The sequence below is a fragment of the Paenibacillus sp. GYB006 genome, assembly GCF_036577645.1.
GTDB lineage: Bacteria > Bacillota > Bacilli > Paenibacillales > Paenibacillaceae > Paenibacillus.
On the sequence record NZ_JARBDA010000002.1, the window covers coordinates 57672 to 115342 of the forward strand.

The following is a 57671-nucleotide window of genomic DNA, read 5'->3' on the forward strand; positions in this document are numbered from 1 at the left end:
CCTTATTGTCCGTCATTCACACCGAGGTGAAGGAATTGGGCGTAGACTACTGGAGCTGGCTGAGAGCTGGGCACGTGAACATGGAAGCGAAAAATTGCTTATTATCGAAGGCAATCGGGATGAGCATAAGTCCTCATATCCATTTTACGAGCATATCGGTTTTATCAAACATGGGTATCGGTTCAGCAAGTCGCTGTAATCTATATATACGAGACAGACTCCATTTTTAATGAATTCATAATAAAAATAATGAACAACCTAATGGTTTTTGCCATTAGGTTGTTTTGTTATGTTTTTCTTTTTCGTTATATCATCGTTTAATTTGGAATATTTTTCTGTATTTTTTATTACAAAACGATTTTGATTCTATACTCTCAAAAAGTTACGACTTTTTAACTATTTCCATTATTTATGGGTTAACAAATTCGGAAAGTGCTGATATAATCCTAAACATAACAGTTACAAAATTGTAATAACTAATTTAGGAGTTGAATTATTTTGAAAAAGAACGTTCTTAAAAAAACAATCATTGCAGGAAGTCTTTCCGCTGTTCTTGCAGCTGGAATGTTGATTCCTGGAACAGGAATTGCTTCCGCTCATTCTCTATCTACTCAAAAAGGTCAAAGCTATAGCAAATATATTCAGCAGTGGTTGCAGCAGAATGGTTACATAGGAGGGACCGTACAAAAACCCGAATCAGGTTCGGGTAATAACAATTCGAACAGTGGTACAGGCAATAACAGCACAAGTCAAGATCAAAGCAGTTCTTCTGTCGTATCTGCTTATGCGAAAGAAGTGGTGTCACTGGTAAATAAGGAACGTGCGAAGGCAGGCCTCAAACCGCTTGTTATTCATACGAATCTTACTAAAATGGCTGTAGCAAAAGCCCAAGACATGAATGATAACAACTATTTCAGCCATACGTCTCCAACTTATGGATCTCCATTTGATATGATGAAGAAGTTTGGAATCACTTATAAATATGCGGGTGAAAACATTGCCAAAGGGCAAAAAACGCCTGCAGAAGTGGTAAAAGCTTGGATGAACAGCCCAGGTCACAAAGCAAATATCATGAATAAGAATTTCACGTTGATTGGCGTAGGATATGTTAACGGGTACTGGGTACAAGCTTTTGTCGGAAAATAATTTATTTCTAACCTTTGACTAATATCATCACCTTATGAGATTTACCTTTACATGCAAGATGCCATATTTTTTAGGTGCCATACTATTTTGAAGTTATTTTGAGATCTCCACGATTGTTGGAGGTCTTTTTTTTCATTTTTGGCAGATAGTAAAGAAGAGAGAGACATTGATTTGCAAATAGGGACTGGAAGTTTTATGGTTACTGTAAGTAAATACAGCGTGAAGGGAATGTTTTTGTGAAGTCATCAAGTAAAATTTGGATCACTGTAAGTACGGTATCCATCATTGTGACGTTCGTACTTATATATGGCTTTATTATAGCCGTTCAGGATATAGTGAATCCGTCAGGTGACACTGATTTCATATCTGAACAAAAAGAGACGACTACTGCTTCCCCTATCAAACAATCCAAAGAAATTAAAATTGCTGCTATTGGTGACTCGCTTGCCAAAGGTACTGGAGATGATGAGGGAAAGGGGTTTGTTCGCAGGGTTGTCAGTATGCTTAAAGAAGATGGAAAAGAAGTTAGAGTTACAGCAAATTTAGCGATCAATGGACTTACTGCTGAGAAACTTCTTCCTCAACTAGATGAAGCAGGTGTGAAATATACGCTGGAACAATCTAATCTTATTCTGCTCTCCATCGGTGCAAATGATTTGTTTCAAGGTGCTCAGGCGGGTCAAGGAGCAGATATCAATATTCCGGACACTGCTGCACTATTTAAGCTTTTGCCCAAAGCCTCAGGTTCGCTCGAAGAAGTGTTGAAAAAAATAGCGGAGATTAATCCTAACGCCGAGATTGTTTATGTTGGTTTATATAATCCATTCAATGATTTGCAAGATCTGAAACAAGTTGGGAATGCTGTAGTAACTACATGGAATAGTAAAGTACTTGAACTGATAAGTACCTATGATCAGATGGCACTTGCGCCTACATTTGACCTGTTTGAGAACAATGTGCCGCAGCTGCTTGCCAGTGACCATTTTCATCCGAATGCACAGGGTTATGAAGAGATGGCAGAGCGAATTGTAGAAGTACTTGGCATCACTGATCAACATGGAAAAAAGGTGGAGATGGGCGATGAGTGAATATCTGTCGCAAGAAATCGTATTGTCTGTGAAGCATCTGAAAAAAAAGATAGGGCGTAAGTGGATTATTAAAGATGTTACTTTTGAAGTGCACGCTGGCGAAATCTTTGGGTTTTTAGGTCCGAATGGAGCTGGGAAGACAACGACAATCCGAATGCTTGTTGATTTAATTAAACCGACAGAAGGGGTTGTGGAGGTGTGCGGATACCCTGTACACCAAAAACCCGAGCAAGCATTAAGGTATGTAGGATCTATTGTCGAAAACCCGGAGATGTATAATTATCTAACAGGATTTGAGAATTTGGAACACTTTGCACGAATGCTTCCGGACGTCACGGAGGAGCGGATCTATGAAGTTACGAAGATAGTGGGACTGGATCAGCGAATACATGATAAAGTGAGCACATACTCTTTGGGGATGCGTCAACGCTTAGGTATCGCCCAAGCGCTTCTTGGAAATCCAAAACTACTTATATTAGATGAACCAACGAATGGTCTTGATCCCAAAGGGATCAAGGAACTGAGGGCTTTTATTAAAAAACTGGCAGAGGAAGGTTTAGCCGTTCTTGTCAGCAGTCATTTACTTAGTGAGATCCAGCTTCTGTGTGATCGAGTGGCTATTATTAATAATGGTGAAGTGCTCACTGTAGGTAAAGTCGATGAACTAATTGGAGACTATAGTAATATCACGGTCTGGCATGTAACACCAATTGATGAAGGATCACGCTGGTTAACGAATCATCCGCGGATTAAGAGACTGCGAGATACATCCATGTTAGATGACACTTTGATCGCGAATCTTGGACCAAATGCGATTATTACTGAAATGCCGGAGGAACTCGTATCACAAATGGTGAAAACCATGGTCATTGCAGGAGTAAAAGTGGAGGGAGTACAAAGAGTACATCCTACACTTGAACAGTTATTTTTACGAATGACAGAAGGTGAATCTATTGAATAGTCTCTTGCCCTTAGTTAAGAACGAGACCATTAAAATGATCAAGAAAAAAAGATTTTATGTGATTATACTCGTTTTGCTTGTATTAACGCCGATGTTTACCTATGCTCAGATGAAAGAGTCTGAAACAAAGCGCGAAAAGTTTGGAAATGACTGGCGACTTGAAATGCAGCAAGCGATCACGGATAATCAGAATTCACTCGGAAGTGATCGGGTACCAGAGGAATGGAAGAAATATCGCAGGATTTATATTCAGCAGCTTCAATATTATCTCGAACATGATCTTAATCCGAATGAGCCTAGCGGGGTTACGTTTACAAGAGAGTTTATGAACAATTCCATTAACTTGTTTATTCCTTTGCTTGTGGTTGCAATGGCCTCAGATCTTGTATCTGGAGAGAGAACATCGGGAACGATTAAAATGCTGCTAACGAGACCTGTCCGAAGATGGAAAATCCTGTTAAGCAAACTCCTTACCTTATTTTTATTCGTTTCTCTTCTTGTTCTTGCTGTATTTGTTATATGCTATCTTATAGCAGGACTCTTTTTTGGATATAAAGGATTTACGATGCCCATCTTTACCGGTTTTCAAATCCATGGTTCCGATGTGGATATGTCAAAAGTACATATGGTGCCCCAGTGGAAATATTTACTAATGCAATCTGGGCTCTTATGGTTTGTCAGTATCATCGTGGCAATCCTGTCTTTTATGGTGTCTACTCTAGTAAGGAGTACTTCTGCGAGTATTGTCATTATGATGGCTGCACTGATTGCAGGAAGTATTTTAACGAATATGGCTTCGTCTTGGAGCACTGCCAAATATTTATTCATGGTGAACCTTGGTCTCACTGGTTACCTATCAGGTACTTTGCCGCCGATTGAGGGAATGACTTTAGTATTTTCACTTGGAGTTCTTACCGTCTGGGGACTCATTGCACTGGTTGTTTCATTCCTTGTCTTTACGAAACGGGATATCTTGAATTAAAATGGACAAGGATAAGAAAACATCTGTTTGCATTTTTCGAAGTTTTAAGGTAAAAACAGAATAGGTTTCCAAAATTTGTCTATAGATTTTTTAGGGATTTCTATAGAGAAGATCCGCTTGTACTGTGAAATATATTAATATTCTAAAAGTGTGATCATTCATAAATGAGTGAAGGCATAAGAGGGGGAGCATTTATGGCCCAGGAAATGGATCTATCTGCTGGAGTTTCCGGCAAAGATATAGAAGCCGGTTATGGCGCTGATGATATTCAGGTGCTGGAAGGACTTGTTGCAGTACGGAAAAGACCAGGGATGTATATTGGTAGCACAAGTAATTCAGGCTTGCACCATTTAGTATGGGAGATTGTCGACAATGCTGTCGATGAACATTTAGCTAAGTATTGTAACAAAATTGAAATATCGCTACATAAGGATGGTTCAGTTACCGTTTATGATAATGGACGCGGTATTCCGACAGGGATGCACAAGACAGGAGTACCTACTCCGCAGGTCGTATATACGATTCTCCATGCTGGCGGTAAATTCGGCGGTGGCGGATATAAAAAATCGGGTGGCTTGCACGGCGTAGGCGCATCGGTTACTAATGCTTTGTCTGAATGGCTTGAAGTTGAGATTTATCGTGAAGGTAAAATTCACCGGATGCGCTTTGAATACTGGGTAGATAAGAAGGGAAAAGAGCATGTTGGTGAACCGGTAACAGGGCTTGAGGTGCTTGGGAATACGAATCGTACCGGAACGAAAGTGACATTTAAACCGGACAGCAGGGTATTCAAAAACGGGATTGCACTAAGCTACGATACGTTGTCGGAGCGTCTTCAGGAGATTGCTTTCCTGAATTCAGGTCTCAGGATCGTACTGAAGGATGATCGCTCTGGCAAAATGGATGAATTCTATTACGAAGGTGGAGCAAAGCAGTTTGTTGAATATTTGAACGAAGGCAAAGACGTCTTAAACGAAGTCATCCATTTTAATGCGGAAAAGGATGATATCGAAGTCGAAATTGCGATTCAATATAATGCTGGATATACCGAAACCATTGCTTCGTTCGTAAACTCCATTCCAACCAGAGGCGGGGGTACGCACGAAACGGGATTTAAGACGGCGTACACACGGGTGATGAACGATTATGCCCGTCGAACAAGTATGATTAAAGAAAAAGATAAAAATTTGGAAGGTAATGACTTAAGAGAAGGTATGATGGCAGTTATCAGCGTCAAGATGTCTGAAGTTGAATTTGTAGGACAGACCAAAGACCAGCTCGGAAGCGCATCAGCACGAAGTACAGTAGATCAGGTCGTGACCGAGAACTTACATCGGTTTTTAGAAGAAAATCCACAAGTTGCACAGACACTGATTAGAAAAGCAGTGCAGGCTTCAAAAGCGCGCGAGGCTGCTCGTAAGGCAAGAGACGATATGCGTACCGGTAAAAAACGCAGCGAAAGTTCAAATCTAGGAGGCAAGCTGACTCCAGCCCAATCTAAAGATTTTACAAAAAACGAACTGTTTATCGTTGAGGGAGACTCTGCTGGTGGTTCCGCCAAACAGGGTAGAGATTCGAAGATCCAGGCGATATTGCCACTTAAAGGGAAGCCGATGAATCCCGAGAAGGCGAAACTTGCTGACATTATGAAAAATGAAGAATATCGTGCCATTACAGCAGCAATTGGTGCAGGAATTGGAACTGAATTTGCCGTAGAAGACAGCAATTATTCCAAAATTATCATTATGACGGATGCAGATACGGATGGAGCGCATATTCAGGTCCTCTTACTTACATTTTTCTATCGTTACATGAAACCGCTCATTGATGCAGGCAGAGTCTATATTGCTCAGCCGCCGCTTTATAAAATTTCTCGTAAATCCGGTAAGCAGCAGACCTCAAGATACGCATGGACTGACGAACAACTACAAGATTATTTAAAAGAATTTGGAAAAGGTTTCGAACTGCAAAGATACAAGGGGCTGGGTGAAATGAATCCGGATCAATTGTGGGAAACGACAATGAATCCAGAGTCCAGAACTTTATTGCAAGTGCAGATAGAAGATGCAGCAAAAGCAGAAAAAAGAGTATCCACCCTGATGGGTGACAAAGTAGATCCACGTAAACGCTGGATTGTAGAAAATGTTGATTTTACAGAGTACGAAGAATAGAAGGTGCTTTGAATGAGTTTACCAGAACAATTTTTGCCGGCATTTTTAGAAGAAGTCGTTGGTGATCGCTTTGGCCGGTATTCTAAATATATAATTCAAGATAGAGCCATCCCCGATGTACGAGATGGGCTAAAACCTGTGCAAAGACGTATTTTGTATGCGATGTATGATTCCCATAATACGCCTGATAAACCGTATCGGAAATCAGCAAAAACAGTAGGGGACGTAATGGGGAATTATCATCCCCATGGTGATTCCTCCATCTATGATGGGATGGTACGTATGGCACAGCCATGGAAAATGGGCCATGTGCTCGTTGACGGTCACGGTAACTGGGGTTCACAAGATGACGATCCGGCTGCGGCGATGCGTTATACAGAAGCCAGATTATCACCCATTGCTATGGAAATCTTGCGTGATATTGAGAAACGTACCGTTCTTTTTAAAGACAATTTCGATAATACGGCGAAAGAACCTGTGGTGCTTCCTTCCCGCTATCCAAACTTGTTGGTTAATGGGGCGAGCGGGATCTCTTCAGGTTTTGCGACCGAGATTCCTACTCACAATTTAAGAGAAGTCATTGATGCTTGTATTGCGGTGATGGAGAAACCTTCGATCGAACTTGACGAGATCATGACCTTCATTAAAGGTCCAGATTTTCCGACAGGCGGCATTATTATGGGCGGCGAAGGAATCCTTGATGCGTATCGTACGGGAAAAGGTCGTATCTATATCCGTTCCAAGACAGATATCGAGAATCTTCGCGGCGGTAAACAGCAAATTGTGATTACGGAAATCCCGTATCAAGTCGTGAAATCACGCCTTGTTACCGCGATGGAGACGATTCGTTTAGAGAAAAAAGTCGAGGGAATTGCAGAAGTTCGCGATGAGAGCGGCCGAGAAGGTTTGCGAATTGTTGTTGAACTTAAAAAAGATGCAGATGCACAAGGTATTTTAGCTTACCTGTTCAAAAAGACAGATCTACAGGTCACTTATAATTTCAATATGGTGGCGATTGTTAATAAAGCGCCGCATCAACTTGGCTTGAAACCAATATTGGAAGCTTACATTAAGCATCAACGCGAAGTGGTAACCTATCGTACTAAATACGATTTGGAAAAAGCAGAAGACAGAGCACATGTCCTTGAAGGATTGGTAAAGGCTCTGAATATCCTTGATGAAGTGATTGCCGCAATCAAAGCCTCCAAGAATCGCCAAGATGCACAAAACAATCTGGAATGGATGTTTGGATTCTCTGAAAGACAAGCGGATTCCATTCTAACTTTGCAATTATACCGATTAACGAATCTTGAAATTACAACACTTCAAAAAGAGCTGGATGAAATCCAGAAAAAAGTGAAAGAGTTACGTAGTATTTTGGAGAGCGACCGTAAATTGATTGGTATCATACGTAAGGAACTGAAAGAAATACGCGATAAATACGGGATAGATCGTCGTTCAGCAATTCAAGAACAGGTAGAAGAGTTGAAAGTAAATCTTGAAGTATTGGTGAATTCAGAAGATGTGCTGGTGACCTTGTCAAATGACGGATATATCAAACGGACGAGTATGCTGTCATTTACTAGATCAGGAGCAGAGCGCACAAGTTCAGGTGTCAAAGATGGTGATCTGATCACCTCAATTCTTGACGTTAATACACTTGATAACTTGCTTGTTTTCACACAGCGGGGACAATACTTCTTGCTTCCCGTCCATCAGATTCCTGAATTTAAGTGGAAGGAACCTGGGACTGCCATTGTCAATGTAATTCCTCTATCCAAAGAAGATAAAGTAATTGGTGTCATTCCTGTTCGTAATTTTGAACAAGAAGGATCAAGTCTCGTATTTATAACCAAACGCGGTCAAGTAAAACGTACCGAACTTAAGGAATATGCAACAAAACGTTCATCCGCGGTAGCAGCTTGTAAAGTAGCAGCAGGGGATGAGATCATTCAAGTACAATTAAGTACAGGTAATAGACATATTCTTCTCGTGACGAAAAATGGAATGAGCATACGCTTCTTAGAAAGTGAAGTCAATTCTATGGGCCGTGTATCTGGCGGAGTTAAAGGCATTCAGTTAAAAGACGATGATGAAGTAGTCGCAGCACTATGGGTCGACGAAGATGAGGGTGAAGTCTTCACCATCACGGAACTTGGATATGGTAAGCGTTCATTGTTACTTGATTATCCTCTGCAAACCCGTGGAGGTAAGGGAGTCATTACCTTTGAATTCAAAGAAGGAAAAAGAGTAAGATCCAATGGAACCCGAATTGTTGCCGCTTATCATGTGAAAGAGCCTAAATCATTACTAGCTTGGACTGAACAAGGAAAAACACTTCCGTTCTCGACGGAGTCAGCACCGATATCTGACAAGAAAAGTGTCGGTAAATCGATTGCAGCTGCTGATAAGACAGATTTGATTGTGAAAATTCTACAATTATCTGAGTAGGTTTAAAATAGATGTCATAACAAGTCCTCCACATGCCAAAATACGGCATGGAGGACTTTTTTTGATGCTTTTTTGGGAAGATTAAGAACCTTCGTCGATAAGGGTCGAGTGCCAAAAATGGGGAAGGATTCTTATCAAAAACAGCGAAATGTTCATCTAGCAAAGATAATTCAGCTGGTGAATAGTAGACCATGTAAATCAAAGTTCATTGTGTACATTTTGTACCTAATCCATGGAAAGGGGAGGAAATGAATGCATTCTTCCGAATTTGTAAAATTGTGGTCCATACTAACGAAGGATTACAAATCACATATGGAACAGGAACTGGCTCCTGTATTGACCGAAGCCCAACTTACTGTACTGGAACTTTTGCTGGAACACCCAAGAATGAAACCTTCTGAATTTACGCCTTATTTAGCTACTACACCTGCAGCGGTTACGATGCTGCTTGATCGAATGGAGAAACATGAGTTAATAGAACGAAGAAGAGATGATCGCGATCGAAGGGTCGTGTGGATAACATTAAGTGAAAAAGGGAGGCTCGAAGCGGTACGCGGGACGACGATCAGAGAAGAATTCATAGATCAGACATTAAGTAAGATTTCATCGCATAATCAGCAGTTGCTGGTGTACCTCTTGTCAAAAATCACAACCCAAACGGCAACAACTAAACAATCTTCTTAAATAAACGGACTTAAACCAGGAATATATTATATTTCTGGTTTTATTTATGTACATATTTAATTAAGAAAGTAATTACATATGAAAATAGTTGACTATTTTCATTAACGGGTTATAATATTACTTTGTAACCCTTATATTTCGTATACGAAATATTATATATAATAACTAATTAGGGTGAATATAATGATGGCTTATGATGAGATGTACCGTATTTTCAATTCTTTCCGCCAAGTATCACAGACGTTTCACCGTAACTTTTGGGTTGATGAGGGTAATGGGGAGATCGAAGTAACCAGGATTCAACTCCTCGTATTGTCCATTCTGGTTGAACATCCGAATATTGGTCTTTCGGAACTCGCTGAACTTTGTCATATGGGAAACAGCACGATGAGTGGAGTCATTGATCGTCTGGTTAAAGCAGGGATGGTTGTGAGGGAAAGATGTTTACAGGATAGAAGGTCACTCGAGCTTCATGTAACGGAGAAAGGCAAAGAAACCCAAGAAAAAATGTATCAATTGTTTATGAAGCGGGTAGCTCCGATGATGGATTTACCCAAGGAAGATATTGAAAATCTTTTACGCATTCATTCACTTATGATTCAAAAGATGGAGAAAGAGAGATGATTTATTTTTATGAGTAGTATTGCTGCGAACCAGCCTTCTAGTGCTGGAGAAGTAAAGAAAGGTCCCATTTTATTTGCAATGCTGCTAGGTGCGTTTGTTGCATTCCTGAACCAAACATTGCTTAACGTTGCATTGCCTAGTATTATGGGAAGCCTGAATATTACAGAAACGACTGTACAATGGTTGTCTACCGGGTTTATGCTTGTTAATGGTGTACTCATGCCAGTGACTGCCTATCTGATGGCTAAATTCACCACCAGACAAATCTTTATTACGGGTATGAGTCTATTTACGATCGGTACCCTGTTATGTGGCATAAGCCCTAATTTTGCTGTTCTGATGACAGGACGTGTTATTCAAGCAGCGGGCGCAGGTATTATGATGCCTTTGCTTAACGTTGTGGTTCTCAACATTTTCCCAATAGAACAACGGGGAAGAGCAATGGGGACCATCGGGATTGCCATGATCTTAGCTCCGGCTATTGGTCCTACACTTTCGGGTTATATTGTTGAAAATTACGATTGGAGAACTTTATTCTGGATTATTCTTCCGATTGCGATCATCTCCATACTTATTGGTATGCGTTTCGTGAAAAATGTAACTGCTACTAGTAATCCTAAGCTTGATATGGTTTCTGTTGTTTTATCTACATTGGGATTTGGTGGTTTACTATATGGATTCAGTGATGCTGGTTCAAAAGGCTGGGGAGACCCGGTTGTCATCTCCTGTCTTGTTGTTGGTGCAATTGCATTGCTCATCTTTATCTTAAGACAGTTCAAACTAGAAACTCCGTTACTCGAGTTCCGTGTATTTAAGAACAGCATGTATTCCTTGAATACGGTAATTCTCGTTGTAGTGAATATGGCGATGTTTTCAGGTATGATTTTGCTTCCTATTTATCTACAGAACACACGCGGTATCAGTGCATTTGATTCCGGTCTCCTCATGTTACCGGGTGCGATTGTAATGGGGATTATGTCTCCGATTACTGGTGGATTATTTGATAAGTTTGGTGCCAAGTGGTTGAGTATTATTGGTTTGGTAATCACCGCAGTGACAACCTATGAATTCAGTAAATTAACGATGGACACTTCCTATAATCATTTGATCCTGATGTATACATTCCGTATGTTTGGTATGTCACTGCTTATGATGCCAATTCAGACGGCAGCGCTTAATGATATTCCGCAAAAGTTAAACGCGCATGGTACGGTTATGTTAAATACGATGCGTACGGTATTTGGTGCGATTGGTACAGCCGTTTTCGTAACCATTTATAGCAGCTCGCTCAAACAATATGTTTTTGATCAAGCTGGTGTAAATATGAATGACCCAGCAGCCGTTGGAAAATTGGCACAAGAATCTCCGCAAGTACTGGCGCAAGCTAGTATTCATGGTATTAATTTTGCCTTTATCATTGCTGCCGTTCTTACTGTAGTGGCTCTTGTTCTTGCTTTCTTCATTAAAAAGTCTGTTCCTAAGGATAGTAAAGGGTTTCCTGTGGGTAAGCCGGAAGTTAGCACAAGTCAATCAAATTAAAAGCTAAACAAAAAACCGTTCTGCTAATGCAGAGCGGTTTTTTGTTGATTACTTTTAAACAAAGGGCTGACGTGCGGCACTTTGATATATACTTTCTTGCCATTCACTCCAAGGATATTCTCTTGGTGGAATCGAGATAAGCTGAACATATTCTTTCGTTACCGGATGAGGGAAACCGACAGAACAAGACCATAAGGAGAGTTGCTGCCCGGGCTTATTTACAGAGGAACCATACTTCTGATCCCCATATAAAGGACAGCCCATTTCTTTACACTGTACTCTAATTTGATGGGATCTCCCTGTATGGAGAACGACTTGAATTAAGCTGTAATGATCATTTTGGCCTAATACATAGTAGTCAAGCACAGCATCTTTACCGCCTGGTGTTCCTTTAGGAACAGCCTTAACGATATTTGTCTTCTCATCCTTGAGTAAAGTATGTTCGAGTCTACCCTGGCGGGCAGGGGGATGACCATGAACAACAGCTACATAGGTCTTATCAAATTTTCTGGTCCGAACTGCATCCGAAAGTCGGGAAGCCGCTTTAGAGGTTTTTGCAAAAATCATAGCACCTCCAACGGGTCTGTCCAATCGGTGAACAAGACCAAGATAAACATTACCGGGTTTGTTAAACCTGATTTTTATATCTTCTTTTAGCAGATTCAGCATGTCCATATCACCCGATACATCTGCCTGTGTAGGGACATTAACGATCTTCTCGACACCTAATAGGTGATTGTCCTCGTAAAGAATGGTGATAGGAGGTAAATTATGACCATGTACCATCATTTATGATTCCCAGCGTCCCAGTATACCGCACGGCAGAGTCATACCGGATTTCGTAATCGGTAGACCGATCTCACCTGCTGATATTTTACCGCCATACTTATCCGTCATTGTCATGTTCAGCATGTTGGATAGAACCGTAGGAGAGATTCCTGTTGTATAGGAGTTAATCAGCATAAACAATGGGTTATCCGACAAAATTTCGGTGCAAGATTCAAGGAATGGATAGAGATTTTGTTCCAGCTTCCAAGTTTCCCCGTTTGGACCGCGTCCATAGGATGGAGGATCCATAATAATCGCATCATAACGGTTTCCGCGGCGCTTTTCACGTTGTACAAACTTAAATACGTCATCTGTTATGAATCGAACCGGGCGATCTGCGAGGCCGGAGAGCTGAACGTTTTCTTTAGCCCATTGCACCATACCTTTTGCAGCGTCTACGTGAACGACACTTGCACCTGCATAGGCAGAAGCAACAGTAGCTCCACCTGTATAAGCAAACAGGTTCAGCACGGAAATAGGTCTTCCTGCATTTTGAATCTTGTCCATCATCCAGCGCCAGTTGGCTGCTTGTTCTGGAAACAAACCTGTATGTTTAAAACTCGTAGGTTTAATATAAAATTTAAGCTGATCGTAAGAAATCGTCCAGCGGTCCGGGATCGGTTTTTTCATATCCCAGTTTCCTCCGCCAGAAGAACTGCGATGATAATGACCATGCACATCGCGCCATGCACCGGTCTCTTTTTTTAGGGGCCAAATAATTTGCGGATCGGGTCTTCTAAGGATGATATCTCCCCAGCGTTCCAATTTCTCTCCGCCGCCAGTATCAATAACTTCATAGTCTTTCCAATCTTGAGCTGCGTACATGTAATTAATCCATCCTTCGTTTTTAACATTTAGATACTATTGTACAACAATTCTATGTTTTCATGCCAGTATTCCACGGAATACTGCGGAAAAAACAAAACGAATTCCCTGAAGAAATGGTCTGATTCGCTTTTTTTGGGTAAACTTATGATATAGGAAGAAGGAGGAGAACCATGGGAAACAGCAAAGTTTGGATTTTATGAACGCTCATTAGTCTTGGTTTGTTTTCGATTTTACTATATATCTATTCCTTTAACGTATATCATTCAGGGCTTGATTTCGGGTTTCTGATCTTTGGCGTACTTCCCCTCAGCATGGGATTATATGAACAATCTCGTATGAAGAAAACGAAAAATAGGAGGATGGAAAAGCAACTCTTAATGCTCGCTATGGAGCAGGATCAGCTGCTTACGATCTCCGAAATTGTATTGTATACAGAGATGGATCAGAAAACGGCAGAGCAGGTTCTAGAAGAATTGCGTAAAAAAGGACTCGTAAAAATAAAAGTTGCTGATAACGGAGTATGGGTATATGAATTTGAACCGTTGTTAACGAAAGAACAGAAACTTTCCGCTGAAAGAGTATAGTGGCGGAGCCAAAGAGGGAAACCCTTTCGACTTACATAGAAAAGTAAGGAAACCAAATATGAAAATACGTCTTCAGTTTTGAAGGCGTATTTTTTTGCATCTACAAAGGCGATAAAGAAAACAGAATTAATACATTGACAATGATAATCATTATCAAATATGATGAGGCAATAACATGATAAAGCGAGGGATATTGCTATGGCTAACATCTTGATTGTATATGCAAGTTTAACGGGAAACACAGAGGAAATTGCAGAATTAATTGCGGAAGGAATAAAAAAACAAGGCCATACAGCAGTTCTGAAGACGGCTGAAGAGTGCAGGGCTGATGAAATGCTGAATTATGACGGGTCACTGATTGGACTATACACGTGGGGAGACGGGGATTTACCAGATGAATTCTTAGATTTCTATGAGGAACTTGATGAAGTGGATCTTACAGGATACCCCGTTTCTCTCTTTGGAAGCGGGGATACTTCATATGATTTATTCTGCGGAGCAGTTGATACCGCAGAGGCGAAGGTTAAGGAACGAGGCGCAGTGATCATGGAGTCGTCATTGAAGATCGAATATAGTCCTTTAGATGAAGAAAAAAACGATTGCCGCGCGTTCGGAACGCGTTTTGCGAATCGTTTAGCTAGTATGATGAAGGAGGAAGTACAGAATGGAACATGCTCCTGATAGCAGGGTGAACAGGATTTTGAATGACTATCAATTAGAAGAGATGTTATGGTCTGAGAAGTCATGGAACCGGATCAGAAAGGATGAAATGATACCTGAGAAGTATGTTTGGAGACATCGTGTACAGTATGCGGTCAGTCACGCTGTGAATCAGTATTATACGCTTCTTCCCGAGGTTCGTAGAGAAGTGTCTATTCCGTATTTACTTGAAAAACGCTGGCCAAGGCAAATCTCTGATTTTGATTCTGCTGACCATTATTGGCATGTGAAATCCCAGGTTACGGATGAACTTACCCGAGTGCTATCCCAAAGAGCAGAGTTTTTATATCCGACTCTGCTCTTTGAAGAGCTGAGTATTTTTGTTCCGGAGCTGCAAATGGACTTATCTGTTATATTTCAAGCCACATGGCAGCTTGATACGAATGCTGCTACACAATTAACCATACACAAGTACATGGTCTCTTATCACCCTGAGGTTATTAAGGCTTATCAACATCTTGCTACGGTTTTCTGTGTTCATGCTTTTGGGGAACTTCCGTACTCTATTGAAGTAGATTGTCTGATGGAAGGGAAGAAAGAGACCTATGTGCCTAACGATGAAGATTATTTTCTTGCACTAGATTATATAAAGCTTGCATCCCCGCTCTGTAGTTCTGAGGGGAGGACGAAGGAATCTATTTCTTTGGTTCTATAACCATTTACTTCAAATCATTGGTCGTCTTCGTCATCTGTTTTCTTCTTTTCTATTCCTAAGAAGTCATGAATCAACTGCTGATAATCTTCATGGTTGTCGTAACTGTTAAACATCCGGAAATTGACGGTTTGAGCATTACCGAAGAAGAAGCGCTCAAACTGACTTTGCCGTCCCCCGAATGAGCCAGCTCCAAGTTCCCATGCCAGTCTGAATAGAGCGATACGATCTTTAGATGTGGACTCCAGACCGTGTAAATACTCATAGACATAGCTTCCAACCTCTGAAGAAAGATCTTCTTCGTAAGGAATCATAATAATACCACTAGAGCCTAGCCGCTGAATCATATCCACCATTTCTAAATAGAAGGACGGAAACAGAATACTGGAAGCAAGAAGAGGACTTGATGCTGGAACATAATAACCATACTTGTTTTGTTTTGCGCCTTCTTCTGCTGCAATTCTAAGAGCTTTAAACGTTTCAAGCATGGTCATAATCTTCGCTGTTTGACCAATGATGTTAGCATCAAAACTTACATTCTGTTCTTGTGCCAGTGATTCTACAAGTCCGAGGAAGAATTCTGTTTTTGCTATATACCGAGATACAATTTGATGCCCGATATGAGTATGGAAATTTCCATCACTGAATAAACGATAACCGACATTTTCATCGCCATAATAGAACATTCGGTCATGTGGTACAAGTACACGGTCGAAGATAACAAGCGTATCCATCTCTTCATATCTTGCACTGAGCGGGTGATTGTAGAAAGACTCGGAAGTATTGCTTTCTCGGCAAATAAAGGTTATACCTTTCAGATCATTGGGGATGGCAAAAGCAAAGGCATATGGATTTTTATCATCAAGAGGATACAGTGTTGGCGTAGGAAATACGAGCATTTCGTCACAAGTGACTCCTTGTGTTGCCATCATGAAGGCACCGCTGATGATAAAACCTTCTTCATTTACTTCTATAACTTTAGCTGTAATCGAATTCTCTAGCGAATCCACTTGTCCTGACACTTTACTGGCGAATGGCTGAATAAAAGCGTGAGACAAAGTGATATCATGTTCTCTGCAGTAAGTATAATAATTACGAAGGTTCGTTGCGTAAGCAGGGTTATGCTCTTCTAAAATATCAGCTGCCGTATATAAAGACATGAGAGCTGTATTCATATAGTCTGGAGAGCGGCCCAAAAAACCATGATGCTTCGCAGACCAGAGGTCCATCATGCGTTTTCTCTTTTTGATATCATCTGGATGAACAGGGGGGAGAAAAGAAAGCCCGACAGGTTCTCCCGTGAGTGGAGATGGATAAGTCATTTCATCTTGAAACTCAGAATCACACTGTAAGTCGTATAATGCAGCCTGTGTTTTGATGAGTCCGCTGAACAAAGGGTGCTTTGAGTAAGGTCCCGTGATTCTTTTTCCTTGATACCATAGGTTTAAATTTTGTTGATCTATTCGCTCGATATACTGAGTGCCATTTTTTATTGGCATAGTTTTCACCTCTTACGGTTCGACTAGGAAGATAGACGGACATCTACCTGCTGTTAGGATACTGTACGAAGAAGAGGTTTTAAAAGTACCTTGTCCAGAGCGGAACAGGTAAGATTGGGCGATATGTTGATACTGTTATATGCAAGATAGATGGCATTCGAAAAGAAAGATAGGAATAAATAAAAAAAACCGTCTCGTTACATCCAAAACTTGGACAACTTGAGACAGTTCTCTATGTAAGCGGTTGTAGAATAAGTGTTTCTTACTGTACAGATTATAGATCTTCTTTATCTGCAATCATGATCTTAGGTAGAGATACGGTAAAAGTGGTACCCTGCTCAAGAATGCTGTCTACTGTAATTGCTCCGCCATGATTATGAATAATATTTTGTGTAATCATAAAACCAAGGCCCGTTCCTGTATCTTTCGTTGTATAAAAAGGTTTTCCTAGGGCCTCAATCTGATCCTTGGTCATGCCGTATCCTTGATCCTGAACATGGATTTGGACTTCGTTATCATTGACTTGGAGATAAACATGGATCGTTCCTCCATGATTCATCGCTTCCAGTGCATTTTTAAGTAAGTTAATGAATACTTGCTTCAGTTGATTCTCCACACCCATAATTAAAATGAAGGGTCTATCAGGGTATTGTGTAACAATCTGGATGTTTTTAAGAGAAGCTTGTCCATTCATTAATGTAATTACTTGATCTATTAAAGAAATTACATTTAGGGGTGTACTGGTATGATTTCTTTGAGGCTTGGATAAGACGAGCAGCTCATTCACGATGAATTCAATACGTTTCAACTCCGATTCAATAATCGAAATATATTGATCCGACTTGTCCTTAGAGGAGCGGAGCAGTTTCATAAATCCATTGATTGCCGTAAGTGGATTACGGATTTCATGGGCAATTCCCGCAGCTAATTGGCCGGCAGTAGATAGCTTTTCAGATTGCATCGTGCGTTCTTTCTCTGCTTCTTGCTTTGTGATATCTTTGAAGATTCCGATGATGGCATCTTGACCTTTGAAGGTAATCTGTAATGAAAATCCTTCAACATATTTCTTGTGTCCATTCAAGCATCGGATTAGATAGCGAACAGATCCTAATTCCTTGTTATTATAATAATTTTCCCTACGTTCCAATAGAGTACTCTGACTTGAGGTATCTACAAACTGATCTGTACTCTTCCCGAGTATTTCATCCATACTTTCAGCACAGATCAATTGCAATCCAGCGGGATTCACATACTTAATAATTCCGTGTTTCGTAATCAGCACAGTGAGAGAAAGCTCTTCTAACATCTGTTGAAGAAAGTTCTCATTATCATGTAAAGCGGTCTTCGCTACCTGCAGCTGCTCTTCGATATATTTAATCTTCGTGTTATTCTCAAATTGAGCCAAATAGTGTATAGGAACTTGATTGTTATCCAAAACCATGGAAACATGGATGCGAAGAGAAACTTTTTGGCCTGAAGGATGATCGTATTCTTGTTCGAACTGTGTATGACTGGGGGTACGATGATCAGATTGAAGGGACTGTCCCGCTTGAATGATATGAATAATAATGTCGTCTTCCATGAAATGAAGAGGGGGAGATGAAATGATATCGGGCCGAGTGTATCCCAAGAGATCATAAAGTGCCGGATTTGCATTTAGAATGGTTCCATCTAAGGAAATGAGAGCCATACCTATCGCTGCTTGTGTAAAAGCAAAGTCATAACTTAGTGTTTGTGGTAGCACTGAATGTCTCCTCTCTTGTGACAGGATATATATGATTTTAATTATAGTCTTTGAAAAGAAAACGGCAACATTTATCTTGTGTAAATAGTGAAATAAGCTAAAAGTCTCTATTAAAACTAGTAATACTACATGTAATTGACCTGTTGTTATATGTAATGTAAAATATAGTAAAAATATGATATTAAATAGTGAGGAGGGAAATAATGCACGAACATTATCCTTATAACGAATCTCTCGACTTAGACACACTCGTGAAGTTGATTCAGATCAACTATACATTAGAGAATTGGGAGGAAGTGCTTTCGTTCTCAGACGAATTGATGACTTTGGCAAAAGAAATTCACAAGGAACTCGTTGAAACGGAGTCCACTTCTCACGAATTTAAACAACATATCATTTATTATTTTGGTTATAGTTCGTTGATGAAAAGTTTGTCCTATCAGAAATTAGGTGAACTTAACAAATCAAGAGAGTACATATCATTTTATGCGAATCTTGATTGGCTTAATGATTCTACGGAAACAGGAACGTTTATTATAGAAGATTTCAAATTTTTTGCTTCAGCAAATACATTACAAATTGATGTACTAGATGGTAAACAAGAAAGAATACCTGAGTATGTTGAGTTTTTAGTTAAAACTCCCGAACAAGCACTACAAGGATTAATAAATATCCTTCGTTCCGCGAATCAATACAATTACGATGTGGAATCAGAAATTAATCAGTTAAAACAACACATAAAAGACTATACTCACTACAAAGAGAAGGTTAAGGCAGCGCATTACTTGGCTTATCAGTATCAGTTAGCTTTGTATAGACACAAAAGACAAGAACACTCCGTTGCAATTGATCTAACTCTGCACATTCTTTTTGCAGCGGATCAGTTAGGCAATGATAAATATTTTAAAAAAGCAATATCATTATTTGAAGTAATTAGAAAATTTGGTAGTGTTTCACAGCTAAAGCTATGTTATGATATATTAAACGATATCATTATGAGAGGAGACTTATCCGATGAAAAAAGCCATTCTTTCCGTAGCACTCCTACTGGGACTAGCAGTAGTAACTTTTAGTTACACTCCAATCCAGTTGGATCTAGCAGATCATGGATCTGAGTACACTGGTAGATAATAACTGATTATAACTAACATACATAAATACATTTACTTGAATCCATTTTATAATTCTCTAAATGAGTTTTGAAATTGATTTCTACACAAGAACTTTAACGATTCCCACCAGCTTCACTAGCTGATGGGAATCGTTTTTTTATTCTTAGTTCGTTAGAAAGTTCGCTACATTAAGAATCACGTGATGTAAAATAAAAAAGCGGTCTTAGCGTCATTGACATGACACTAAGACCGCTTTTTCTACTGTATACCGAGATCATACTACCTTGTAATGATTAAGTACGAATCGTAGCCGTAATTTCTTCATCAAGTTCAAGGGTAACATCTTCACGATAAGCACGAATGTTATATTCTTGGTGAACATATCGCAAGATCGCTTCAATCATATTTGCTTCAACGATGAACTGGCTGCGACCTTGAGCCCATACCTCTGCACTGTAACCAGTATCTTCATCCCAACTAAGTTCAACTTGAACATCTGTTGGCTTAATTTGTTTACGTTCTGCAGTGTGGATGCATATTGCATTCACGATCTCATCCATTGTAATAACCATATTTCTTAATACCGTCCGTTTCCGCCGTTGTTATTACCTGATCTTTCATTCTCGAGGCGACGTTTCTTAATAGATCTATAGATACCTACTCCAAGCATAACAATGACATAGATTGCTAAGAGGTTAATTGCAAGTCCTAGAATGTCGCCAAGGAATCCCATGTTACCGAAAAGACCTCCGAACAGCATTCCTGCAAGACCACCAATCATCAGACCTTTCATCAAAGATCCACCGCTGAAAAATCCTGGCTTTTTGGCTGCTGTGTTTGCTGAGTTATTTGCAGCATTACTTTTTGTAGTAGAGTTCGTACTGTTATTAGAACGGCTAGGATTACTTTGATAAGACTTGGTACCTGACTTAAATCCACCACCGCGGCGTGCATCGGCATGATCCGGAATTGCTAGAGTAGAGAAAATCAGTGTAAAAGCCATCATTACCATTAATAGACGTTTCGAGCTGAACCATTTTTTCATATGAGTGAAAAACCCTCCTGGAATGTGATTTTTGTGACATAAGTTATTTACGTTTGAGAAAAACATTGGTTTCATTTTTTTCGATCATTAATGTGTACGGGTTGCTTCGCGTTCTTGATAATGAGCATTCATGAGGCCATTTACCCAATGGCACCATTCAATACCGGTTTTTGCCGTCATGGTTCCTTTCGTATTTACAATGTATTCCCCAAAGTAGGGGCTGCCTGGCTGTACTGCTTCTTCTGGTAAATTGGCAAGCAATGCTTCATAGTATGCAAGCCGAGATTCAAACCAATCTCTGCGTTCATCTACCCATCGCTTCATCACAATAGGGTTCGTGACTTGAAAGCAGATCATACGAAGATTGAGTTCATCCCTTAAAGCAGGGGTGGACACGGGAGTGTACATCCAGTCCAATAATTTCTGAATACCTTTGTCTGTGACACGGTACATTTTTTTATCCGGTTTGTCTGTTTGTTCAACCCAGCGAGCCGATAACAGTCCATCATCTTCCATTCGAGAGAGAATGGGATAAATTTGGCTATGCTTTGCTTGCCAGTGTGGCTGAATTCTTAGCATAAGATCATAACCGGAAGATTCGTCACGTGTGAGTAACCCGAGCAAACCATAGGACAGTATGTTCAAGTGGACATGTCTCCTTTACTAAGTTATAGCTACATCAAACATGGAATTAAGCGTTTTCTATAACTATAATATGAATAAAAGTGTACACTAATACTGTATGGTTTGACAACCGTTCTTCGTTTTCCACAGGAAGATTGTATAAGGTGCGTCACGAAAATGTAATAAAAAAACAAGACCGTACATTACGAAGTGCAATGTACAGGGTCTTGTTTTTTTATAAATTAAGATTTTTCTATTAATTTAAGATTTCACTGCAAGATTTTTATTTCCGTCGACTAAGAGATCCAGCGCGCCTGTTTTTGGATCGATAATCATACCGTGAACCGGTACATCTGCAGGAAGGAGAGGGTGGTTGCGAATCAGTTCTACCGTTTCCATCAATCCTTCTTGTACGTTATCAAATCCGCGGAGCCAGTTTTTCAGATTGATTCCAGAATGTTCAATCGTATCAAGAACCTTATCGGAGATTCCTCTTTCCGTCATATGATGGAGCATATCATCACTATTAAGTGCTGCCATACCACATTCATGATGCCCAACAACAATGACTTCTTTTGCGCCAAGCTCGTACAAGCCAACAAGAATACTGCGCATTGCACTGCCGAATGGATGAGAGATAATAGCACCAGCTGTTTTAATGATTTTTACATCGCCATTACGGAAATTCATGGCTTTAGGAAGAAGTTCAACGAGTCGTGTATCCATACAAGTAACGATCATCATTTTCTTTTGAGGAAACTTATCTGATATGTAAGCCTCATAGTCCCGGTTTTCTACAAACTGCTTGTTATGTTCCAGAATATCCTTGATGTTGTCCATGTTACATCCTCCTTGGTATTTACTAGCTATTGATAGGGTTTAACTAATTAGTCCTGAGTTTCTTGTATACGAGTATCCTTCGGAAACAGGTACATCCCATAATGTTGTCCGTTGCTGGATAGTCTCAAAGAACGATCACCAGGATCTGTGGATAAAATAAGTTCTTCCTCAAAAAAAACAGCCTTTGAGCCGTCAAGAATAAAGGTGAGCTCCGGGACATTGCTCTCAATTGTAATATCCAAAACTTCCGTGTTTGAAACAATATGAAATGCAGGAACGCCGCTTACTACACAACCGCAGCCTTCCGTGTCGTAAAACAAACGAATGACACCGGGCTTATCGCCAAGCTTTTTTTTAAGAAGCTCTTCTGCAGCCTTGTTTACTTTGATTTTCATAGTCACTCGTTCCCTCCTATATAACAAGATAAGTAATCTGGTCTGTAAAGTTGATTATACGACTTACAAAAAGTATGATCAATAGGAAGAGATTATATTGTAAACGAGGTGCATTGACATGAATCACGATATTCAAGCTAAATTCGAAGTTTTTTTGAATATGAATCGGAAAATAAAAAGTTATTACGAAGCTATCGGATTGCTTGATTGGGATCTCGCTACGGGGGCTCCACGTAAGGGCGTAGATACACGTTCTGAGACCATTGGTATGCTGGCAACGGAAGCATTCAAAATTTCGATCTCGGATGAAATGAAAGAACTCATCACTTATTTAACGAACGAAGATGTATTTAAGCAGCTTCAAGAGCAAGATCAGCGTCTGATTGAGGATGTAAAGCTGGAAATGAATCGTATGCAGTCCGTCCCGCCGGATAAATTCCACGCTTTTAGTGTGCTTGCGCCTAAGTCACAAGTGCAGTGGGAGAGTGCGAAAGAAAGCGGAGATTTCTCTGCTTTTGAACCTTACTTATCCCAAATCGTAGAAATGAAGAGAGAATTCATAGATTATTACGGCGTGAAAGATACGCGCTACGATACGCTGCTTGATATGTTTGAACCGGATCTCACGGTAGCAAAACTGGATGAAGTATTCAGTAGATTAAAAGCGCGTCTTGTTCCCCTGCAAGAAAAAATCAAAAATTCCGTACATAAACCGGATACTTCTTTTCTAGATCAATCTTTCGATATCAAGAAACAAGAAGAATTTAGCCGCTATATTCTTGGGGAAATGGGCTATGATTTTGAAGCCGGAAGACTCGACGAAAGCGTACATCCATTCGCTACAGGGCTTAATCCAGGGGATGTACGTATTACCACGCATTATTATGAAAAAGATGTGGCAAGCGCCGTATTCAGCTCACTTCATGAAGGCGGTCATGCGCTATATGAACAAAATATCGATCCGAAACTTGCAGGGACCCTCCTTGCAGAAGGAACTTCCATGGGAATTCATGAATCTCAATCGAGACTGTGGGAAAATATGATTGGCCGTAGTCTTCCTTTTTGGGAGCGTTACTACCCGGTATTACAGTCTTACTTCCCAGAGCAACTGAAAGATGTGTCTGTCAAATCTTTTTACCGCGCAATTAATAAAGTAGAGAGTTCACTCATACGTATTGAAGCAGACGAACTAACTTACAACTTGCATATCATCATCCGCTATGAAATAGAGAAAATGTTATTTAACGAGAATTTACCTGTTTCAGACCTTCCTGCCGTATGGAATGATAAATATAAACAATACCTCGGTGTGACACCTCCTCACGATGGATTGGGTGTTTTGCAAGATGTACACTGGTCGAGTGGAGATTTTGGTTATTTTGCGTCGTATTCACTGGGGAATATGTATGCTGCACAGATCGTTAACACGATGCGAAAAGAAATGCCAGAATTTGATCGTTATCTTCGAGAAGGAAATCTTTCACCGATTAAAGAATGGCTTACTGAAAAAGTATATCAATACGGTAAATCCCGTAAACCTTCTGAACTCATTCTTGCTATTACGGGAGAAGAGCTGAATCCAGATTACCTTGCAGATTATTTAGAGAATAAATATAAAGAGATCTATTCTTTATAGAGCTTAGATAGAGAGAGATATACTTGAAATATCGTTCTGATGAAAGCAACGAAATGTATTGAAATGAATTCACTTCGCTTTTAAAAAATAGAAAACAAAGCTGACGGTCATTATGACCTGTCAGCTTTTTTTACATAACGATGTAAAATATATGGAAACGGGCGCGATGATCTCCCGAATTCATTAACCATTTGTAAGTTCATTGCATACGTATACTCATAAATTGCATTGCTTACTTAGGGGAGGGTTCTAAGATGAAAGGAAAAGGATGGTGGAAGCTGCTTGTGCTGCCGGTTCTCCTGTTGAGTGTTGTTATGAGCGGGTGTACGGGCGGAAAAAGCAGCGGGGATGTAAAGGTAAGAGTAGGAGAGGTTACTCGTTCCGTATTTTACGCACCGGAATATGTAGCTGTCGCTAAAGGTTTTTTTAAGGAAGAAGGACTTGATGTAGAGATTCAAACGACCGCTGGTGGAGACAAGACAATGGCTGCTCTTTTGGCAGGATCCATTGATATAGCCTTGGTTGGGGCGGAAACGTCGATCTATGTATATCAGCAGGGAGCAGAAGACCCTGTCATTAATTTTGCCCAAGTAACGCAAACCGATGGAACCTTCTTATTCGCAAGAGACCAGCAAGGTGACTTTGACTGGTCGCAGCTTAAAAATAGTGAATTTCTCGGCCAGAGAAAAGGTGGCATGCCGCAGATGGCGGGAGAGTTTGCACTAGGTAAAAAAGGGATCAATCCTCACCAGGATTTGACGCTGATCCAAAATATCGATTTTGCAAACATTGCAGCTGCCTTTGCTTCGGGAACTGGAGATTATGTGCAGCTTTTTGAACCGCAGGCATCCATCTTTGAAAAGGAAGGTAGAGGGAAAGTAGTGGCTTCTTTCGGGGTGGAGAGCGGACATTTGCCTTATACGGTATTTATGACAAAGCAAAGCTATATAAAGGCGAACCAAGAGACGGTAACCAAATTCACTAGAGGTCTTCATAAAGCACAGACTTGGGTGAATGAGCACTCATCCGAAGAAATTGCGGAAGTGATCATGCCTTATTTTAAAGATGCGGATCCATCGATAGTTACCAGCAGTATAGAGCGATATAAAGCTCAAGAAACTTATGCCACTGACCCAATCATTGATGAGGAAGAATGGAATAACTTGCTTGCAGTTATGAAAAATGCAGGAGAGCTGAAAGAGGAAGTTCCCGCTTCTGCCATTGTGAATAACGATTTTGCAAATGACGTTATCTCTTCCAAGTGAAGCCTTTTTATCAAAGGAAGTGAGTAAATGAATTTAATAGAGATGAAGGATATTACCCATGTCTATGTGACCGAGAGAGAAGCAAAACTCGCCATTGAATCACTTCATTTAGAGATAAATGAGGGCGAGTTCGTTAGTCTTGTCGGTCCGAGCGGCTGCGGCAAAACAACGATACTCTCTATGATCGCTGGACTTCTTTTTCCTACAAAAGGAGAAGTCAGGTTATCTGGAGATGTGATTAAGTCCCCCTCCCCCAAGGTTGGATATATGCTGCAGCAGGATTATTTGTACCCGTGGCGGACCATTAGGGAGAATATACTCATTGGTCTTGAAATTACAGGACAGCTTACGAAAGATTCTGCGCAAAAAACAAGCGAGATGCTCGCGAATATGGGCCTCGCAGGGACAGAAAACCTCTACCCTTCGTCCTTATCAGGGGGGATGCGCCAGCGGGTAGCACTTGTGCGAACGTTGGCAACAAGCCCTGACCTGCTCCTGCTGGATGAACCTTTTTCAGCGCTAGACTATCAAACGAAACTTCAACTTGAAGATCTGATCTCTGACATACTCCGAGAACAGGGGAAGACGGCGATCCTGGTAACACATGATTTATCTGAAGCGATTGCTGTAAGTGATAAAGTGATTGTACTCGATAAAAATCCGGGGAGAATTCGCAGAACATTCCTGATTCCAGATGAAATTCGAAAGGCGCAGCCTTTTTATGCGCGGGAACAGGCAGGATTCAATGAACTATTTAATGAGATATGGAGAGAACTGGAAGACACAGATGGAAAGGAGGATAACAGATGAAGGAGCAAGAAGGTTTGGATCCATCTCAAGGGCAGGACTGGCTTGGGCAAATTCATGGTCAGTACAATCGCAAACGAAAATCCTTGCGCCGAAAAGTCAGTCTTACCCAGATTGGTATTCTCATTATCATGTTTCTATCGTGGGAAGTCGCTGGAAGAATGAAATGGATTGATGTGCTACTTTTCAGTTATCCTTCTAAAATCTTTGGACAGCTTGGTAAGGATGTAGCCAGCGGTGAAATTTGGAGTCACTTATCCGTTACTGTATTTGAGACGGTGGTTGGGTTTCTGCTTGGAACCATTCTAGGAACGCTCATTGCCATCTTGATCTGGTGGTCCCCTTTCTTGTCCAAGGTTCTTGATCCATACCTCGTTGTATTTAATAGTATGCCCAAAGTAGCCCTCGGGCCCATCTTTATCGTCATGTTTGGGGCTGGTTTTACCGCGATCATCATGACCACCATCTCCATTACCGTCATTATTACAACGCTCGTTGTGTATAACAGCTTTAATGAAGTAGATCCGAATTATGTGAAGGTTGTTCGTACTTTTGGGGCGAACCGTAAGCAAATCTTTCGAAAAGTTATTTTTCCTGCTTCGTTTCCGGCGATTGTCTCTACTTTAAAAGTGAATGTGGGGCTTGCTTGGATCGGGGTTATCGTCGGAGAATTTCTTGTTGCGAAGGAAGGGCTTGGATATCTCATTATTTATGGCTTTCAGGTATTTAACTTTACGCTCGTCATGTCGAGTCTTATCGTCATCGCCGTTGTTGCTACGATGATGTACCAACTTGTAGCCTGGCTTGAACGTAAACTGATGGGAGGCCGTGAATTATAGCACGAATGGAACAAATAATGTAAAAAAGACACGGAAATATGTAGATTTAGCGTCACCCGAATAAGTTACATTGTTCGGCTAACAAAAATCATGTACGATAAATACCTACGATCCGTTTGGGTAATAACAAGGTTGTCTGCATTCGTGTAGAACCTAGATTGCCGATAGAGATAGAGGAGAGATATCATACATGGGGTTTCGCGTTATTAAAACAGCTATTGCAGCTCTTATGGCTGTTCTGATTGCTGATGCGGCGGGCTTGCATAGTCCGACCTCGGCAGGTCTACTCGCTATACTTGGAGTGGACGTAACTCGCAAAAGAAGCCTGAAAACCATTTCGGCACGTTTTTTCGCGTCGGTAGTCGGGCTTCTTTTTGCATCTGTTCTGTTTGCAGTATTGGGATTTCATTACTGGGTGCTGGCAGCATATATACTAACCGCTTTTCCTGCGATTGTACGAGCAGGGTTTAAAGAGGGCATCGTCACCGGCTCTGTTGTTGTATTTCGGGTATTTAACGGAGGGGAGATCAGTTTTGAAGTCATCGGAGTTCAGATTCTGATGCTTATTATTGGTCTGGGTTCGGCTATGGTTGTGAATATGGCTTACATGCCGAAACCGGATAATAAACTATTAAACATAAGACACGACATTGATGCATTATTTTCTGTGATTTTCAAGGAATTTGCTAACACCTTAAAGGATCCTTCTTATGTTTGGGGCGGGAAAGAGATTATTGAAGCAGAAAAAGTGATATCAAGCGGAATTGCAGCTTCTAAAATGTATCTCGAAAATCAGGTTATTCATCCAAACGAAGAATGGACGGTTTATTTTTACATGCGAAAGACGCAGCTAGATTCAATTCAGCATATGATGCATCTGATCTCACAAGTATATACAACGATGACACATGCCGAGATGGTAGCAGAATTATTTGATCAGCTAAGCGCCGATGTTCATACCGAGTTCTATACGGGACGTACCGAAAAACTGCTGCAAGAGATGGAAGAACAGTTTCGTGTTATGGACCTTCCAACCACAAGGGAGGAATTTGAAATTCGTTCAGCGATTAGACAACTGTGCAGAGAACTTGGATTATATTTAAAAATTGCGAAAAAAGATAAAGCTCCTTTTCCGTGTCAGCAAAAGGAGAATAGCTTTTTATAAATAAATCTTTTATTAATAGAAAAAATAAGTGACTTAATCAATCAACAAATGCCCATGTCCTGCATACATATAAATGGAATGATTGTATGGAGGAGGTTCAAAGATGTCATTAGGTCATAAACAACAATGTAGAGAGATTATAACGAAAGCGATCTGCGGCAAAGGTCGTAAGTTCTCTACCGTAACACATACTGTGACTCCGCCACATAATCCTACCAGTATTTTAGGTGCATGGATTATAAATCACGAGTACGAGGCGGTTGCGGCTGGTGACGGAATTGAAGTGATTGGTACTTACGATATCAATATTTGGTATTCTTATGACCAAAACTCTCAAACCGACGTTGCTAAGGAAACAGTGTCTTATGTAGAGAATGTTCCACTGTCGTACCTTGATCCGAAACACCGTGCTTCTACAGTAGAGGTTTCTGCGGAGTCAACACAGGAGCCGAGCTGCGTAGAAGCAAGTGTATCTTCAAATGGTGAGAGTGTACTTATTCGGGTGGAACGCGAATTCGCTGTCGAACTGATTGCCGAAACCAAAGTCAATGTGCTTGTTAGTCCTCATGGCTGTGGGGACGATGACAAAGATTATGATTTTGGTACAGTCGAAGCAGATTTTGATGAACTTGATCCAGACTCACTGGATGATGAACTGTAATTGCTTTTTCGATCTGTATAGTGCATCATATGCGCCGAACTCTTCGGCGTAGAGGGCGGCAGCCCTCCTTTTTTTATTTTTTTTAGCCTGAAGGAGAAGGGTGGAAGCGGGATGGCAGTAATCCGGAATTTGCCTTTATATGAGCAGATGTCTATCGCAGAACGAACTGCGAGACTAAAACGTTCGGGTCTCGGTTCCGCCCTCTCTATACATAGAGAGCAAGAAAATCATTTTAAAGTATATTATGAAGTGCTAGTTAGTCAGCTGAAGGCATTGCGAGTTCGGAAGGTAGTATACACAGGAATAAAACAAGTGAAAGAGATATCCGTACTAAAAATAGAAGAAACGTCCCGTTATAGAAGAATTGAGCGTGCCGCTGTAAAGGCAGCATATGCACTGAATTTAGTGCACGCAGAGATTGTGCTGGAAGCATCGGAGAAAGGAGCTGTCGTTACGAGTGTCAACGATTATCCTTGGCTCCTAAGTGATGACATTCGTCAGATGTACGAACAGGCTGTAAGGGAAACAGAACTCGCTTTGGAAGCAGAAGTAGAAGCGGGCACTGTACCGGTACTTGGTATGGACCCTGAGTTTTTACTATTACGTGAAGACAGATCTATGGTTCCTGCTTCTCAGTTTTTGGATCGTCAGGGAGAAGCGGGATGTGACTCGATTTCTCGGGAAGGAAGAAGGGTTTATCCTGTAGCCGAACTCCGTCCAAGTCCGAGTGCGGAACCGAGAGAACTCATAACACACCTTATGCATGCGTTTCGTACGGCTTCTTCCCTAATTACTGATCGTTCTTTAATCTGGTGTGCAGGAGGAATGCCTGTAAAAGGGATTCCTCTAGGGGGACACGTACATTTTAGCCGGGTGGTGCTTAGCTTTGAGCTCCTAAGAGCACTCGACAATTATTTAGCGCTGCCTGTTGCTATACTGGAAGATCCGAGAAGTGCCGGAAGAAGGCCTCGTTATGGATACCTGGGAGATTTTCGAGTTCAGCCCTACGGAGGATTTGAATATCGTACGCTGCCGAGCTTTCTAGTCTCTCCCATGATCGCAAAAGGGGTCGTGGCTATGGCAGGACTTATTGCTTCTCAGTACCGGAGACTAAACCTGCGGCCGCTGGATCAGCCAGTGATCCATGCAGCTTTTTATGAAGGGGACCAGGTTTTGCTGCGTTCTGTTATGGAGCCCCTTTTGCAAGAAATGATTCTCCTTCCTGAATACCGCAAATTTCATAAATATATAAGTCCGCTAGTGTCTGCCTTATATGAAGGAAAGACGTGGGATGAAACAAGGGATATCCGGCCTTTGTGGAATATTCCGCTAGAGCCATGACATGCTTAGTCTTTTTGTTATAATAGAGATCTGAACGATAGAAAGCCGTATCTTAGATAAAAGATATGTAAGCTTTACAACGTGTAGCAGGAGTGGATAAATATCATGGCACAATATACGCCGATGATTCAGCAATATTTGAAAGTAAAAGAGCAAGCGCAAGATGCGTTTCTTTTTTTTCGTTTAGGCGATTTTTATGAAATGTTTTTTGAAGATGCAATACTTGCCGCTAAGGAACTAGAGATTACACTTACCGGCCGGGAAGGCGGAGTAGGTGAAAAAATTCCGATGTGCGGAGTGCCTTATCACTCTGCTGATAACTATATTCATCGTTTGATTGAAAAAGGATATAAAGTAGCCATCTGTGAACAGATGGAAGATGCGGCAACAACAAAAGGGATGGTACGCAGGGAAATTGTGCGTGTCATTACGCCGGGAACCGTGATGGAAGGCAAGACGCTTGGCGATAAAAGCAATAACTATATGGTCTGCCTCACACAGAAAAACGGAATGATCGCCATTTCCGCATGTGATCTATCTACGGGCGAACTTTATTTAACATCAGCCCTTTATTCTGAAAAGTGGCTAAAAGATGAAATTGGGATTTATGAACCGTCAGAGATTCTTGGTGACGCAGCCCTTCTCCATACGGTAAAGAGTGAACTGATGACGGGGAATCGTCCTGTTACCTATACGGAATATGAGAAGAATAAAGCTGACTTCGTTATTGAGCAGTTTGGAGAAACGGTATGGGCAAGACTTGGTGAAGAACGTCAGCACTGTCTCGCGACTTTATTCTCGTATCTTCATGAGACGCAAAGACGCTCTCTTGGTCAGCTTACAGAGGTATCGACTTATGAACCTGATAACTATATGATCCTTGATCCTTTTACTAGAAGGAATCTAGAACTTGTAGAAACGGTGCGCGATCGGTCGAAGAAAGGCTCCCTTCTGTCTCTCATTGATAAGACGGAGACCTCCATGGGTGCAAGAATGCTCCGCCGCTGGATCGATAAACCTCTTTTGCAAAAAAACAAAATTGAAGAGCGTCTGGAAGCGGTAGACAAGTTGTATCATCAGTTTATCTTACGTCAGGATATTCGGGAGCAGCTGCAAGAAATCTATGATCTGGAACGCCTAGTCGGACGGATTGCATTTGGGAATGCGAACGGCCGGGATATGAATGCACTAAAAGTATCACTTACAAGGGTTCCTGCTTTGATTGAATTATGTCTGAACTCTCCATCTGAAACATTGCAGAAGATCGCGAGTTCCTTAGATCACTGTTCTGACCTAAAGGAACTGATCGAGGAAGCTATCGTGGAGGAGCCGCCCGTTTCCGTACGGGACGGGGGAATGATTCGTGAAGGGTATCATGAACATCTTGATGAGCTGCGTTATGCGAGTGTGAACGGGAAACGTTGGATTGCTGAACTTGAGGCCAGAGAGCGTGAAGCAACAGGTATTCGCTCTCTTAAGATCGGATACAACAAAGTATTCGGTTATTACATTGAAGTGACCAAATCGAATGTTGCTTCCTTGCCAGAAGGAAGGTATGAGCGGAAGCAGACGCTTGCGAATGCGGAACGTTATATCACTCCGGAGCTGAAAGAGAAGGAGTCACTGATTCTTGAAGCCGAAGAAAAAATGGTAGGACTAGAGTATTCTCTATTCATTGAACTTCGGGATAAGTTGGCAGGTGAAATAAAAAGACTTCAGCGTCTCGCTGAACAAGTCGCAGAGATTGATGTCTATCAATCCCTTGCTACGGTGAGTGCGGAACGAGGTTTTGTAAAGCCTGTTATTACGGATGCATTTAATATGAAGATTAAGCAAGGCAGACACCCTGTCGTAGAATCCGTCATGAGAGATGGATCGTTTATGGCTAATGATACCTTGATGGAACAAGAAGATCCGCGTATTTTGCTAATCACTGGACCTAATATGGCAGGGAAAAGCACCTATATGCGGCAGGTTGCTTTGATTTCAATTTTGGCGCAAATGGGTTCGTTTGTACCTGCTGCGCAGGCAGAAGTTCCGATTATGGACCGGATTTTTACAAGAATTGGCGCAGGTGATGATCTCATTGGAGGTCAAAGTACATTCATGGTTGAAATGGCTGATATTCAGATCATGACAGAAAAAGCAACACCGCGGAGTTTAATTATTATTGATGAGCTTGGCCGGGGTACCTCTACAAGTGAAGGAATGGCCATTGCTCAGTCTGTGATTGAATATGTGCATGATCATATTGGTTGTAAGGCGCTTGTATCGACTCATTTTCATGAGCTGTCTCATCTGGAGGATAGTCTATCTTCTCTTCGCAACTACTCGATGGCAGTTCAGGAGAAAGAAGATGAAGTTCAGTTCCTGCGCAAATTAATTCCGGGGGCTGCGAGCAGCAGTTACGGTATTTATGTAGCTAGACTTGCAGGTCTGCCTGGCTCAATTATCGAGCGAGCAAAGGGTCTCATTCATGAGACGATGGGTACGATGGACAAGCATGATCATGAGAAGAATGCACAGGCAGAGTCTGCTGCTGGCAGAGAACAAAGCGCGGCAACTTCTGAGGATAACACGCATTCTGATCTAAAATCCGAGCTGGATGGACGTAAGACAGATGAATATGTCATGGAATCACCGCTATTCGAGACAGCGGAAGAGAATACGCAAGATACAGAAGTAGTTCAGCTTTCGATTTTTGATGAAGAAGACATGATACCGAAGAAAAAAGCAACCCACTCAGAGGTAGATCCAGCTGTGAAGCAAATCATCAAGAAACTAAAAACAGCGGATTTAATGAATATGACCCCGCTGGAAACAATGCAGTTTGTGAATGACCTGAAAATGAAAGTAAATGATCTATAATTTAAAATATAGTTTGAAATAAAGGGAGGGTTAAAAGGTGGCTAAAATTCATGTCCTGGATGAACATATTGCAAACCAGATTGCTGCAGGTGAGGTTGTAGAAAGACCCGCTTCTGTAGTAAAGGAGCTTGTAGAAAATTCGATCGATGCAGGCAGTACTCGAATTGACGTCTCTGTCTATGAAGGGGGACTTCAAACGATTCGTGTCACGGATAACGGCGGCGGCATAGATCCCGATGATATGGAAACCGCCTTTTACCGTCACGCAACAAGTAAAATCGAGAATGGCAGAGATCTGTTTGAAATTACGAGTTTAGGATTTCGAGGAGAAGCACTTCCGAGTATTGCAGCCGTGTCTAAAGTTCGTCTTGTCAGCTCGAATAAGGACGATGGGCGGGGTAGAGAGATTGTAATTGAAGGCGGTAAATTAATAAGGCATGAAGATATCACCGCTTCTCAAGGTACTGATTTTACGGTAGAAGAACTTTTCTATAATACACCAGCAAGACTGAAATATATGAAGACCATCCAGACAGAGCTCGGTCATATCTCAGATGCGATATACCGTATGGCGTTGTCGCATCCCGATATCGCATTTACCCTAAGACATAATGGGAATATGCTGCTGCAGACGATTGGAAACGGAGACTTAGTTCAGGTGATTGCTGCCATATACGGAACTTCTGCGGCCAAAACCATGCTCCCGGTAAACGGAGAAAACCTGGATTATAAGATTAGCGGATTTGTGAGTCGGCCCGATTTTACGAGAGCCAACCGTAACGGAATATCAACGATTATAAACGGAAGATATATTAGAAACTATGGACTGAACCAAGCGCTTCTTAAGGCGTACCATACACTACTACCTATTAATCGGTTCCCGCTGGCCGTATTACAGCTTGAGATGCATCCGTCGCTAGTTGATGTGAACGTGCATCCAGCTAAGCTCGAAGTGCGATTTAGTAAAGAAGCTGAACTTTACGCTTTTGTAGAGGAGATTGTACATGCTGCTCTGCGGCAGGAAGTGTTAATACCGCAGGTGGTTAAGCAAACGATTGGTAAGCCGGGCAGCACTTCTATTGTGCAGGAACAATTCCATTTTCCAAGAGGAAAGATTGAAGATCGTGCGGAAACCAAGCAGTTCTCTGGTTCTTTTGCGAAGCAGTTACCTTTTTCTGAAGAAAAAGAGTTACCTGCTACTGAAATGAGAGAGAGCGCGGTTCATTATGATGGGCAGGTTCAGGCTAAGGATCAGATACTTCCTTCCAAAGGTTTGAAAGATGATCTTGATGAAGACTACATTCAGCCGGATGGGAAGCAGGAGCGTCTTTCACCCTTTAATTATTCAGAAGCTTCTTCAGAAGTGAGAAATGAGCGTCAACAAGTAAAACAATCTCAGCTCAATAAGTCCTTTAAAGACTATTATCGTGATATCGCTGCATCCAAAAGTAACAAACCAGACGATCCTCATCATCAGTCTTCGGAGAGACCAGAGCTTCCTGAGTTTCCCGAACTATCTCTGATTGGTCAACATCACGGAACGTATTTGATAGCGCAAAATGATAGCGGGCTTTATTTGATCGATCAGCATGCTGCTCATGAGCGAATAAATTATGAGTTTTATTATAAGCAGTTTGGTAATCCAGTAGAGGCATCTCAGGAGCTGCTGCTTCCGATCACCCTTGAGTTTACCCCTTCAGAAACAGAACAGCTGAAAACGAAGCTTCCGTGGTTTGAGAAAGCAGGTGTATATCTGGAGCATTTTGGAGGGCAGACTTTTCGTGTTACTTCCTACCCTTACTGGTTCCCAAAAGGAAGTGAAGAATCAATTATTCTAGAAATGGCAGAATGGGTGTTATCGGAAAGGTCCATTGACTTATCAAAACTGCGGGAAGCATCTTCTATTATGTGTTCATGTAAGGCATCAATTAAGGCAAATCAAAAATTGACTGAAAAAGAAGCCGAGGTCTTGCTTCAAAGACTCGCTGCGTGTAAGCAGCCATACACATGTCCACATGGAAGACCTATAGTCGTTTCCTTTTCAACGTATGATTTAGAAAAAATGTTTAAAAGAGTTATGTAAATTGGAATAAGGAACGGAGAAATTATGTTAATTACAACTGGGGAAACAAAAAATGGGGATCTAGTGAAACGAGCAATGGAGTTGGCAGAAGCCACTGGATCTTTATATGTCCCGCGAAATAAAACGTCTCTAGCCCGGCTTGCAGAAGAGTACAAGGATGATGAGATTGTTGTGGTCGTAAAGGAAGGAGCACGTCTTAACCGCCAAAACGAGCCAGAGCTTTCTTTTCACCCGAGTATGGGGTATGTCAGAGCGAAGCGGATTCTACGGGGGGAAAGTGATCCGATGCTCACGGCAGGTGACATCAAGGAAGGAGATACCGTGCTTGATTGCACAGCCGGATTAGGTACGGATGCCCTGGTTTTTGCTGTAGCTGTTGGAAAAAGCGGTCACGTTATTGCTTGTGAAAGCTCGCATTCCTTATATACCTTATTACTCGAAGGAATGAAGTACTACCGTACAGGCAAGCCTGAGGTAAATGAGGCCTTAAGATCGATTGAACTAAAACATAGTGATCACCTGAGTTTGCTCAAGCAGATGGAAGATAAGAGCGTTGACGTTATTTATTTCGACCCTATGTTTCGTCAGCCGATGCTGGATTCGAGCGGAATAAAGCCGCTTCGTCCATTCGCAAATAGTGCTGCGCTGCAGTTAGAGAGTATAATAGAGGCGCGCAGGGTCGCAAGAAAGCGAATCGTAATGAAAGAAAAAGCCGGAAGCGACGAATTTACAAGACTTGGGTTTCGTGAACCCGATCGTTCGAGGTCGAAAATAGTGTACGGAGTGATAGAACTTGACAATGAGCAATAAGCCCAAGCTGCTTGTCCTTGTAGGCCCTACAGCGGTGGGAAAGACAAAAATGAGTATAGAACTGGCCAAAACATTTAATGCCGAGATCATTTCAGGTGATTCTATGCAGGTATATCGGCAGATGGATATCGGAACAGCGAAGATTAAACCAGAAGAAATGAATGGAATTCCCCATCATCTCATTGATATTCATGAGCCTGACTATCCTTATTCGGTAGCAGAATTTCAAGAGAACTGCCGTCACTTGATCGAAGATATTCATGCGAGAGGAAAGTTGCCTTTTATCGTAGGAGGCACAGGACTTTATGTGGAATCCGTCTGTTATAATTTTCAATTCTCGGAAGTGGGCTCTGATGAAGAATTCCGTAAGGAACAATTTGATTATGCGGATGTACACGGACCTGAGAAACTCCATGAAAAATTAAGAGAAATTGATCCGCCGAGTGCCGAAAGATTACACCCTAATGATGTTAGACGTGTGATTAGATCGCTTGAAATTTATCATATGACAGGCATGAGACAATCCGATCAGCTTGCAGCACAAAAAAAGGAATCTCCGTATGATCTATGTATCGTCGGTTTGACAATGGATAGACAAATGCTATATAAACGTATTGAAGACCGTATTGATGAAATGATGGAAGAAGGTTTAGTACAGGAAGTAGCTGCGCTGCTAGACCATGGTGTGGGACCAGGCTGCATTTCTATGCAAGGTCTCGGATACAAAGAGATAGCTTCTTATCTTCGAGGAGAAGTTCCGCTAGAAACCGCAGTAAGTGAACTGAAGAGAGATACGCGTCGCTTCGCCAAACGACAGCTATCCTGGTTCAGACATATGAAAGATATTCATTGGGTGGATATGACGGATACTGCAAATTTTTCTACGAGTTTCGCTATGATACGTGATATAATAGCTGAAAAGCTGAATTTGAAGTAACATCATCTTCAAAACAATCTAATAGAATTATTGGGGGTACGGCTAAATGACCAAGTCCATCAACATCCAGGATACGTTCTTGAATCAAATGCGGAAAGAAAATATTCCAGCAACCATATTTCTAGTCAACGGTTTTCAAATTCGAGGTACGGTAAAGGCATTTGATAATTATACGATAGTTGTCGATAGTGACGGACGCCAACAAATGATCTATAAGCATGCCATATCCACATTTACACCTCAGCGCAACATTTCACTGATGCAAAATGGAAACAATGAAGAATAAAGCATGAAACTTTCTTAAAATGAAATCGTTAATAGTGATAAGGAATTGGCGGAGCAACCTGTAAAGGTTGTTCTTTTACTTCCTGCGGTATTTTTCCATGTTTCTACAAATACTAAAGAAAAAGACATAAGGTAGCATGCATTATGCGTACCGAAAAAGGAGTCAGGGAGGTATCATGTCAAACGATACACTGTCCAGATCCGGCAATCGCAACAATAAGAATAATAAAAAGAAACCAAGCGATAAGAAAGCCGGATCTAAGAAGAAGAAATTTACACGTAAACGCGTAGGTTGGACTTTATTTTTCACCGCAGCTTTTGCCATATTCATTGCACTGGCTGGGTACTTGTTCATCATGGTTAGTGGAGAACGCATTTTAACTGCAAACCTAGATAAGATGACTGTGAACGAAACATCGAAAGTATATGACTCAGAAGGAAATGAGATTAGTGAGCTTTCGATAGAAAACTGGGAACCAGCTAAAGAAGATGAAATTCCTCAGCTCGTAAAAGATGCATTTGTCGCTACAGAGGACCGCAGATTTTATGAACATAATGGTGTAGATCTATGGTCCATTGCCCGTGCGGCGGTAAAAGACGTTATGGCGCGTTCATTAGTTGAAGGAGGAAGTACGATTTCCCAGCAGTTAGCGAAGAACGTATTCTTAACTCGGGATAAAACGTTCTTCCGTAAAGCTACAGAAGTGTCTATTGCTCTCGCGATTGAGCGGAAGTATACCAAAGATGAGATCCTTACCATGTATTTGAATCGTGTGTGGTTTGGATATCAGGAGTATGGAATTAAAGCAGCTTCGCAGTTTTATTTTGGTAAAGATGATTTGAATGATCTTGAACTATGGGAAATCGCGACACTGGCTGCGATTCCAAAAGGGCCGTCTGCTTATAATCCTTCAGGAAACCCAATCGATTCCAAAGCTCGCCGGGGTGTAGTTCTTGATCTGATGTATGAACAAGGATATATCTCAAAGGAAGAGATGGAAGAAGCGAAGGAAGTTGAGTACACATACGAAAGACCAAAAGAAGAACGTAAATATGATTCGTATGTCGACTATGTTCTGAAAGAAGCCGAAGAGGTAACAGGCAAAACTACCGATGATTTGAATATTGGCGGATATCAGATTTATACAGCGATGAGTACGCAGGCTCAGGAAGCGGTCGAAGAAGCTTTCAAGAACGATGATCTGTTTGAAGATAGTCCTGATGATGAGAAAGTTCAAGGATCTATGGTTATTATGGATCATGAGACAGGAAGTATCGTTGCTCTTCAAGGAGGACGCGATTATCAGCGTCAAGGCTTCAACCGAGCAACAAGCAGTTATCGTCAGCCGGGATCGGCATTTAAACCGATTGCATCTTATGCACCAGCCCTTGAGACAGGGAAATTTACGAAAAACTCTAGTTTGAGTAATGAACAGCAATGTTTTGGTAACTACTGTCCGAAGAACTTGCACGGATACTCCAGCACCATTGGAATGGCAGATGCGATTACAAAATCAGAGAATATCCCAGCAGTTTGGTTGCTTAACCAAATTGGTGTAGGTACAGGTTACGACTTTGCTAAAAAACTTGGTATTACGATGACCGAAGATGATCGTAACCTTTCGATGGCGCTCGGCGGTCTGAATAAAGGGACGAATACACTGGAAATGGCTGCAGCCTACAGCGCATTTGCCAATCGCGGTCAATACCAGGAAGGTTATGCAATTACGAAGATCGTAAATAGTGATGGCAAAACAATCTATGAGCATAAAGATGATAAAGAACAAGTGATGAGCGAAGAAACAGCTTATCAGATGACTGAAATGATGCAAGAAGTCGTAAACAGCGGGACAGGTACAAGTGCTAGACTGAGCCGTCCAGTTGCGGGTAAGACAGGTACGACCCAAAGCGGTATTTCTGGAAACAGTGCAAACCGTGATGTATGGTTTGTTGGTTATACACCGGAATATACGGCAGCCGTATGGATGGGGTATGATAATCCAGATGCAGAACACATGCTGAAAAACAGCAGTAAACTTGCTGCTACCTTCTTCAGTACAGTTATGGAAAAGGCATTGGAAGGGGTAGAACGGAAAGAATTCTTTACACCAAAGAATGAAATTCCTGACACTCCTGAGGCTCCTCCGGTAGAAGAACCGGAAGTAAATGTATCCGTCAGCGGTCTGAGTGCTTCGTATGATGTTAACCAAAAAGCGGTATCTCTTAGCTGGAAAGGTTCATCGGCAGAGGGTGAGAAGTACCGCGTGTATCGTAAAGAATCTTCAGAAGGTTCATTTACCCGAATCCAAGATGGTATCTCAGATACAAGTGCAACCGATACGGGAGCATTACCGGGGCTCACTTATGAGTACTATGTAACAGCCATTAACCCAGTGAACGGAGAAGACTCAGCTCCATCGAATACAGTCACTCTCTTCATTGAAGCAGAAGAGGTAATACCAGAAGAGCCAGAGCAGCCAGAAACCATTCCTGATGAGGGAGACGAAAACTCCGGCGAAAACCAGAATGGTAATGATAATGGTGAAAATAACGGAAATGGTAATGGAAATGGCACGGGTAATGGATCAAATGAAGGAAATGGTAATGGTAGCGGGAATGGCAACAGCACCGGTAACGGTAATGGTAACGCCAACGGCAACAGTGATGGAAATAATGCAGGAAATGAAAGTGGCGGCGGTGAAACGGAAACCCCAGATCGTGGTGAAAACAGCGAATCTGGTGGGGGAAATGAAACTACCCCTCCTGAAGAAACGGTTCCTCCTGCTAGTGAAACCCCTCCTTCTACTAATGGAGCTACCACTCCTCAAGCCGATACAAATAAACAAGATGGAACTACACCCTAAATAAATCATTTTTATTCAAAAGAAGCCAGCAGGTGATGACACCTGCTGGCTTCTTTCTGTTCTATGGGAAGCGACTTTGAGTGTATATCTTAAATATGGTAAGCTGTAAATACCTTGTAGATCGTTCTTGATTGAGATATGAAATTATATAAATTAAGAACTTGGATGTAGTGAAGGGATCACTCCATCTATAATGAAAGGCATCCCGATTGGGATGTGAGTAATGAATGAAGAGGGATGAGGATGAAAAGAAAATTCGGAGATCGAGCCAATTGGCGAAGAATTACCAATCGGCAATTTGCTTGCCGATATGTGGAGAGCGAAGAATTCACAGGATATTTATCCCTTTATACGATTCATGATTTGAAGGAACCGCTGTGGAAGACTTATGGTGGATATACGTTTTGTACTGCAGATAAAGGCTACTCTTGGCTTCAGTATTTTCCAAAAGACGAACATTATGTTGTGACAGCTATGTTTGATGATGAGGATCAAATTGTTGAATGGTACATTGATACATGTCGTAATCAGGGGATTACGGATCAAGGAGTACCTTGGTTTGATGATTTATATCTCGATGTGATTGTCCTCAAAGATGGAGAAATATTTTTACTGGACGAAGATGAACTGGATGATGCACTGGAGAAAGGCCACATCACAACAGCAGATTATGAATTATCAACGAGAACGGCTCAGTATCTTCTTCAGACGATCGATGCTCATTCCTTTCCTTATTTCAAAATGTCCCTGGAAGATCGGGCAAATTTATTTGAAAATGGTGACTTTAAGGAGTAGACATGAAGATAGAGAAGATAAGAAAGAGACAAAGAGTAAAAGATGTTATCTACGCCACGAAAGCTAGAAAGCGATTTTTTAAGATAATCCTTCTGCTTGCTGTTCTCTTTATACTTTGGATCGGGTATACCCAGTGGAGAATCCTTACGCCAAGCGAATCGAATATAAGCGGACAAAAGGTAGATGTCGGAATTGTACTTGGAGCCTCGCTTTGGGGAGATGTACCGAGTCCTGGTTTGCAGGAACGATTGGACCATGCGCTGATGTTATATGAAAAAGGGACTTTTACTTATTTCATCGTGAGCGGAGGGCTTGATAGTTCTGAGCATAGATACACGGAAGCTGAAGGGATGCAGCAGTACCTTGTTCGGCAGGGAGTAGATCCTAAATATATTCTTTTAGAGAATGAAGCTACGAGTACTTACGAAAATTTACTATACAGCAAACGTATCATGAATGAACATGGCCTCCGTTCTTCGGTAATTATTACTCATGATTTTCATGGTATGAGATCGCTTGAAATTGCTGCATTCCTTGATTATGATAAACCAATGATTTCACTAGCTGAATCTGTCGTCATGCCATTTTGGCCTAGCCAAATAAGAGAAACGCTTGCTTACTCGAAGTGGAAGATGGATCAGATTGTGCTCTCTTTCTAACAACCTACTTTCGCAAAACTTCTAATAACATCCGCTTCGCTAGAATACCTTAAGTAGAGGAAGTTAAGCCCCTGAAGAGTAGAGGTGAGCGTTTGATGAATGGAAGAGCGATGGCAGCTGGAGGGGGTCAGGAAGGTAGACCTTCCCGGCAGATTAATGTGGTACTTCGTAATCACACAGATTTGTATAGTGTACAGGGCGGCCCAGCAGCAGAGGCGGATACGACGCAGGCTCAGATCAAGGATAATCCTCAATTCGCCATGTACCAGGATATTCAAAAAGAGTTAGACGAACTTGTGGGACTTGAAAGTATAAAAGATTTTGTGTTTGAAATTTATGCGTTTTTGCAAATTGCACAGATGAGGACCCAAGCTGGCCTTGTGAGCGGCTCTCATGTGTACCACATGGTCTTTAAAGGAAATCCGGGTACAGGTAAAACTACGGTGGCGCGAATCGTTGCGAAACTATTTCAGAAGATGGGGGTTCTCACCAAAGGACATTTGGTTGAGGTAGAACGGGCCGATCTTGTGGGTGAATATATTGGACATACAGCTCAAAAAACGCGAGATCTCGTGAAAAAATCGCTCGGTGGCATCTTATTTATTGATGAAGCCTATAGTCTGGCTCGCGGTGGAGAGAAAGATTTTGGTAAAGAAGCGATTGATACATTAGTAAAGGCAATGGAAGATCACAAAAACCAATTTATCCTCATCCTCGCCGGATACTCAGAGGAAATCGATTTTTTTATGCAAACCAATCCTGGTTTACCTTCTCGTTTTCCCATTCAGATTGAGTTTCCTGACTACTCCCTTGATCAATTGATCCAAATATCAGAACTTATGGCGAAAGAACGGGATTATATTTTAATGCCGCAGTCCATACTCAAATTAAAACAACATTTGCTAGAAGAAAAGAATGATACCTCTCAAGCATTCAGTAACGCAAGATATGTTCGGAATATTATTGAAAAGTCGATTCGTCATCAGGCGGTCCGGCTGCTGAATCAATATTCGTCGGGAAGCCCGGGAAAGCTCGAGCTGATGACGATACGAACAGAGGATTTAAAACTTGAGACAAAATAAATAAAAAGACAATAATACAAGCAAACGATATGAATAATAAGGAGCAAACATGATGGCAAACTCCACGCACGAAACAAATATGGATATTAAAGATAAAGCAATTTTGGTTAGTCTTGTGACAGATCAAGTAAAAAAAAGCGGGATTAATCCAGAGTATTCTCTGGAGGAACTTGTTAAACTGGCTGAGACAGCAGGAGTTGAAGTACTTAGCGTAATTTCGCAGAACAAGGAAAAAGCGGATACTAAATGGTTTATCGGAAAAGGAAAAGTGGAAGAACTTAGACTCGTTGCGGATGAGCTCGGGGCGACTACGGCTATTTTTGATCAGGATCTCTCGGGTGCTCAAGTAAGGAACCTGGAAGCAAGCCTTGATCTCAAAATCATTGACCGTACTCAGCTCATCCTTGATATATTTGCCCAAAGGGCAAATACAAGAGAAGGTATTATCCAAGTTGAACTTGCACAGCACTCTTATTTACTTCCGCGCTTGTCCGGTCATGGCAAGAATTTATCACGTCTAGGCGGCGGAATTGGTACCCGTGGACCGGGGGAAAGCAAGCTTGAAACAGATCGTAGACATATTCGTAATCGCATCAGCGATTTGAAACGTCAACTGGAAGAAGTGACGCGTCATCGTAAACTGTACAGAGAGCGCCGCAAAAAGAGCGGAGTGATTCAGGTTGCTCTGGTTGGTTATACGAACGCGGGAAAATCAACCCTGCTCAAACAACTGACGGCAGCGGATGTGTATATTGAGAATCAATTGTTCGCAACACTAGATCCTACTTCTCGTACGATGGAACTTCCAAGCGGCAAAGAAATTGTCCTGACGGACACCGTTGGATTTATTCAAAATTTACCGCATGATTTAGTCGCTGCATTCCGCGCTACTCTTGAAGAAGTGAATGAGGCTGATTTAATCCTCCATGTAGTGGATGCATCATCCGAGATGAGAGAAGATCAGATGAAAGTCGTTCACAAGATCCTTGAGGAGCTAGGAGCGGCGGATAAACCGCAGATTGTTCTATTTAATAAAAAAGATGCATGTACACCAGAACAGCTTCAAATGTTGCCATCAGGTAAAGGGTATAAGAAGATCAGTGCCTTTGATGAAGCTGATTTGCTCAGCATTCGCGAGATGATTCAAGAGGAACTGGCAGGAGATACGGTGAAGTTCCGCATACCTGCAGAAAGAGGAGATATTACTTCTGTTATTTACCGTGTGGGTGATGTAATTAACACAGAGTATGATGAAAGTGATGTTATATATGAAGTGCAGGTTCAGCAAGGGGAATATGAGAAGCACGGATATTTGCTGAAAGATTTTATTGAAGTTTAAAATTTCATTTATCATAATTTGACGTGATTTAACTGGATTATCATATAACATACTAAAGTGCATATCATGTCAGATTTGTACGCATGAGGAGAGAAGAAGAACATGAAGGCCGTTTTTTCAGAAGAAATTGTACGTTTAGGGCAAGAGATTGAAGAGAAGATTGAAGGTAGACTCAGAGAAGTCGACCGGATCATCGACAAGAATCAGTGGAAAGTCATTGAAGCTTTTCAGAAGAAGCAAGTAAGTGATTACCATTTTGCAGGTTCCACTGGGTATGCTTATAATGATCGCGGACGTGAAGTGCTAGATGAAGTATATGCTGATGTTTTCGGGGCAGAAGCAGCATTAGTGCGGCCGCATTTTGCCTCGGGGACACATACCATTGCTACAGCGCTTTATGGAGTACTTCGTCCAGGGGATGAACTGCTATATATTACAGGCACACCGTATGATACGTTACATAAAGTCATAGGAAAAGCTGGGGATGGCACAGGTTCATTACATGATTTTGGAATCACGTATCAGGAGACTGCACTTACTGCTGAGGGTCTGATTGATTGGAGTGCGGTGGAAGCAGCCATAGGTGAACGTACAAAAGTGATCGGTATTCAGCGTTCCAGGGGTTATGACTGGAGATCATCTTTTACGGTGGCGCAGATCGAAGAGATGGTTCGAAAAGTGAAGGCGTTAAAAGAAGACGTCATTGTTTTTGTGGACAATTGTTATGGAGAATTTACGGAGGAGAAGGAACCTACAGAAGTAGGCGCTGATCTAATTGCCGGTTCTCTGATTAAAAATCCGGGCGGTGGTATCGCCGAAACCGGTGGCTATATTTGCGGAAAAGAAAAGTATGTTCAGCTTGCTGCTTACCGGCTCACGGCACCAGGAATCGGCGGCGAAGTTGGAGCGATGCTTGGGACGACAAGAGGGATTTACCAAGGTTTGTATCTAGCTCCATCCACTGTTGGACAAGCAATCAAGGGAAGTATATTTGCTGCGGCAATGTTTGAAGCGGTTGGCTTTGTCACGAAACCGGCATGGCATGAGATGCGGACCGATCTCATTCAGGCTGTTTCTTTTGATGGACCAGACCATCTCATTGCTTTTGTACAAGGAATTCAGAAAGCTTCGGCAATCGATAGTCATGTGGTACCAGAGCCTTGGGACATGCCGGGTTATGAACATCCAGTGATCATGGCAGCAGGAACTTTTATTCAAGGTGGAAGCCTTGAACTATCAGCAGATGCACCGATTAGAGAACCTTACATAGGATATATGCAAGGCGGTCTTACTTACTCCCATGTGAAATATGGCGTTCTTATGGCACTGCAAACAATGAAAGACCGTAATTTACTGTGAGTTTTCCTTACATATCATTGACACTTCATATCATATAAATGTACAATGATGGTATATAGAATACTTGGAAGGTAGATGAACGACATGGGTGATGAAATCCGCAGAAATATGGCCTTATTTCCTATTGGAATCGTTATGAAACTTACGGATCTTTCTGCAAGGCAAATTCGCTATTATGAGCAGCATAATTTAATCGTCCCAGCGCGTACATCAGGAAATCAGCGTCTTTTCTCTTTTAATGATGTAGAACGATTGCTTGAGATTAAAGCTTTAATTGAAAAAGGGGTCAATATTGCGGGGATTAAGCAAGTGATGAACCCGGTAACAAAAGAATCAGAGGAAGCTACGGTTATTACTCCTGACACCGAAGTGAAACGAAGAGAGCTATCGGATTCTCAGCTGCACCGGATGCTCAAGCAACAGCTGGTTGCTGGTAAACGTCCAGGTCAGGTTTCCTTAATTCAAGGTGAGTTGTCACGCTTCTTTAACAAAAAGTAAGTTTCTTAAGCCGAAACTTAGGTGATAAGTTGAAATAGGACTCCAGGTTCACTTTCTTGACATGTGGAAGTGCGCCTGTGACAATGAATGGGGAACCAACATTTTCTAAAGCAATAACAATCGTGATATTACTTTAGAAAACGGATCGGCTGTCCTGCATGCACTCATTGAAGCTGATACTTATATGAAGAAAAGGGAGAGGATTTTGTGAGTTTTACTAAAGAGGACATTATTCGTATTGCAAAAGAAGAAAATGTACGCTTTATCCGATTGCAATTTACTGACCTGCTCGGTACGATCAAGAACGTTGAAATTCCAGTAAGCCAGTTACAAAAAGCATTGGATAATAAAATGATGTTTGATGGATCTTCCATTGAAGGTTATGTTCGTATCGAAGAATCAGATATGTACTTGTACCCGGATCTAGACACTTGGGTCGTATTCCCATGGGTTGCTGAGAACCGTGTTGCACGTCTTATCTGTGATGTATATATGCCAGATGGTACTCCTTTTGCAGGAGATCCGCGTGGTATTTTAAAACGTGTACTTAAAGAAGCAGAAGAAATGGGCTACACTTCCATGAACGTGGGACCTGAACCTGAATTCTTCTTATTCCGTACGGATGCGAATGGTAATCCGACAACGGAACTCAATGACCAAGGTGGTTATTTTGACCTGGCTCCAATGGATCTTGGTGAAAACTGCCGTCGTGAGATCGTACTTACTTTGGAAGAGATGGGCTTTGAGGTTGAAGCTTCTCACCATGAAGTGGCTCCAGGACAACATGAGATTGACTTCAAATATGAAGAAGCTATCAAAGCAGCGGATGAGATTCAAACTTTTAAACTCGTAGTAAAAACGATTGCTCGTCAGCACGGTCTGCATGCAACCTTTATGCCGAAACCTCTATTTGGTATGAACGGATCAGGGATGCACTGCCACCAGTCCTTATTTAAAGGTAATGTAAATACATTCTATGATGAGTCTGATGAACTTGGTCTCAGTAAAGAAGCCCGCCATTACATGGCAGGTATCCTGAAACATGCTCGCGCAATGGCAGCGATCACGAATCCAACGGTGAACTCTTACAAACGTTTGGTTCCTGGATATGAAGCACCTTGTTACGTAGCATGGTCAGCAAGTAACCGCAGCCCGATGATTCGTATTCCAGCATCACGTGGTCTGAGTACTCGTGTTGAGGTTCGTAACCCGGATCCAGCAGCAAATCCTTACCTTGCACTTGCAGTGATGCTGAAAGCAGGTCTTGACGGTATCAAACGTGAATTGTCATTGCCGGCTCCAATTGACCGTAATATCTATATCATGTCAGAAGAAGAGCGCATTGAAGAAGGTATCCCTTCCTTGCCAGCTGACCTGAAAGAAGCATTGCATGAACTGATCCGCAGTGAAGTGATTACCGATGCTCTCGGCGAACACGCACTTGCTCATTTCTATGAATTGAAAGAAATTGAGTGGGATATGTACAGAACTCAAGTACATCAATGGGAACGCGATCAATATTTGACGCTGTACTAGAATGGAAAACCCTTGGCGCTCTAAGCGTTGAGGGTTTTTTGTTGGTATTGGTAACAGATTTTATTTTTCTTTGACCCTCGAAATTGTCTCTGAAGTTTGAATTATCTTCATGATTTTTCAACCGAAAATTATCAATCTTTTAGGAAATATAGGCATCCCGTTTAATTGTAGAGCAAACTTTTATATAATTACTGAGTTTGTTTCATTGAATGACTTTGTAAGTGAATTAAACAGACTTATAATGGGATCCGAATGAAGGACTTACCGTACATAGACACAGAACAGATTAATTCAAATCTAAAGGGGAATGAAATGGCGATTTTAAGAGATGCATTTAGAGATGGTACTTATGTTGAATTCTCTTTTGTTAAGTGTATTCCAGGTGAATTTGAAGGTTGCCAACTTAATTTTAAGCATTATAAAAATCATAAAAAAATACATGATTTCGTTTTTGGTTGGACGAATCTCACCATTGAAAATTACATTGAAGTGACATCGGGTTTTCCGCTGGATATGTTAAACGACTTTATATTAAATAACTTATATACATCTTTTGAGAATCACCTTTATGGATTGGAGTGGAAAAAGCGGAAAGAGAAAGATACATATCGATTAAGGTTGTATGATTCCAACATAGACTGCCAACTGAATGTAATAGATACTGAAGTAAGGAAATTTGGAAATGAAGTAAGAAATGAATGGGAAAAAGGACTTATCAATGTGAGGTAAGTTGATTCTAATATTAGTAGGGGAGTAAAACGTGAAAAGCAGAGATCTGAGTTATAAGATCTCTGCTTTAAAAATATAAGTGCAATAATTTATTTATATTTAACTATAAAAAAATAAAAAAATAAAAAATCAATTAATGAAAATCACGGAAAAGACCAATAACTTTACCTAGTATCGTTACTTTTGTAAGCCGGAGAGGTTCATATGTAGGATTCTCAGGCTGAAGACGAACATGATCTTTTTCTTTATAGAAAGTTTTCACTGTAGCTTCATCATCTTCCGTCATAGCTACGACGATTTCTCCATTGTTAGCCGTTTGTTGCTGACGCACAATGACATAATCCCCATTGACAATACCAGCTTCGATCATACTATCGCCTACTACATTCAACATAAATACTTTCTCTTCTCCAACATATTGCATAGGTAGAGGAAAATAGTCTTCAATATTCTCTGTTGCAGTAATAGGAATACCTGCGGTTACTTTACCAACGACGGGAACTCTGACAACCGTCTGCGCAAATTGGCTTGTCTCATCTAACTCATCGTGACTCAAAAGCTCGATTGCACGAGGTTTTGTAGGGTCTCTTCGAATTAAACCTTTCTTCTCCAAACGATCCAAGTGTCCGTGAACAGTGGAGCTGGACGCGAGTCCGACAGCTTCACCAATCTCTCTTACGGACGGTGGATATCCTTTTAATCGAACTTCATTTCGTATAAACTCCAAGATTGCTAATTGCCTGCTGGACACCTTCGACATACCGTATCAACTCCACTTAATAACGTTTGGGAAAATTATAGCATAGAACCTCCGTTCGTACAAACGTTAGTTCTAAAATAGAACGAACAATTGTTCTAAAAAGTTATTGTCCAAAACACATGTTCGTGTTATAGTGATCAATATAGAAATGAGAACAAATGTTTGGAGGACGATATATATGCTAAAATACAGTACATACAACAGTATCTATAGTAATACTGAAGGAGTTAAGGATCATACTCTGCTTGGTAAATTATTTCATCAATTGTTTTATAATAATAGACGCTTTTTGGTTCGCCTGGTCATTATTCTTAGTGTTGCTTTTTTATGTCTAACTGGGTTTATGACGGTGCTTACCAATGCAAGTAACATTGTTTCCTATCAAGAGTTTGTTGTATCTACAGGAGATTCTTTATGGTCGATTGCTTTGGATCATAAACCGCATCACATGGATACTAGGGAATATGTAGCACGAATCAAACAGCTGAATGTGATGGAAACGAGTGATATTCAAACAGGGCAAGTATTAAGTTTACCTCATGTAGAGTAAGGGAAGATGCTTTTTATATTTTGATTTTTATCTGTTAATTAATGAACTTCTACTTTCATTTACAGTTTATTGATGCTGTCTATATCATTTTTTTAATGGATGACCGGCAAGGGCGCAATTCACAATTGTGTCCTTTTTTTGTTGTTTACATTAGGAGGTCTAGCCATACAGGTATATACCTTGACAACCCTTTATTTACATGGCAAAGTTAAGTAGATTGTGCTTTTTTTAAGGGAGCAATTTAGATGAAGGAAGCGAATTTCCATTATGCTAAAACTAATATATTCCCGTGAAAAAGGTATAGGTTTAATCATAGTTATGAGTGGAGAGTTAGTATATAACTACCATGATATAATAACTGCATTGTACAGATTTTAAAGGGGGATTTACATGGCAAGTTCATTTGAAAGAGCAGTCAAAAGGAATCAACACAAAGTAAATAAGAATCGCAAAAAAAAGGGACAACCTATCCTTGGATCCGGAATGGAAAATGAAGATATTTTCAAAGGAAGAGCGTTTATCTTTCCTTTCGTACTCGTCGTACTTGCTTTTATGTTTCTAACACTCAGTGGTGTTACAGAAGACGGTGTGTCTGGTTTTGATTGGTTTGTATTTATACTTTATATTGGACTAGCACTAATGTATTTCTTACGTCGTCCTTATCTTAAAGTAGGTAAGAAACGGATTAAGACCATTAAGCTGAGCAGAGAACGTTCACTTGGTGCAGAAGACATCAAACGCATTGTGGTAGATAAAGGTTCGATTATTATTGAACACAACGCTAAAGGCAGTAACTGGGCTTTCAGTTGTTTGCTTAATTTGTATGATACTGACGCAATGGGCGAAAGACTCATTACTTTTGCACAGACACATCAGATTCCAGTAGAGGATAAGAAAGCTCTAAAAGAAGCTAAATAAATCGATGGACTCTAGGGGGAGAGAACAAGATGTCAATTAAAGCAGTGATGTTCGACTTGGATGATACCTTGCTATGGGATGAAAAGAGTGTAGAAGAAGCTTTCTACGAAACATGTCTCTATGCCTCAAAAAAATGCGGTGTAGATCCTCATGAACTTGAAGTATCGGTAAGAAACGAAGCTAGAAAGCTGTATGAATCTTTTGAAACATATCCATTTACGAAAATGATTGGCATCAATCCCTTTGAGGGACTATGGGCAAATTTTAATGCTGGGGAACAGCCGGAATTCAGAAAGCTCGAACAATTAGTACCCGGATATCGTAAAGATGCTTGGACGAACGGTCTTGCGGCACTTGGTGTGAATGATAGCGAACTAGGTGCGGAGTTAGCTGACAAATTTGGTAAAGAGAGAAGATCTCGTCCTTATATGTATGATGAGACTCTCGAAGTTCTCACAAAGCTGAAATGTAAAGTGAAGCTGCTGCTTCTCACCAATGGATGTCCTTCTTTACAGCAAGAGAAGCTCGATGGTGTTCCTGATTTGGTACCTTATTTTGATCACATCGTTATTTCTGGGAAGTTTGGTAAAGGTAAGCCGGATGCTTCAATATTCCATCATGCCTTATCACAGCTTGATGTGTCTGCTGAGGAAGCGTTAATGGTCGGGGACAAGCTGACTACGGATATTAAGGGTGCGCTTTCCGCAGGAATTAAAGCAGTATGGATTAACCGTAATGAAAAAACAAACGACCAATCCTTTAACCCCGATGTTGAAATTAAACATCTTACTGAAATTTACGAACTATTATCATAAAAGAACAAATTCAGATTTTACTTCCATGAACCGCTTGGCTGTTTGATTAAAACAGAAGCGGTTTTCTTTTATCTACATATAAATCGAAGAGAGGATTTATAAAAATGAGACGATTCATTGTACTACTAAGTTCTACGATGATCTTCCTTATGTTATTAAGCGGATGCCAAAAGGAAGAAAACGAATTTACGGAAATGGAATTGCCTAAGCCCATAAACGTAGAACTCGTTGTTCCTGAAGTGGAAGCAGTAACGGTCGCTGATCTTGTACAATTGGAAGCCATTGTTACTCAGCAAGATGAATACATAGATGATGCGGACGATGTAACATTTGAAATTTCTTTAGAAGGCAGTATGGGACTAGAAGTGGCGGCGACATACGAAGGGAAGGGAAAGTATACCGCAGTTTATCAGTTTCCGGTTGAAGGAATATATAAAGTTACTTCTCATGTAACAGCGCGAGGGATGCATTCTATGCCATCGAAACAAGTAGAAGTTGCTGAAAAATAGCCATAAAAAAACCACCCTATGAATGATCTTTAGGGTGGTATATTTACTTATCAACTGAGTTAGGCCTTGATAAAGCTAGGATCTGGGTACGGATCTGCTACCCAGCCATTCTGTTCAATAAATAATCGAACAGCGATGATTTGTTTGTTATCCATAAGTGTAAAGAAGTGAGGCGTATTTTCAGGGACAGAAATGACATCACCTGGCTCAAGCTCTACGTTGAAGTACCCTGTTTGTTCGTCACCTTTAATGATAAAGATCCCTTTACCAGAAATGATTGCACGGATCTCATCTTCTGAATGCGTATGAATTTCTTCAAACTTGGCAAGCTTCTCTTCCAGATCAGGAGTGGCTTCAGACAGAGTGATGATATCCCAAATTTGATAACCTCGGCGGGCAGCCAAATCTTTAATTTCGGTATCGTAAACATCCAAGATCTGTTGTTTTTCTTCTTCATCTAATACAAATTTATTTTGAAGTTCAGCTGGAAGTTTAGAAGTATCCCATTTTTCAAAAAGCACTTCATATTGATTGAGGAAGGAACGAACATTATCTTCGCCTGTGATTCTTTCGTTCGTATTTCGAATTAAGATTTCTGCCATTTACTTTCCCTCTTTTCCACTTGGTTTAATTGATATTATAGCGAATCTTATCTTTTTTGTCGATTTACTTTTTGTCAGGTATCCTAATTATTATCCTGAAAACATTGTAGTGACGCAGTTCTTCGCGATTTAAATGTTCTTTCATAAAAATACCTTTTCTGCTAAAATTAGACGTAACGTTTGGCGGGAGGTATAAAGGTGAATAAAATCAGTTTGCAAGAAGCATTACAGAAGCGAATATTGATCTTAGATGGTGCTATGGGTACCATGATTCAACAGGAAGACATAACTGCGGAAGACTTTGGCGGTGAGGAACTGGATGGATGCAATGAAATATTAGTGCTCACAAGGCCTGACATCATCCAGACGATACACGAACGTTACCTTGAAGCGGGTGCGGATCTTATTGAAACAAACACCTTTGGTGCAACATCTGTGGTTTTGGCAGAATATGATATACAAGATAAGGCGAGAGAAATTAATCTGGTTGCTGCAAAGCTGGCAAGAGCGGCTGTAGATAAATATAGTACTCCCGAGTCTCCGCGTTATGTTATCGGAGCTATGGGTCCTACAACTAAGACATTATCTGTAACAGGTGGAGTTACATTTGATGAACTAATTGAGAGTTATGAAGAACAGACTCTAGCTTTGATTGATGGAGGCGTCGATGCTCTTCTCCTTGAAACATGTCAAGATACATTGAATGTAAAAGCGGGGAGTATTGGAATTCGTAATGCTTTTGAAGCTCGTAATATAACACTACCTATTATGATATCCGGTACCATTGAACCTATGGGCACGACGCTGGCAGGTCAAAATATAGAATCTTTTTATGTCTCGTTGGAACACCTGAGTCCAATATCGATTGGACTTAACTGTGCGACAGGTCCAGAATTCATGAGAGATCACATTCGTACACTTTCTGCTATGTCAAGCGCTGCAGTAAGTTGTTATCCAAATGCCGGTCTGCCAGATGAGAATGGTCACTACCATGAATCCCCTGAATCTTTAGCTGTGAAAATCGCTGCCTTTGCGGAGCAGGGATGGCTTAATATTGCGGGAGGATGCTGCGGAACAACTCCGGAACATATCCGTGCATTAAAGGACAAGCTGGATCTGATTGAACCTCGTCCGCTAACGGGTACACACCCTCCGGCAATCTCGGGGATTGATCCTGTTTATATCGAACAAGACAATCGTCCTTATATGGTAGGAGAACGGACGAATGTGCTGGGGTCACGAAAATTTAAACGACTCATTGTCGAAGGTAAGTATGAAGAAGCTTCTGAAGTCGCTCGCGCCCAAGTTAAGAATGGAGCTCAAGTCGTTGATATCTGTGTACAAGACCCTGACCGTGATGAGACAGAGGATATGCGGAAGTTTTTAGAGTTGGTTGTAAAAAAAGTGAAAGTTCCATTAATGATTGATACAACCGATGCCGATGTGATTGATCTTTCTTTACAGTACTCTCAGGGTAAAGCTATTATCAATTCCATTAATTTAGAAGATGGTGAAGAAAAATTCGAAAAAGTAACACCTATTCTTCGTAAATATGGTGGAGCTGTCGTGGTAGGTACAATAGATGAGCGGGGGCAGGCCATTACCCGTGAAGATAAGCTTGAAGTAGCGAAGCGTTCGTACGATCTTTTAGTCAATAAATATCATCTGCGTCCTGAAGATATTATTTTTGATACCCTTGTTTTTCCTGTTGGTACAGGAGATGAACAGTATATCGGTTCTGCTGGAGAGACGATTGAAGGAATCCGTTTGATCAAAGAAGCACTGCCTGAAACGCATACGATTTTGGGTGTTAGTAACGTTTCTTTCGGTCTGCCGGAAGCAGGGAGAGAAGTCCTGAACTCTGTATTCTTATACGAATGTACAAAGGCGGGTCTCGATTATGCGATTGTAAACACGGAGAAGGTAGAACGTTATGCTTCGATTACGCCAGAGGATAGAAAACTGGCAGAAGATTTGATCTACCGTACCAGTGACGAGACATTAGCTGCTTTTGTAGCAGCCTTTCGTAATAAAAAAGTAGAGAAAAAAGAAAAAATCTCGAATCTTTCCCTAGAAGAGCGTCTTGCGACCTATGTAGTTGAAGGCAGCAAAGAAGGCCTTATTCCGGATTTGGAACTCGCGAGAGCGAAATACAGCCCGCTTCAGATTATTAATGGCCCTTTAATGAAAGGGATGGAAGAAGTCGGGAGACTATTTAATAATAATGAGCTGATCGTTGCTGAAGTGCTCCAGAGCGCAGAAGTGATGAAAGCCTCTGTATCCTATCTGGAACAATTTATGCAGAAGAACGAAACTTCTGTAAAAGGAAAAATCATGCTCGCCACTGTAAAAGGTGATGTACATGACATTGGCAAAAATCTAGTAGAGATCATTCTAGCCAATAACGGTTACCAGATTGTGAATTTGGGTATAAAAGTACCACCGGAACGAATTATCGAGTCTTTCCGTGAAGAGAAAGTGGATGCCATTGGTCTATCCGGATTACTCGTAAAATCTGCTCAACAAATGGTGATGACTGCACAGGATTTACGAAATGCAGGTATTGACGTACCTATTATGGTTGGGGGCGCTGCGCTTACACGTAAATTTACTAGAACCCGGATCAGGCCCGAGTATAATGGGATGGTTCTCTATGCCAAAGATGCGATGGATGGTCTTGATATTGCGAATAAATTAATGGATCCGGCGAGCAGAGAAGTGATGATTATGGAGATGGAACGGGAACAAGAAGCGGAAGCAAATGCAGCCGATAAAGTGATCTCTCTTCCTAAACTTACTCGGGTTGAACGTTCCAAAATTTCAGTAGATGCTCCCGTATATCAGCCGCCCGATCTTATAAGACACACGCTTCGTAATTACCCAATTGGACATATCCTTCCTTATGTGAACATGCAGATGCTGCTGGGTCATCATTTAGGGCTGAAAGGGAATGTAGAACAATTATTAGCAGCTGGCGACCCCAAGGCGGTTCAGCTGAAGCAAACGGTTGATGAGATTATGGATCTTGCTGTACGAGATGGAATTATTAAAGCGAATGCCATGTATCGATTTTTCCCAGCTCAGTCTAAAGGAAACGAAATTATCATATACGATCCAGAAGATCATAGCCAAGTATTACACACGTTTGAGTTTCCTCGTCAAAAGGTCGAACCACATTTGTGTCTCGCGGACTTTCTGAAACCCGTAGAATCCGGTACAATGGATTATGTCGGTTTTCTCGTGGTAACCGCAGGACATGGAATTTCGGAGCTCGCTCAGGTTTGGAAAGAAAAAGGCGATTACTTGAGATTTCATGCTCTGCAGTCGATTGCATTAGAAGTGGCAGAAGGACTTGCAGAACGCATTCATCATATGATGCGGGATACTTGGGGATTCTCAGATCCTCCTGAAATGACAATGAAACAGCGTCTAGGGGCCAGGTATCAAGGAATCAGGGTATCGTTTGGCTACCCGGCTTGTCCTGATCTTGAAGATCAAGGTCCTTTGTTTGAACTAATGCATCCGGAAGATATCGGGGTAGAACTGACCGAAGGATTTATGATGGAACCGGAAGCTTCGGTTTCAGCGATGGTGTTCAGCCATCCGGAGGCGCAATATTTTAACGTGGAAAAAGCGTGAAAATGTAGAACAAAGTAAGGAATCCTCCGATCCTAAATCGGGGGATTTTTATCATTCATAGAGTCAGATGAGGTGTAACATTATGGAATTATATTTTTTAGGAACAAATGCAGGAGTACCGTCGCTGCAGCGTAACGTAACTTCGATCGCGCTGCGTCTGATGGAGGAGCGCCGGTCGATGTGGCTGTTTGACTGCGGAGAAGGCACACAGCATCAATTTTTGAAATCACCCCTTAAACTGAGTAAGCTTGAAAAAATCTTTATTACTCATTTACACGGTGATCATATCTTTGGTTTGCCTGGCTTGTTGTCAAGTAGAGCCTACCAAGGCGGTGTAACACCACTAACGATATATGGCCCACCAGGAATTCGTAAATACGTGGAGACTTCACTTGAGTTAAGTCAGTCCCGTGTGAATTATGAACTGAATATTGTGGAACATCAGGGCGGCATTATTTTTGAAGATGATATGTTTGTAGTAGAGTCGGCGCTACTTGAGCATCGGATTGATAGTTATGGTTACCGAATCATGGAAAAGGATCGTCCTGGCAGCATTGATCCTTCGAAACTTGCCGTCCATGGGCTCAAACCGGGTCCTCTGTTTGGAAGACTCAAACGCGGCGAAAGCATCGAGCTTGAAGATGGGGTTATCGTTCATCCAGCAGACGTACTTGGCTCACCGAAACCGGGTAAAGTCATTACAATTCTAGGCGATACGAGACCTACCCAAAATGTGGTGCCTTTATCGGCAGGTGCTGATGTCATTGTCCATGAAGCTACTTTCTTGCATGAACTTGCGTCTACTGCTCACGAATATTATCATAGTACAGCCCTTCAAGCTGCTGAGGCGGCAAAAGAAGCGGGTGCAGGCAGACTGATTTTGACTCATTTTAGCTCAAGATACAAAGATGCAGAACATCTCGAACCTTTGCTTTTGGAGGCACAGTCTGTTTTTCCAAACACAAGTCTTGCTATGGAACATGAGTTAATCCAAATCTGATTTTATAAGACTTGGAAACGAGTAACACTTGAAAAATAAGACGTGCAAATTGTGTGTTATTTCTGCTTTGCAATCCTCTTAAAAAGATTGTACGATGGGCATAATGCTTATTTATATAAGAATATGAACTTGTCTTTTGAAAGGAGTACTACAGCTATGAACTCACCTAAAGCTTACTTGTTAGACTTAGACGGAACAATCTATCACGGAAAACATCGTATTGATGGAGCAGATTTGCTAATTCAGCATTTAAAAAGTTCCAACATACCTTACCTATATGTAACGAATAATTCATCGAGAACACCAGAAGGAGTAGCAGAACACCTGAGATCTCTTGGAATAGAAGCGGCCGGAGAAGAAGTGTGTACATCTGCGGTGGCAGCGGCTGAATATGTGGCTTCTGAATCACCTGGTGCCAAAGTTGCATTTATCGGTGAAGATGGACTGGAGAAAGCACTAATCTCCGCAGGACTTCATATTACCGAAGAATCACCAGAGTACGTAATTCAGGGTATTGACCGTGAATTTACATATGAAAAGCTGACAAAAGCGCTTCGCTGGATTATGGGAGGGGCAAAATTCATTTTAACTAACCCTGATCTGCAGCTGCCAGCTGACGATGGTCTGACACCGGGCGCAGGAACTCTGGGAGCGGCAATTGAAGCCGCATCGGGTGTGAAACCCGTGGTGATCGGAAAACCTTCCAGCATTCTTATGAAGCATGCCATTGATCGTCTTGGTCTTCCTGCTAGCGAGGTTGCGGTTATTGGAGATAATATGCGAACTGATATTGCTGCTGGAGA

The 57671-nt window shown here is 41.3% G+C and carries 53 protein-coding genes (2 of these 53 cut by a window edge); 42 read left to right on the forward strand and 11 right to left on the reverse strand.

Going from position 1 to position 57671, the window contains the following annotated elements; all coding sequences use genetic code 11:
- The 10 genes from PV403_RS05715 to PV403_RS05760 form a co-directional block, all read left to right on the forward strand.
- Positions 1-199: the 3' portion of a GNAT family N-acetyltransferase gene (locus PV403_RS05715; RefSeq protein ID WP_332083829.1), read on the forward strand. The gene continues 257 nt to the left of window position 1, outside the view; 199 of the gene's 456 nt are visible here — the last part of the coding sequence; its start codon lies beyond the left edge, outside the window; it ends in the stop codon at positions 197-199.
- A gap of 299 nt (positions 200-498) precedes the next feature.
- Positions 499-1146, forward strand: coding sequence for a CAP domain-containing protein (locus PV403_RS05720; RefSeq protein WP_249716821.1), 648 nt, complete (start codon positions 499-501; stop codon positions 1144-1146).
- 236 nt (positions 1147-1382) lie between these two features.
- The gene (locus PV403_RS05725; protein ID WP_332083830.1) at positions 1383-2234 is read left to right on the forward strand and encodes a GDSL-type esterase/lipase family protein; all 852 of its coding nucleotides are present in this window, start codon (positions 1383-1385) and stop codon (positions 2232-2234) included.
- Positions 2227-3195: an ABC transporter ATP-binding protein gene (locus PV403_RS05730; protein ID WP_213529475.1), complete on the forward strand. Its 969-nt coding sequence runs from the start codon at positions 2227-2229 to the stop codon at positions 3193-3195. The genes PV403_RS05725 and PV403_RS05730 overlap by 8 nt, the downstream gene beginning before the upstream one ends.
- Entirely contained in the window at positions 3188-4177 is a 990-nt protein-coding gene (locus tag PV403_RS05735; protein WP_332083831.1) for an ABC transporter permease, read from the forward strand. The genes PV403_RS05730 and PV403_RS05735 overlap by 8 nt, the downstream gene beginning before the upstream one ends.
- 194 nt (positions 4178-4371) lie before the next feature.
- A complete protein-coding gene (gene parE / locus PV403_RS05740; protein ID WP_213529473.1) occupies positions 4372-6348 on the forward strand; it encodes a DNA topoisomerase IV subunit B in 1977 nt (658 codons plus the stop codon).
- 12 nt (positions 6349-6360) lie between these two features.
- Complete coding sequence (gyrA, locus tag PV403_RS05745; protein WP_213529472.1) at positions 6361-8799, forward strand: DNA gyrase subunit A; 2439 nt, start codon at positions 6361-6363, stop codon at positions 8797-8799.
- Between the two features lie 252 nt (positions 8800-9051).
- Positions 9052-9483: a MarR family winged helix-turn-helix transcriptional regulator gene (locus PV403_RS05750; RefSeq protein ID WP_213529471.1), complete on the forward strand. Its 432-nt coding sequence runs from the start codon at positions 9052-9054 to the stop codon at positions 9481-9483.
- Positions 9484-9666: 183 nt separating this feature from the next.
- Entirely contained in the window at positions 9667-10107 is a 441-nt protein-coding gene (locus tag PV403_RS05755) for a MarR family winged helix-turn-helix transcriptional regulator (protein WP_213529469.1), read from the forward strand.
- A 9-nt stretch (positions 10108-10116) separates the two neighbouring features.
- On the forward strand, positions 10117-11646 hold the full coding sequence (locus PV403_RS05760; protein ID WP_213529467.1) for a DHA2 family efflux MFS transporter permease subunit: 1530 nt from the start codon (positions 10117-10119) through the stop codon (positions 11644-11646).
- A 54-nt stretch (positions 11647-11700) separates the two neighbouring features.
- Here PV403_RS05760 and PV403_RS05765 read toward each other — a convergent pair whose 3' ends face one another.
- Both PV403_RS05765 and PV403_RS05770 read right to left on the reverse strand, forming a co-directional pair.
- Positions 11701-12435 carry an RluA family pseudouridine synthase gene (locus PV403_RS05765; RefSeq protein ID WP_213529464.1) on the reverse strand — a complete coding sequence of 245 codons (735 nt, stop codon included), beginning with the start codon at positions 12433-12435 and terminating at the stop codon, positions 11701-11703.
- Complete coding sequence (locus PV403_RS05770) at positions 12436-13299, reverse strand: class I SAM-dependent methyltransferase (RefSeq protein WP_213529462.1); 864 nt, start codon at positions 13297-13299, stop codon at positions 12436-12438. It lies immediately after the preceding gene.
- A 362-nt stretch (positions 13300-13661) separates the two neighbouring features.
- On the opposite strand from PV403_RS05770, the gene PV403_RS05775 reads away from it, so the two are divergent.
- The 3 genes from PV403_RS05775 (at position 13662) to PV403_RS05785 (ending at position 15261) form a co-directional block, all read left to right on the forward strand.
- Positions 13662-13886 (forward strand): ArsR family transcriptional regulator, encoded by a 225-nt coding sequence (locus tag PV403_RS05775; RefSeq protein WP_332083833.1) that lies wholly within the window; start codon positions 13662-13664, stop codon positions 13884-13886.
- 198 nt (positions 13887-14084) lie between these two features.
- Entirely contained in the window at positions 14085-14567 is a 483-nt protein-coding gene (locus PV403_RS05780; RefSeq protein ID WP_213529458.1) for a flavodoxin, read from the forward strand.
- A complete protein-coding gene (locus PV403_RS05785; RefSeq protein WP_213529456.1) occupies positions 14551-15261 on the forward strand; it encodes a hypothetical protein in 711 nt (236 codons plus the stop codon). The genes PV403_RS05780 and PV403_RS05785 overlap by 17 nt, the downstream gene beginning before the upstream one ends.
- A 14-nt stretch (positions 15262-15275) precedes the next feature.
- Here the strand turns inward: PV403_RS05785 and PV403_RS05790 are convergent, their stop codons facing one another.
- Positions 15276-16757, reverse strand: a complete 1482-nt coding sequence (locus PV403_RS05790; protein WP_213529454.1) for a 4-hydroxyphenylacetate 3-hydroxylase family protein — start codon at positions 16755-16757, stop codon at positions 15276-15278.
- A 274-nt stretch (positions 16758-17031) separates the two neighbouring features.
- Entirely contained in the window at positions 17032-18501 is a 1470-nt protein-coding gene (locus tag PV403_RS05795; protein ID WP_213529452.1) for an ATP-binding protein, read from the reverse strand.
- 203 nt (positions 18502-18704) lie between these two features.
- Between PV403_RS05795 and PV403_RS05800 the strand changes: the two genes are divergently transcribed.
- On the forward strand, positions 18705-19574 hold the full coding sequence (locus PV403_RS05800; protein WP_213529450.1) for a hypothetical protein: 870 nt from the start codon (positions 18705-18707) through the stop codon (positions 19572-19574).
- Between the two features lie 332 nt (positions 19575-19906).
- On the opposite strand, the gene PV403_RS05805 is transcribed toward PV403_RS05800, so the two are convergent.
- From PV403_RS05805 to PV403_RS05825, 5 genes are all read right to left on the reverse strand, one after another.
- Positions 19907-20185: a YxcD family protein gene (locus tag PV403_RS05805; RefSeq protein WP_213529448.1), complete on the reverse strand. Its 279-nt coding sequence runs from the start codon at positions 20183-20185 to the stop codon at positions 19907-19909.
- Between the two features lie 5 nt (positions 20186-20190).
- Positions 20191-20658: a hypothetical protein gene (locus PV403_RS05810; protein ID WP_213529446.1), complete on the reverse strand. Its 468-nt coding sequence runs from the start codon at positions 20656-20658 to the stop codon at positions 20191-20193.
- Positions 20659-20745: 87 nt separating this feature from the next.
- On the reverse strand, positions 20746-21303 hold the full coding sequence (locus PV403_RS05815) for a PadR family transcriptional regulator (RefSeq protein ID WP_213529444.1): 558 nt from the start codon (positions 21301-21303) through the stop codon (positions 20746-20748).
- 240 nt (positions 21304-21543) lie between these two features.
- Positions 21544-22122: a beta-class carbonic anhydrase gene (locus tag PV403_RS05820; protein WP_213529442.1), complete on the reverse strand. Its 579-nt coding sequence runs from the start codon at positions 22120-22122 to the stop codon at positions 21544-21546.
- Positions 22123-22169: 47 nt separating this feature from the next.
- Positions 22170-22517 carry an iron-sulfur cluster biosynthesis family protein gene (locus PV403_RS05825; RefSeq protein WP_213529440.1) on the reverse strand — a complete coding sequence of 116 codons (348 nt, stop codon included), beginning with the start codon at positions 22515-22517 and terminating at the stop codon, positions 22170-22172.
- Between the two features lie 118 nt (positions 22518-22635).
- On the opposite strand from PV403_RS05825, the gene PV403_RS05830 reads away from it, so the two are divergent.
- From PV403_RS05830 to PV403_RS05930, 21 genes are all read left to right on the forward strand, one after another.
- Positions 22636-24153: a carboxypeptidase M32 gene (locus PV403_RS05830; protein ID WP_213529438.1), complete on the forward strand. Its 1518-nt coding sequence runs from the start codon at positions 22636-22638 to the stop codon at positions 24151-24153.
- A gap of 254 nt (positions 24154-24407) precedes the next feature.
- Positions 24408-25418, forward strand: a complete 1011-nt coding sequence (locus PV403_RS05835; protein ID WP_213529436.1) for an ABC transporter substrate-binding protein — start codon at positions 24408-24410, stop codon at positions 25416-25418.
- Between the two features lie 27 nt (positions 25419-25445).
- Positions 25446-26228: an ABC transporter ATP-binding protein gene (locus tag PV403_RS05840; RefSeq protein ID WP_332083835.1), complete on the forward strand. Its 783-nt coding sequence runs from the start codon at positions 25446-25448 to the stop codon at positions 26226-26228.
- A complete protein-coding gene (locus PV403_RS05845; RefSeq protein ID WP_332083837.1) occupies positions 26225-27064 on the forward strand; it encodes an ABC transporter permease in 840 nt (279 codons plus the stop codon). Before PV403_RS05840 ends, PV403_RS05845 begins: the two co-directional genes overlap by 4 nt.
- Positions 27065-27254: 190 nt before the next feature.
- A complete protein-coding gene (locus PV403_RS05850; protein WP_213529432.1) occupies positions 27255-28229 on the forward strand; it encodes an aromatic acid exporter family protein in 975 nt (324 codons plus the stop codon).
- A gap of 103 nt (positions 28230-28332) precedes the next feature.
- Positions 28333-28890 (forward strand): outer spore coat protein CotE, encoded by a 558-nt coding sequence (locus PV403_RS05855; RefSeq protein WP_191799335.1) that lies wholly within the window; start codon positions 28333-28335, stop codon positions 28888-28890.
- A gap of 111 nt (positions 28891-29001) precedes the next feature.
- Complete coding sequence (locus PV403_RS05860) at positions 29002-30231, forward strand: putative amidoligase domain-containing protein (RefSeq protein WP_213529431.1); 1230 nt, start codon at positions 29002-29004, stop codon at positions 30229-30231.
- A 105-nt stretch (positions 30232-30336) separates the two neighbouring features.
- Positions 30337-33099, forward strand: a complete 2763-nt coding sequence (gene mutS / locus PV403_RS05865; RefSeq protein WP_213529430.1) for a DNA mismatch repair protein MutS — start codon at positions 30337-30339, stop codon at positions 33097-33099.
- A gap of 37 nt (positions 33100-33136) precedes the next feature.
- On the forward strand, positions 33137-35182 hold the full coding sequence (mutL, locus tag PV403_RS05870; protein WP_213529429.1) for a DNA mismatch repair endonuclease MutL: 2046 nt from the start codon (positions 33137-33139) through the stop codon (positions 35180-35182).
- Between the two features lie 24 nt (positions 35183-35206).
- The gene (locus tag PV403_RS05875; protein ID WP_213529428.1) at positions 35207-35992 is read left to right on the forward strand and encodes a class I SAM-dependent methyltransferase; all 786 of its coding nucleotides are present in this window, start codon (positions 35207-35209) and stop codon (positions 35990-35992) included.
- Positions 35976-36929 (forward strand): tRNA (adenosine(37)-N6)-dimethylallyltransferase MiaA, encoded by a 954-nt coding sequence (miaA, locus tag PV403_RS05880; RefSeq protein ID WP_213529426.1) that lies wholly within the window; start codon positions 35976-35978, stop codon positions 36927-36929. Before PV403_RS05875 ends, miaA begins: the two co-directional genes overlap by 17 nt.
- A gap of 46 nt (positions 36930-36975) precedes the next feature.
- Positions 36976-37215, forward strand: coding sequence for an RNA chaperone Hfq (gene hfq, locus PV403_RS05885; protein ID WP_160031946.1), 240 nt, complete (start codon positions 36976-36978; stop codon positions 37213-37215).
- Between the two features lie 175 nt (positions 37216-37390).
- Positions 37391-40078, forward strand: coding sequence for a PBP1A family penicillin-binding protein (locus PV403_RS05890; RefSeq protein ID WP_332083843.1), 2688 nt, complete (start codon positions 37391-37393; stop codon positions 40076-40078).
- Between the two features lie 243 nt (positions 40079-40321).
- On the forward strand, positions 40322-40873 hold the full coding sequence (locus PV403_RS05895) for a DUF402 domain-containing protein (RefSeq protein ID WP_213529423.1): 552 nt from the start codon (positions 40322-40324) through the stop codon (positions 40871-40873).
- Between the two features lie 2 nt (positions 40874-40875).
- Complete coding sequence (locus PV403_RS05900; protein ID WP_332083845.1) at positions 40876-41532, forward strand: YdcF family protein; 657 nt, start codon at positions 40876-40878, stop codon at positions 41530-41532.
- A 95-nt stretch (positions 41533-41627) separates the two neighbouring features.
- Entirely contained in the window at positions 41628-42614 is a 987-nt protein-coding gene (locus PV403_RS05905) for an AAA family ATPase (RefSeq protein ID WP_213529419.1), read from the forward strand.
- A gap of 52 nt (positions 42615-42666) precedes the next feature.
- A complete protein-coding gene (gene hflX / locus PV403_RS05910; RefSeq protein ID WP_213529417.1) occupies positions 42667-43953 on the forward strand; it encodes a GTPase HflX in 1287 nt (428 codons plus the stop codon).
- A gap of 102 nt (positions 43954-44055) precedes the next feature.
- Positions 44056-45312, forward strand: a complete 1257-nt coding sequence (locus PV403_RS05915; protein ID WP_332083850.1) for a methionine gamma-lyase family protein — start codon at positions 44056-44058, stop codon at positions 45310-45312.
- Positions 45313-45396: 84 nt separating this feature from the next.
- A complete protein-coding gene (locus tag PV403_RS05920) occupies positions 45397-45810 on the forward strand; it encodes a MerR family transcriptional regulator (protein WP_160032050.1) in 414 nt (137 codons plus the stop codon).
- 207 nt (positions 45811-46017) lie between these two features.
- Positions 46018-47346 (forward strand): type I glutamate--ammonia ligase, encoded by a 1329-nt coding sequence (gene glnA, locus PV403_RS05925; RefSeq protein WP_332083852.1) that lies wholly within the window; start codon positions 46018-46020, stop codon positions 47344-47346.
- Between the two features lie 312 nt (positions 47347-47658).
- Entirely contained in the window at positions 47659-48075 is a 417-nt protein-coding gene (locus PV403_RS05930; protein ID WP_332083854.1) for a hypothetical protein, read from the forward strand.
- Positions 48076-48208: 133 nt separating this feature from the next.
- On the opposite strand, the gene lexA is transcribed toward PV403_RS05930, so the two are convergent.
- The gene (lexA, locus tag PV403_RS05935; protein WP_160031939.1) at positions 48209-48835 is read right to left on the reverse strand and encodes a transcriptional repressor LexA; all 627 of its coding nucleotides are present in this window, start codon (positions 48833-48835) and stop codon (positions 48209-48211) included.
- 178 nt (positions 48836-49013) lie between these two features.
- Between lexA and yneA the strand changes: the two genes are divergently transcribed.
- From yneA to PV403_RS05955, 4 genes are all read left to right on the forward strand, one after another.
- On the forward strand, positions 49014-49385 hold the full coding sequence (yneA, locus tag PV403_RS05940) for a cell division suppressor protein YneA (protein WP_332083855.1): 372 nt from the start codon (positions 49014-49016) through the stop codon (positions 49383-49385).
- Between the two features lie 390 nt (positions 49386-49775).
- Positions 49776-50303, forward strand: a complete 528-nt coding sequence (locus tag PV403_RS05945) for a methyltransferase (protein ID WP_332083856.1) — start codon at positions 49776-49778, stop codon at positions 50301-50303.
- 29 nt (positions 50304-50332) lie between these two features.
- Complete coding sequence (locus tag PV403_RS05950) at positions 50333-51118, forward strand: HAD family hydrolase (protein ID WP_332083857.1); 786 nt, start codon at positions 50333-50335, stop codon at positions 51116-51118.
- Positions 51119-51222: 104 nt separating this feature from the next.
- Positions 51223-51627 carry a FixH family protein gene (locus PV403_RS05955; protein ID WP_332083858.1) on the forward strand — a complete coding sequence of 135 codons (405 nt, stop codon included), beginning with the start codon at positions 51223-51225 and terminating at the stop codon, positions 51625-51627.
- Between the two features lie 59 nt (positions 51628-51686).
- On the opposite strand, the gene PV403_RS05960 is transcribed toward PV403_RS05955, so the two are convergent.
- Complete coding sequence (locus PV403_RS05960; RefSeq protein ID WP_332083859.1) at positions 51687-52229, reverse strand: cupin domain-containing protein; 543 nt, start codon at positions 52227-52229, stop codon at positions 51687-51689.
- A gap of 198 nt (positions 52230-52427) precedes the next feature.
- Between PV403_RS05960 and metH the strand changes: the two genes are divergently transcribed.
- The 3 genes from metH to PV403_RS05975 form a co-directional block, all read left to right on the forward strand.
- A complete protein-coding gene (metH, locus tag PV403_RS05965) occupies positions 52428-55868 on the forward strand; it encodes a methionine synthase (RefSeq protein ID WP_332083860.1) in 3441 nt (1146 codons plus the stop codon).
- A gap of 82 nt (positions 55869-55950) precedes the next feature.
- The gene (gene rnz, locus PV403_RS05970; protein ID WP_213531092.1) at positions 55951-56868 is read left to right on the forward strand and encodes a ribonuclease Z; all 918 of its coding nucleotides are present in this window, start codon (positions 55951-55953) and stop codon (positions 56866-56868) included.
- Positions 56869-57024: 156 nt separating this feature from the next.
- Positions 57025-57671, forward strand: the 5' portion of a protein-coding gene (locus PV403_RS05975; RefSeq protein WP_213531094.1) for a TIGR01457 family HAD-type hydrolase. 136 nt of this gene lie beyond the right edge of the window; 647 of the gene's 783 nt are visible here — the first part of the coding sequence; the start codon lies at positions 57025-57027; its stop codon lies off the right edge, out of view.

Coding starts and splice junctions, on each gene's coding strand:
- PV403_RS05730 (WP_213529475.1), top strand. CDS start 2,227: ATGAGTGAATATCTGTCGCAAGAAATCGTATTGTCTGTGAAGCATCTG.
- parE (WP_213529473.1), top strand. CDS start 4,372: ATGGCCCAGGAAATGGATCTATCTGCTGGAGTTTCCGGCAAAGATATA.
- gyrA (WP_213529472.1), top strand. CDS start 6,361: ATGAGTTTACCAGAACAATTTTTGCCGGCATTTTTAGAAGAAGTCGTT.
- PV403_RS05750 (WP_213529471.1), top strand. CDS start 9,052: ATGCATTCTTCCGAATTTGTAAAATTGTGGTCCATACTAACGAAGGAT.
- PV403_RS05755 (WP_213529469.1), top strand. CDS start 9,667: ATGATGGCTTATGATGAGATGTACCGTATTTTCAATTCTTTCCGCCAA.
- PV403_RS05760 (WP_213529467.1), top strand. CDS start 10,117: ATGAGTAGTATTGCTGCGAACCAGCCTTCTAGTGCTGGAGAAGTAAAG.
- PV403_RS05765 (WP_213529464.1), bottom strand. CDS start 12,435: ATGATGGTACATGGTCATAATTTACCTCCTATCACCATTCTTTACGAG.
- PV403_RS05770 (WP_213529462.1), bottom strand. CDS start 13,299: ATGTACGCAGCTCAAGATTGGAAAGACTATGAAGTTATTGATACTGGC.
- PV403_RS05775 (WP_332083833.1), top strand. CDS start 13,662: ATGGAAAAGCAACTCTTAATGCTCGCTATGGAGCAGGATCAGCTGCTT.
- PV403_RS05780 (WP_213529458.1), top strand. CDS start 14,085: ATGGCTAACATCTTGATTGTATATGCAAGTTTAACGGGAAACACAGAG.
- PV403_RS05785 (WP_213529456.1), top strand. CDS start 14,551: ATGGAACATGCTCCTGATAGCAGGGTGAACAGGATTTTGAATGACTAT.
- PV403_RS05790 (WP_213529454.1), bottom strand. CDS start 16,757: ATGCCAATAAAAAATGGCACTCAGTATATCGAGCGAATAGATCAACAA.
- PV403_RS05800 (WP_213529450.1), top strand. CDS start 18,705: ATGCACGAACATTATCCTTATAACGAATCTCTCGACTTAGACACACTC.
- PV403_RS05805 (WP_213529448.1), bottom strand. CDS start 20,185: ATGGTTATTACAATGGATGAGATCGTGAATGCAATATGCATCCACACT.
- PV403_RS05810 (WP_213529446.1), bottom strand. CDS start 20,658: ATGAAAAAATGGTTCAGCTCGAAACGTCTATTAATGGTAATGATGGCT.
- PV403_RS05820 (WP_213529442.1), bottom strand. CDS start 22,122: ATGGACAACATCAAGGATATTCTGGAACATAACAAGCAGTTTGTAGAA.
- PV403_RS05825 (WP_213529440.1), bottom strand. CDS start 22,517: ATGAAAATCAAAGTAAACAAGGCTGCAGAAGAGCTTCTTAAAAAAAAG.
- PV403_RS05830 (WP_213529438.1), top strand. CDS start 22,636: ATGAATCACGATATTCAAGCTAAATTCGAAGTTTTTTTGAATATGAAT.
- PV403_RS05835 (WP_213529436.1), top strand. CDS start 24,408: ATGAAAGGAAAAGGATGGTGGAAGCTGCTTGTGCTGCCGGTTCTCCTG.
- PV403_RS05840 (WP_332083835.1), top strand. CDS start 25,446: ATGAATTTAATAGAGATGAAGGATATTACCCATGTCTATGTGACCGAG.
- PV403_RS05845 (WP_332083837.1), top strand. CDS start 26,225: ATGAAGGAGCAAGAAGGTTTGGATCCATCTCAAGGGCAGGACTGGCTT.
- PV403_RS05850 (WP_213529432.1), top strand. CDS start 27,255: ATGGGGTTTCGCGTTATTAAAACAGCTATTGCAGCTCTTATGGCTGTT.
- PV403_RS05855 (WP_191799335.1), top strand. CDS start 28,333: ATGTCATTAGGTCATAAACAACAATGTAGAGAGATTATAACGAAAGCG.
- PV403_RS05860 (WP_213529431.1), top strand. CDS start 29,002: ATGGCAGTAATCCGGAATTTGCCTTTATATGAGCAGATGTCTATCGCA.
- mutS (WP_213529430.1), top strand. CDS start 30,337: ATGGCACAATATACGCCGATGATTCAGCAATATTTGAAAGTAAAAGAG.
- PV403_RS05875 (WP_213529428.1), top strand. CDS start 35,207: ATGTTAATTACAACTGGGGAAACAAAAAATGGGGATCTAGTGAAACGA.
- hfq (WP_160031946.1), top strand. CDS start 36,976: ATGACCAAGTCCATCAACATCCAGGATACGTTCTTGAATCAAATGCGG.
- PV403_RS05890 (WP_332083843.1), top strand. CDS start 37,391: ATGTCAAACGATACACTGTCCAGATCCGGCAATCGCAACAATAAGAAT.
- PV403_RS05895 (WP_213529423.1), top strand. CDS start 40,322: ATGAAAAGAAAATTCGGAGATCGAGCCAATTGGCGAAGAATTACCAAT.
- PV403_RS05900 (WP_332083845.1), top strand. CDS start 40,876: ATGAAGATAGAGAAGATAAGAAAGAGACAAAGAGTAAAAGATGTTATC.
- PV403_RS05905 (WP_213529419.1), top strand. CDS start 41,628: ATGAATGGAAGAGCGATGGCAGCTGGAGGGGGTCAGGAAGGTAGACCT.
- hflX (WP_213529417.1), top strand. CDS start 42,667: ATGGCAAACTCCACGCACGAAACAAATATGGATATTAAAGATAAAGCA.
- PV403_RS05915 (WP_332083850.1), top strand. CDS start 44,056: ATGAAGGCCGTTTTTTCAGAAGAAATTGTACGTTTAGGGCAAGAGATT.
- PV403_RS05920 (WP_160032050.1), top strand. CDS start 45,397: ATGGGTGATGAAATCCGCAGAAATATGGCCTTATTTCCTATTGGAATC.
- PV403_RS05930 (WP_332083854.1), top strand. CDS start 47,659: ATGGCGATTTTAAGAGATGCATTTAGAGATGGTACTTATGTTGAATTC.
- lexA (WP_160031939.1), bottom strand. CDS start 48,835: ATGTCGAAGGTGTCCAGCAGGCAATTAGCAATCTTGGAGTTTATACGA.
- yneA (WP_332083855.1), top strand. CDS start 49,014: ATGCTAAAATACAGTACATACAACAGTATCTATAGTAATACTGAAGGA.
- PV403_RS05945 (WP_332083856.1), top strand. CDS start 49,776: ATGGCAAGTTCATTTGAAAGAGCAGTCAAAAGGAATCAACACAAAGTA.
- PV403_RS05950 (WP_332083857.1), top strand. CDS start 50,333: ATGTCAATTAAAGCAGTGATGTTCGACTTGGATGATACCTTGCTATGG.
- PV403_RS05955 (WP_332083858.1), top strand. CDS start 51,223: ATGAGACGATTCATTGTACTACTAAGTTCTACGATGATCTTCCTTATG.
- PV403_RS05960 (WP_332083859.1), bottom strand. CDS start 52,229: ATGGCAGAAATCTTAATTCGAAATACGAACGAAAGAATCACAGGCGAA.
- rnz (WP_213531092.1), top strand. CDS start 55,951: ATGGAATTATATTTTTTAGGAACAAATGCAGGAGTACCGTCGCTGCAG.